This window comes from Gilliamella sp. B2969 (assembly GCF_026536195.1).
In the GTDB taxonomy this organism is placed as follows: Bacteria; Pseudomonadota; Gammaproteobacteria; order Enterobacterales; family Orbaceae; genus Gilliamella.
In genome coordinates this window covers 115,344-173,014 of record NZ_JAFNOP010000001.1, presented here as the reverse complement: position 1 = coordinate 173,014, position 57,671 = coordinate 115,344, and the positions used below count along the sequence as shown (strand labels likewise).

Below are 57,671 nucleotides of genomic sequence, written 5' to 3'. Positions count from 1 at the left end.
TTGCTAGACTTTTTTTCGAACCACAAAACACAATGGTGATTTCATCTTCTTTATTAAAACCAAGCAACCGTGAACCATACGTAGTAATAAGTAATACAATGGTTAATAACACAATTGAATAGAAAATTATTTGTACCAGTGATAGTAAGCTAATTTCTGACCAAATACCATTTGCCACCGCATCACTAAAAGCAACATAAACCACCAATAAAATCGAAATACGATCAGTTTTAGAAATGACACTTTTATATTTATCTACCCATTTACCAATAAAACGTCTGGATAAATGACCAAGAATAAAAGGTAACATTAGCTTTAACATAATAGATGAAATTGCATCAAGCATACTCATAGAGCCTGATGATTGTGTATTCATTAATAAACCCACTAATATTGGAGTAATAAATACACCCAATAATGTCGATGCCGATGCACTACAAATGGCAGCAGCGACATTGCCTCTTGCGATTGAAGTAAACGCAATTGCAGATTGCACGGTTGCAGGTAATACACAAAGGTAAACAAATCCTTGATAAAGTTCTTGTGATAAAAAAGTGGGGACTAAAAAATGCATCATTATTCCCAGTACAGGAAAAATGATAAAAGTAGTGCTAAAAATGAATAGATGTAAACGCCAATTTTTTATGCCAGTTATGATGGCATCTAATGAAAGTTTTGCGCCATGCATAAAAAAAAGCAAACCAATTGCAAAGGTGGTCAAGTATTGAAACACAACTTTTGTTTGCCCTTCACAAGGAAAAAAGCTAGCTGTGATAACAACACAAATCAGTGTTAGCAAAAAAGGATCAATTTTAAAACGTTGTAGTATATTCATGGCGTTGAGTATAGTAAGTCAAAAAAAATCGCCACAAAAGTGGCGATATAAATGGGTAAAAATAATTATTCTAAGAAGCTACGAAGTACGTCAGAACGACTAGGGTGACGTAGTTTACGTAAAGCTTTAGCTTCAATTTGACGAATACGTTCACGTGTTACATCAAATTGTTTACCAACTTCTTCAAGCGTATGATCGGTATTCATATCAATACCAAATCGCATACGTAATACTTTCGCTTCTCTTGGCGTTAATCCAGATAAGATATCACGTGTTGCACTTCGTAAACTTTCAGAAGTTGCCGCATCCAATGGTTGCTCAAGTGCAGTATCCTCGATAAAGTCACCTAAATGTGAATCTTCATCATCACCAACTGGTGTTTCCATCGAAATTGGCTCTTTAGCAATTTTGAGTACTTTACGGATTTTATCTTCCGGCATTTGCATACGCTCTGATAACTCTTCCGGTGTTGGTTCACGCCCTATTTCTTGTAACATTTGACGTGAAATACGATTCAATTTATTAATGGTTTCGATCATATGAACCGGAATACGAATTGTTCTTGCTTGGTCAGCAATTGAACGAGTGATTGCTTGTCTAATCCACCATGTTGCATAGGTTGAAAATTTATAACCACGTCGATATTCGAACTTATCAACTGCCTTCATCAAACCAATATTACCTTCTTGAATAAGATCCAAGAATTGTAATCCACGATTGGTATATTTTTTCGCAATAGAAATTACCAAACGTAAATTGGCTTCTACCATCTCTTTTTTAGCACGACGAGCTTTCGCTTCACCAATCGACATTCGTCGATTAATATCTTTAATTTGCTCTATCGAAAGATTGGTTTCAATTTCGATTTGCTGTAATAAGTTAATTTCAGCTTGGATGGGTTCTTCAAACTCTTTTAAGCTTGCCGCAAAAGCACCTTTAGCAGTTAATGCTTTATTGAACCAGCTCATATTATTTTCATTGCCAGTAAAATGCGTCATAAATTGCTTTTTCGGCATTTTGCATTGCTCAACACAGATCTTCATAATCGCACGTTCATGCGCTCTGACACGATCCATCATACTTCTCATATTGTTAACAAGAATATCAAATTGCTTGCCAACTAAACGGAATTGTTTAAATATTTCAGATAGATTTTCGATCTCTTGTTGTGCTTTTTTATGCGCACGACCATACTTTTTGATCGCTTCAGATGTTTTATCATGCTGTTCTTTTAATTCAGCAAATTTAGCTCTAGCAACTTCAGGATCGATAGATACATCATCATCGGCTGAAGAGTCTCCCTCTTCTTCTTCGTTTTCATCATCGCTATCATCAAGCTCAATTTCTGCTTCACTGTCTTCAAGTTCTTCAGGTAACTCTTCTGTTGACTCTTCAGCATTAGGATCCACAAAACCGGTAATGAGGTCAGATAAACGAACTTCACCACTTTCAATTAGATTATATTGTTCTAAAAGATAAGTGATAGCTTCTGGGTATTCTGATACCGAAGTTTGAACTTGGTTAATCCCATCTTCAATGCGTTTTGCTATGTCAATTTCGCCTTCGCGAGTTAATAGTTCAACCGCACCCATTTCACGCATATACATACGCACAGGATCAGTTGTTCGACCTATTTCTGACTCAACATTTGATAATACTAATGCTGTTGCCGCTTCTACCGCTTCTTCATCAGGGACATTATCTGAAAGTAACAACTCATCAGAATCTGGGGCTTCTTCTAATACCTGAATCCCCATGTCATTAATCATTTGGATAATATCTTCAATCTGATCTGAATCAATAATTTCTTCTGGCAAGTGATCGTTGACATCAGCATAGGTCAAGTATCCTAGCTCCTTACCTCGGATGATCAGGAGTTTTAACTGTGATTGAGAATTTTGCTCCATAAAAGGTGTCCACATTTAGTTATTCGGTCATGTATATTGTATAGGTATAACTTAAAAAGTTTTATATTACCTATACCCAGTATATTTAGTCTTTTTTTGATAAAACAAGTATAAGCGTCGCTAATTCTTTTTTCTCTGCAGTACTTAAGCCTGAGACTCTCTCTTTTGCGATAAGTTCATCTTGTCTTTGGGTGAGTATATTATCATACAACTCTTTTAAAGTATGAGAAAAAATTGAGCTTACTTCCTCATCTTGATAATGGTACTCAAATGTTGCCAACCGGTTTAATTGCTTATAAAACGGTCTATTAATACATTCAGTCAATATCTGTGCAGTAGTTATATTTGGGTAACGCTGGCATAATTCAAGCAATTCAATAAAAATATCAATACCAGCTAATTTAACTTGGCGCATAACTGCAATATCAGTCACTTGTTTGGCAAGATTCGGATATTGAATCAATAAACCAATCAAAATACGCATAGTGGTTAATTTCATCTGAGATGCAGGTGCTATCTCAGTCACTTTATCTTCGCTTTTTTGACGACTTGTCGACATTAATTGCTCTATTTGAGTTACATCAAGTAACCCCAAATAACGCCCAAGTTGTTGCAATAAATTTAATCGAAACGCTTTGGCTTTAATTTGATCTAACAGAGGAATCGCTAAAGAACTTAATTTTGCTTTTCCCTCTGCTGTTTTCAAATCAACTTGTTTAAGCAATTCATCAAATAAGAATTCAGATAAAGTTGGCGCAGTTTTCAGATAATCTTCAAATCCATCTTTACCAACTTTACGTACAAAACTATCAGGATCTTCATCCTGAGGTAAAAAAACAAAGGTAATTTTTTTACCATCAATCAGGCAAGGTAATAAAACATTCAATGCCCGCCAAGCAGCACTGCGTCCGGCATTATCACCATCATAACAAAATATGACTGAATCGCTTGCTCTAAACAATAATTTGATATGCTCTTCCGACGTCGAAGTACCTAACGCAGCTACCGCATAATCTATACCATATTGTGCTAGCGAAACCACATCCATATAGCCTTCAACAACAATAAGTTTTTCAGGATTTCGGTTGACTTCTTGCGCTTCATAAAGTCCATAGAGTTGAAAACCTTTATGAAAGATTGGTGTTTCGGGTGAATTAATGTACTTCGCCGAATCATTAATGATTGTTCGCCCACCAAATGCAATTACATTACCTTGCCTATCACGAATAGGAAACATAATGCGTCCTCGAAAACGATCATATTGGTTGCCATTATCATTAGTAACTAACATTCCGGCCTGATTATACAATGTTGACTCGGCATTGCTTTTCACTACATTTTGCGAAGTTAAACGCCATTCATTAGGTGCATAGCCAATTTTATATCTAGCGATAATTTCATGATTCAGACCTCGTTGCTCAAGATAATGTTGTGCATCAATCGAGGTAGGTAATGCTAACTGCTGTTGGTAAAAATGAGTGATTTTTGCCATCAGTGTATACAGGTCTTTACGGACATTACGTGATTCAATATGTTTCGCTTGATCATCTTGCTTATTATCCGTATCAGTATAAGGAACACGAATTCCTTGCATACTGGCTAACTCTTCTATCGCTTCAGGAAACGATAAACGATCATATTGCATTAAAAAATTAACAACAGAGCCAGATGCACCACAGCCAAAACAATAGTAAATCTGTTTTTTTTCACTGAGTGAAAAAGAGGCCGTTTTTTCATCATGGAAAGGGCAACAACCAAAGTAGTTATTTCCTTTCTTTTTCATTTTGACGCGTTTGCCGATCACATCAAGAATATTGGTGCGAGCAATCAAATCTAAAATAAAATCGCGAGGAATAAGACCTTTCATGATAAAAATTCAACCGATATCAATGTTGGCATTACACAAAGACAACAAGCCGTATCTATGGGTACGGCTTGTTAAAAATTCTTTATATCAAAAATAGATAAAATTGATTTTTTATATCAATGATAATTTTCTGTATAAATATTAGTATAGACGAGTGCGACGAGCGTTTTCTCTTTCTAATTTTTTAGCATGGCGTTTAACAGCTGCTGCTTTAGCGCGTTTACGAATTGTCGTCGGTTTTTCATAAAACTCGCGGTTACGAACTTCAGCTAAAATTCCTGCTTTTTCACAAGAACGTTTAAAACGACGTAAAGCTACATCGAAAGGTTCATTTTCACGTACTTTAATTACTGGCATGTGCCTCTCACCTCAAATTTGTTTAATATCACAAAGGACTAAAAATTAGTGCGCAATTTTACCTCTAATATAACTATGTTGTAAAGTAAAATATCGAATTATTACGCCATAACAAATTAATTTGCTAATCTCGTAACACAGTCCGATAATAAAGCAATTCTTTACAAAGATAGTTAGGTAGTGTTATGTCATTATTTTTTACTGGTCAATATCCGCAACGACGTTTACGTCGCAATCGTTATCAGGATTTTAGTCGACGTTTAGTTGCTGAAAATCAACTGACAGTTAACGATTTAATTTATCCTGTTTTTATTGTGGAAGGGAAAAACATTACACAGCCCGTTTCATCAATGCCTAAAGTGAATCGTATGAGTATTGACGTCTTATTAAAAGAAGCGCAAGAAATTGCTAAATTAGGTATTCCTGTTGTTTCACTTTTTCCAGCCATTGACCCTGCGCAAAAATCCTTACTGGCTGAAGAAGCTTATAATGAAAATGGATTAGTGCCAAGAGCGATACAGGCTCTAAAGAAGGAAATACCAGAACTTGGCATATTAACAGATGTCGCGTTAGATCCTTATACAACTCATGGTCAAGATGGCATCATTGATGAACAAGGTTATGTACAAAATGACATCTCGGTTGAAACTTTAGTTAAACAGGCATTAATGCAGGCACAAGCAGGTGCAGATATTATAGCACCAAGCGATATGATGGATGGGCGTATCGGCGCTATACGTGATGCATTAGAACAACAGCAATTAGTTAATACACAAATAATGGCCTATTCCGCCAAATATGCATCTAGCTTTTACGGGCCTTTTCGCGATGCGGTGGGTTCTGCCAAAAATATCAAAGGTGGCAATAAAAAAACGTATCAACTTGATCCTGCAAATAGTGATGAAGCACTACAAGAAATCTATCAAGATATTAGTGAAGGGGCTGATATGGTTATGGTAAAACCCGGTATGCCTTATCTTGATATTGTACGGAGAGTAAAAGACAATTTTGCCGTACCGACTTTTGCTTATCAAGTATCCGGAGAGTATGCCATGTTAAGAGCAGCTATTGACAATGGCTGGTTAGATGAAAGAGCAGCCATAATGGAATCGTTACTTTGCTTTAAACGCGCAGGCGCTGATGGCATATTAACGTATTTTGCTAAACAAGTCGCAGAATGGTTAAATCATCAATAATTTTTCAAATTAACTAAAATCGACAATTAGCATTCAAACGTTAATGTCGATTTTACTTGCCGTTATAGGGGTTAAATTAAAGCAACTTACCATTATCAGTACTCAACTACCTTTTTATTTACTTACCAATCTAAAATGCTGTGCATAGGCTCAATTTATTTCTTTGATTACTTGCTAAAGCTGTTTATAACTTTCGTGCATCAGCGAGTTAAATAATGTAAAAAAGTTTAAGGAAAGCTATATGTTTATGTAAAAATCTGATAATATTTAGGCAGATAAGGGATAAGGGAGTAAACAATGAATGATCGATGAACTCATACCACTAGAATTGCATGAGCAGCTAAATGCTTTTCGTCACGATCTAGAAAAAATAACATCTCAACATATTGATGCTTGTCCATTTTGTGGCAAAAATGAATTTTATTTGATTCGCTCCAAACCCACCACAACTTATCGATGTAAAGCGTGTTATAAATATTTTACTGTAGCAGTCAATACACCTTTTAGTCGGCTAACGCCCTTTAATTGGTTAGAAATTATTTTTATTAACCGTATTCAAAATCAAAGCTATAATACCATAGCTAACAATTTAGGATGCTCAGTTGAGAAAGTGATGCGACGAGATCACGCGATGATTGATTATTTAAAATCGCATTATCACGCATTGTATCAATGGTATACCAAAAAACAACAGAGCTGCTTAAATCCGGTTTTGATTAAACAACATAAAGTCGTGAGTGAAAAAATAACAGCTTTGCTCAATGTACAAAACCCAACGTGTATACACTGTGGTTCAACTGATACCACCAAAGTTGGGAGTCGTACTTGTTATCGTTGCAAGCGATGCCGGCATAGTTTTAATATTTTAAACGGCACCAAATTAAATCGTTTGCCTAAACCCGAATTATGGTTGCAGTTTATCGATTTACTTGTTGCTGGCGAAACTAATGCACAACTTGAGAAAAAACTAAAATTAACCGATAACACAATAAGGAGCTGGCGATCAACCTGGTGCACCATGATGAAACAATGGAACTGTGATGCTCTGGCGATCTGGTGTCAAAGCCATTAAAAAGAATAGATGAATTGATGATTTGAAATATTAACAATTGAAACTAAAGAAATAATATCTTTTAAATATTAACATAAATAGAGCCAATAATATGAAAAATTACATAACTTATATCTCCATTTGTTTATTAGGCACCGCATTATTAATAGGCTGTGATGATAAAAAAAATGGCACAACAACCGACACAACAACCAATAAAAGTGTTGAGACTAACAACAATAGCAAAAGTAATACCGATCAAAACACATCTGCTGATACCACAAATACCGTAACGACATCTAATGCGCCTTCAACGGTAAACTCAGATGAACAAATAACCAAACCATCACAACAATCTACCCCAAAATTAACACTCAGTATTATTAACAGCTATCTTTTTCATACTGAACCAGAATTATTACCCAATAATAAACTGATTAAACAACAAAAAATCCAAAGTTCAGCAAAGAGTAATAAAATCATTAACTATAATGCACAAGGTTATGTAGCTAATTACAATTTAGAAGGTCTTCATGGTGAAGTTAATTATGATACAGCTAAATACATTTATGGCATGAACAATACCAAAAATGAATATGATATTACTTTTGATTCAGAAAAAAATATTTTGGGTATGAAAAACAATGATGGTGATATTGTTGCCAGTTCTGAATTTGATGAACAAGGGCATCTGATTGAAACAAATCTATCACATTTCGCCGAAAATAACGTTATTTTCAATAGTAAAATTGTTTATGAAAACGATCGTGTCGAACTCGTGTTGTATAATGCCTATGTACCTGTTGATAACAAAACAAGATTTCCTGTTTTAGCACAAGAAAAAGACATCGTGTACAACGCTAACAATCAACTTGAAAAAACGATTACCAAAACATTTAAATTAGCATCAAATGGTGACATCATTATTAACGATAAGAACCAACAGGAAGTAGAATTAACTGAAACATGTACTTACTCTGATTATAATGAAAACAGCGACTGGACCAAAGCGGTGTGCGTTACTTCAGGTGAAGAATCCAAAACTATTAACTTAACAAGAACAATTGAATATCAATAGACAATATGCCTATTGATATTAACGTGAATATGATTAATTTTCACCAAATTCGTCATATTCACGGCAAAGTACGATAGTATCTTCAATCAACCTTCTTGCTATGGTGCCATATTCCGGAATTTTAGGTAACTCGGTATAGTGATACCAATTAGCGTCGACAAGCTCATTTTTATCAATAGTAATATCACCACTTTGATAATCAGCTAAATAAGCCATCATAAGTGAATTAGGAAAAGGCCAAGGTTGCGATCCGACATAACGAATATTCTTTATTTTGATTTGTGATTCTTCAAATACTTCACGCTCAACGGCCATTTCCATCGTTTCACCAACTTCTGTAAAACCAGCTAATACCGTATATAAATTATCTTGGTTATGTCTGACATGCTTAGCTAATAAAATTTTATTTTTATCGCGAATAGCGACAATAATAGAGGGTGAGATTTGTGGGTAATAGCGCTCTTTACAATTCGCACACATACAGCACCACTCTGTTTTACTGATATACATTTCATGCCCACAATAACCACAAAATTTATGTGAACGATAAAATTCAGATAATTGTACAGCACGACCCGCCATGTTAAATAATGTCTGATCACTATTGCCCAGCAATGGTCTGATTGAACTCATTGAATGGCTCATTTCTTGGCAAATTAACCATGCAGTTTGTCCTTGCCATTCCCCTATCGGCTGAGCAAGTAAATCATTAAAACAGAAATCGTTTGCACGACCGACTGGTACCTCACCATTAGGTAACCATAGTCGTCCATTTTTACTTACAAACCAATAACCGCTTTCGTTACCAGTTAACTTAAATTGTTGCTGAATGTTCATATCAATTACACCAAAAATAACAATTAAAAAGGAGGGTTTTACCCCTCCTTACAATTAATATTATTTCTTTTTCTTTTCGTGAAGTCCCTTTTTCTCAAGTTCCCAGTAAATTATACGTTGCTGAGCAATCGTAAATAAGTTACTTACGATATAGTATAAAACTAAACCTGACGGGAACCATAAGAAGAATACTGTAAAGATTAATGGCATATAAGTCATTAATTTTTGTTGCAATGGATCAGTCACAGGTGTTGGTGACATTTTTTGAATTAAGAACATAGTTCCGCCCATTAACAACGGTAAAATATAGTATGGATCTTGTGCGGATAAGTCATAAATCCAAAGCGCAAACGGTGCATGACGCAGTTCAACAGTATTACCTAACATATAGAACAATGACAAGAAAATCGGCATTTGGATAATTAAAGGTAAACACCCTCCTAATGGATTCACTTTTTCTTGCTTATAAAGTGCCATGGTTTCCATGCTCATTTTTTGTCTATCATCACCATAACGCTCTTTTAAAGCTTGTAAGCGAGGTTGCAGTAACTTCATTTTTGCCATAGAACGATATTGAGCACGCGTTAATGGGAATAAAATACCACGTACAATAAAGGTGATAACAATAATTGAAAAGCCCCAATTACCAATAAAACTATGAATAAATTTTAGTAGATAAAATAGTGGTTGTGATAAGAACCATAACCAACCATAATCGACAACTAAATCTAAGTGATTTGCCGTTTGTTTCAATTGGCTTTGAATTTCTGGACCTAACCATAATTTAGCTGCAATCGATTCTGAGCTACCCGCTTGAATCACTGTCGATTGCCCTTTAAAACCAATTGTTGCTTGTGAATTTTTAGCTGTAGCACGTGAATAAAAAAGATTGCTTTGATCTTGAGCCGGCACCCAAGCTGACGCAAAGTAGTGTTGCAACATTGCAACCCAACCTGTTTGAGTCTCGACCGCTAATGCTTTATCTTTAATATCATCAAAACTGTATTTGCTATAGTTGGTACTAGAGCTTGAGTAAGCAGTACCACGGAACGCACTTAACCCTAAGCCGCCGCCACCTTCAGTTGTTGCATCGTCAGGTAATTTTATAGTTTGTTTTAATTGACCATACATTGAAACTTCAACAGGTGAACCACTTTGGTTGTTAATGTCGTATTGAACGTCGATAGCATAATTACCGCGATGTAAGATGTAGTACTTGGTATAAGTCACACCATTGACTTGATAAGTAAGTGGTACACGTAATTCATCTTGTCCATCAGCTAAAACATATTCTGTTTGCTCAGTTTGATATATCGGACGTTTTGAACCTTGAGAGGCATTATCTGGACCATCTTTACCGGTTAAGCCACTTTCAGCGATATAAATAAAATCAGGTCGTGAAGTCAGTAATTGAAAAGGCGTACCTGAATGTAAAGTCTGCTCATATTTTAATAATTGAGCCGCCTGCACATCACCACCATAGGTATTAATAGTTAGTGACAGCACATCAGATTTTACAGTAATTGTCTTACCTAATGTAAAATCTGTATTGGAATCTTCTTCACTTACCTGCTGAGTTAATTGATTCGTAATCGGCGGTTTAGGTGCATGATCATCTTCCCATGCTCGCCAAATTAAAAAAGATACAAAAAGTAAAACAATGACTAAAATATTACGTTGAGATCCCATTAGTGTTTTTCTCTATTGGTTTTAGTTTTTGGAGGAACAAGATCTTCTCCTCCTTCATGTAAAGGGTGACATTTTAATACACGTTTGACCGTTAGCCAACCACCTTTTATCACTCCAAAGCGTCTTAGTGCAATTATTGCATATTGTGAACATGTTGGCGTAAAGCGGCATTTAGGACCAAATAGTGGGCTTATAATACGCTGATAAAAACGAATAAATAAAATAAAAATGTTAACTATCAAAGTTTTACATGCAATAATGTGCTGTTTTATAATTAATACAATTTTATCTATACGCTTTGTTTTTCGATAATTCGTTGACATAGTTTCTCTAACGTCGCAACAAGTTTTTGATTATCTAATTCTATCGCTGGCGATTTAGCCATCAAAATAAAATCAATATTAGGAAACTGGTGTTGATGGTGACGAAAATACTCTTTCGCTAACCGCTTAATGCGATTACGTTCATGCGATCGTTTGATCTGCTTTTTAGCTATGGCAAAACCTAAACGACAATGGTTTAAAGTATTCTTTCGTGCAACTAAAGTAAGAAATGGCGAACCCGCTCGAACAGATTCTTGGAATACATAATTGAAATCAAAGGGAGTTAGTAAACGTAACTCCCGAGGAAAAGTGAATTTAATCACTCAACTTTAAATCAGCTAGCAACAGTTAAACGAACACGGCCTTTAGCACGACGGCGAGCAAGAACTTGACGACCATTTTTTGTTGCCATACGAGCACGGAAACCGTGAGTTCTATTGCGTTTTAATACTGATGGTTGAAATGTGCGTTTCATGACGATTTATATCCAAATCTAATTTATCAACAAGTTGTAGAGTTTAAACCCTACAGCATTAATTAAAGAGGTCGGAATTATAGAATCTATTTTAGATATCGTCAATGAGATTTTCATAGAGAATTTCATAGATGATACATTATCGTAATATTTTTATCACAATCGTTGGTGGTAAAAAAGATAGCTATTTGCTATAGCGTAAAACAACATTCAAGCCTTATCCATTTTACACATAATACATTATGTCAATATTAGCCTGTTAATAACATAGACAATATGGTTTGGATTAATAACATTTAGCCTAAAAGGTATTTAATCATGATCAAATACCAATAGGAAAACACTAATCATCAACAGCAAGTACGCGCTTACTCTTTTCACCACCAATTTCACGCGCTAACTTAGGTACTAAATAACCCGAGACTTTTTCAGCTAATTGTTTCATTATTTTTTTGGCTTGTTTATCTTCAACTAAAAAATGCGCCGCACCTTGCACTTTATCGAGTAAATGAATGTAATAAGGTAAAATACCGATATCAAAAAGTTTATTACTCAGCTCGGCTAAAATGTCTGCATTATCATTAATTTTTTTTAGTAACACACTTTGATTAAGTACTGTAACCCTATTTTGTTTTAACTGTTTGATTGCATCAGCAACATTATCATCAATTTCATTTGGATGATTGATGTGAGTAACCACGATTATTTGTAAGCGACTTTGCATAAACAATTGACAAAGCGTGGTAGTGATTCTGGAAGGAATAACCACAGCTAACCGAGTATGGATACGTAATCGTTTGATATGGGGAATTTTCGATAACGCATCAATTAAATTAGCCAGTTCGTGATCTTTTGCCATTAATGGATCACCGCCTGAAAGAATAATTTCGTCAAGTTCAGGATGATTAGCGATATAGTCTAGTGCTGCACTAACATTTTTTTTAGTACTTTGGTTATCATAGTAAGGAAAATGTCGTCTAAAACAGTAACGACAATTAATAGCACATGCCGTTTTAGTGATTAAAAGCGCACGATTATGATATTTGTGTAAGAGTCCAGCAATGTCATTATTTTGCTCTTGTAAAGGATCTTCACTATATCCATCAACTTTTAACATTTCGCTGTCACTACAAAGCACTTGCAATAAAAGAGGATCGTCGTTATCACCTTTTTTCATTCTATGAATAAATGCCATGGGGACACGCAGCGGAAATTGTTTTTTCGCCTGTAACATTGATAACGAAATAGCGTTAGGATCCAAATCAAGATAACGATAAAGCTTTTGGATATCGGTTACGACATTAGCAAGATCAAAAATCCAGTCATCTTTGTTTGGTAGTTCAACTTTTTGCTGTATAATATGGCTCATTTTTTGTAATTCAGAATGATAGTTGGAGCTTTTATGGCATCTTATAGTACTAATGAGTTTAAAGCCGGTCTTAAAATAATGCAAGATGGCGAGCCTTGTGTAATAGTTGAAAATGAGTTTTATAAACCCGGTAAAGGACAAGCAATTAACCGCGTTAAAATTAAAAAATTACTTTCTGGTAAAACTGTCGATAAAACATTTAAATCAGGCGAATCAGTTGAAGGCGCTGATGTTGTCGATATGAACTTAACTTATCTATACACTGATGGTGAGTTTTGGCATTTTATGAATAATGAAACATTCGAACAACTATCTGCCGATGCTAAAGCGGTAGGCGATAATGCAAAATGGTTAGTTGATCAAGCAGAATGTATTTTAACTTTATGGAATGGTCAACCTATCGCTGTCACACCACCAAACTTTGTTGAACTCGAAGTTGTTGAAACCGATCCAGGTTTAAAAGGTGATACAGCAGGAACAGGCGGTAAACCAGCAACATTATCAACTGGCGCAGTAGTACGTGTACCACTATTTGTACAGATTGGTGAAGTTCTTAAAATAGACACACGTTCTGGCGAATACGTTTCACGTGTTAAATAATACGGATTTACTTAAACATAAAACTTGTTTTTGTAACATCAATGAATAAAGAGGCCGAATTAAGACCTCTTTATTTTAAATACGCTAACTAATCTCAAATATTCAATTAACTACAACATTTAATCAAACTTTCACTGATTATTTAGCACCAATATAATTCAGCTGACGCCAAGATTCATAAACCACCACCGCAACAGAATTAGATAGATTCATACTACGGCTATTCGCTAACATCGGAATACGAATTTTTTTATCTTGCGGTAAAACATCAAGAATAGTTGCTGGCAAACCGCGTGTTTCAGGCCCAAACATTAAAAAATCATTGGGTTTATAACTCACATCACTATGTGGTTTTTGCCCTTTAGTTGTCAAAGCATAAATCTGAGTAAGCAAATCAATTTGATTACTATCTAAAAAATGATTCAAATTTTTATAACGCTTAACATCAACAAACTCTTGATAATCCAGTCCAGCTCGTCTCAATTTTTTATCATCCCAAAAAAAGCCCATAGGCTCTATAATATGTAAATTGAAGCCGGTATTAGCACAAAGTCGAATAATATTCCCAGTATTAGCTGGAATTTCGGGCTCAAATAAAACAATATTTAATGCAACATTAGACACAACAATATCTCTTTAGTGTTTTTGTTTTTGAATTGGCAATACTATCACAATTCTTAATCCACCTAAGTGACTTTTTTCAGCTTTAATTGTGCCGTTATCTCGTGTAATGGCATTAGAAGCAATAGATAAACCTAAACCAGTCCCGCCCGATTCTCGATCACGGGCCTCACTTGTTCGATAAAATGGTCTAAAAATTTGTTGTAGCTCATTGTCGGCAACCCCTGGACCATCATCATCAATAGTAATGATGATGTCAGCCTGCTGAACAGTAAAACTGACTATAATTTGATGATGAGAATAACGAAAAGCATTACGAATCACGTTTTCAACGGCACTACATAATGCGATGGGATAACATAAAATACCCACATCAGGAAGCGCTTTAGCAATAGAAAAAGTCTTACCAATTTGTTCAGCTTCAAAAGTGGCATTTTCTAACACTGGCTTAAATAATAGATTAATTTGTTTATATTCTCGCACTTCATTATTTTTATATTGTTGTCTTGATAAAGATAATAAATCACCAATCATTGCATCAAGTTTAATCGCTTCATTATTAATTCGATTCACTTCATTACTTTCACCTTGTTTACGACGTAATAAAGAAACAGCTAGCTGTAATCGAGTTAATGGTGTACGTAATTCATGAGAAATATCGGAAAACAAACGTTGCTGTAATTCCTGCATTCGCTTTAACTCTCTTAACATATGGTTAAAACTTGCACCTGTTGCTTTATATTCCGAAGAACCTATCGTTTCAAGTTCTGGCCATTGTTGCAAGTTTCCTTTAGCAACTTCGTCTGCTGCTTGCTTTAAGCGTCTTGCTGGTTTTGCAATACTCCAAGATAGCCATAGTAAAAATGGCGAACTTATTAACATCATGAGAGTTAATAGCAAAAGAGGATGATCAAAAATCAGATTAACAAATTGTGACTGCGCATCTGAGGAAGGTTGTAAAACATACAATCGATATTGATCATTAGCATAGTTAATCAAAAAAGGGCCAATGATTTCTTGTGAGTCATAAATTTTTTTAGCCGGATCTGCAATATTATGTGATATTTCACTAAAGTTTTTAACTAAATCAATATTTTTAGTATCAGCAGTTATAAATTGGTCATTGGGCGTAAGAATGAATAAAAATTGCCCAGGCTTCTGATAATTATCCATCACAACAATAAAACGCATCCACCAACGAAAGCTATCCTTGGGGATATGAGTAAATTCTTGTTCAATTTGATTAGCAAGTATATTACCTGTTTCTCTTTCTCTATTTGCTAAATAAGTCAAATTTCTCGAATCTAAACTCGGCAATAATACAATCAGCGCTAAAAAAAATGCGATAGTGAGTAGGAAGATAGTGAAAATCCGAATAGTTAAACGATCAAAAATCCACATATCACCAACACCTAAATTAAAATATTACGTCAATTTTGTAACAAATCATCATGACTATCAATAACAAACAAATATCCTTTTGAACGTAGCGTTTTGATCCAAGGCAATCCATCGCTACGCGGTGGAAGTTTTTTACGCAAATTAGATACATGTACATCAATCGAACGAGCTAGTGGAATAAACTCTTTACCTAACACAGTTTCGCTCAGCGTATCTCGGGATATTATTTTACCACCATTCTCAAGGAGCTTAAGTAAAACTTGAAACTCAGTGCCCGTTAAATCGATATATTGATCATCATAATAGGCTGATTGCTGTTTACGATTTACGGTAAGTTTATCAACAGTATATTGTAAAGGTAAATTACTATCATCATTTACAATATTATCCCAGCGCGTTCTTCGCAATAATGCATTTATTCTTGCAATGAGTTCCCGATCGTTAAATGGCTTTAAAATATAATCATCAGCACCCAGTTCAAGACCAATAATTTTATCCATTTCATCGTCTTTTGCTGTTAAAAATATAACTGGAACAGTACACTTGCTTCTAAGTTGGGATAACACATTAAGACCATTCAGTTCTGGCATCATTATATCAAGTAGAATCAGATCAAAAGTTGAATCAAACTTTTCTAAAGCTTCTTTACCATTATTTGCTGTTTCAACTTGAAAACCTTCTAATTCTAGTAGTTCGCATAATAATGAGGCGATTTCTGGATCATCATCAACTACAAGCAATTTACTCATTACAATCCTCTTTTATTCATTTATCGCATTTATTTTTTGGATTAAATATAAAATTTGTATTTTCACTCAATTATTATATATGCAAAAAATGATAGTCTGGTTAATAATATGGTAAATAATTGTTAATTTGCATAATTTAACACCTTTACATTATGAAAACCTTGTTCAATTAAATACAGTGCTTGTAATTTGCTCATGACCCCCCTTGCACAATAAAGCAAATATTGTTTATTTTGATCCAAATCACCGAATTGCGTTGCCAATTTATAAAAAGGAATTAACTTAATTTCAACATCGGCTAACTGTAAAGGATTGTCTTCTTGCTCTTCAGATGAACGAATATCAATAACAACATGATTATTGTGCAAGGTAGAAACGGTCTCAACTTGCTCAATTGAAGTATCTGATTGCTTAGCTATTTCTCGAATATCGATATTTTCAGCTTGTTCGACGGCCTTATCAAGTATTGAAAAATCGAAATTTAGCTCTTCTGCTTCAATTTTCTCTTTCACGGCTTTTACTGTTGGGCTTTTTGAAATTACGCCACAGAATTCGGGCATGGTTTTAGCAATATCTTCTGTGCCAATTTGCCGTGCTAAGTTAATAATTGTTTCTTTATCATGGGTTATCAATGGTCTTAAAATTAATCTATCGCTAACATTATCAATTAAACGTAAGTTTGTTAATGTTTGGCTTGATACTTGCCCTAACGCCTCGCCGGTAACAAGCGCTTCAACGTTATAACGCTGAGCTATTTTTGCTGCAGCACGAATCATCATCCTTTTTAAGATAACGCCCATTTGACCATCATCAATTTTTTCTAGAATCTCACCCACAACGTTAGAAAAATCAATGGCAATAAAGCGAACTTTATGAGATGAACCAAACCGTTCCCATAAATAGTGAGCCATCTGTTTAACCCCAATTTCGTGAGTTTTTCCCCCTAGATTGAAAAAGCAATAATGCACTCTACAGCCACGCCTAATTAACATATAACTGGAAACACCTGAATCAAATCCTCCTGAAATAAGTGATAAGACATCTTCTTGAGTTCCAGTTGGAAAGCCACCTATTCCACAGTATCGGCCTTTAACTAATAATAATTTATCTTTATCAATTTCAAGGTTCACCGTGATATCAGGTCGAGTTAATTTAACTTTGGCTGAGGCAACATGTTGATTTAATCCGCCACCAACATAACGCTCTACATCAATTGAAGTAAAATCATGTTTTCCTCGACGTTTAACTCGAACACAAAACGTTTTGTTTTCAATAAGAGGAGCATAGTAATTTAATGCTTTTTCGTAGATGTCATGGACGTCAACATAAGTGAGCTCTTCAACGGCTAAGATATGATGAATACCAGGAATACGCATTAGATATTCTAAAATTTGATTTTCACTATCGACAATTTTTGGGCGAACTTCAATATAATCCCAGTGACGAATAACCGCCACTTCTTTAATATGATTTTTGAGAATATTGCGAATATTACTGGTTAATATTTTAATAAAACGTAAACGTACAGAATCACTTTTGATGGTAATTTCAGGGAAAAGCTTAACAATAAATTTCATAAAACGAGCATGGACTATAACTAAAAATGGCGTCTATTATACTGATTTTCACAAAAAACACACAACCGAATATCGCGATATCAATTTAAACGGGTCGGCAATATCATTAAATTAGACTTAGCCATAATATAAAATTGTTTTGAAAACTGTTTACTATATTGATTATATAAAAAATATGAAGATTAATTTAAATTTTTAGTAAAAAAAGATTTTTATTAATTTTAATACCAACGCTAAAAAATATTAGTAGTCATCGATTTAAACACTTAAATCTTAAATTATACCAACAATAACTTAAATTTTACTTGCTTGTTGGCGAGTCTTTCGCTAATATTTCGCAAAATTAAATTCTGTTGTATAACACATAAAAATTGACAGGTTGAAATGTACGAACTTTTGATTATCAGTTATTTGATTATCGCAGTTGCGATCATCGTTTTAGTTTTAATCCAGCGAGGAAAAGGCGCCGATATGGGTTCGTCTTTTGGTGCTGGTGCATCTGCAACGTTGTTTGGCTCATCTGGAAGCGGTAATTTTTTAACTCGCACAACAACGTTACTCGGTGTTTTATTTTTTATACTAAGTATTATTTTATCTAATTTGGGCAGTCGCAGCCATATCACTTCTAGTGGTGAGTTCAATAATATTGAAGATAATGCTCCTGTAACCACGCAACAAACTACAGGTCAAGCACCGACAGTAGATCCTGTTATTCAATCTGAGAATAAAAATCCAACATCAGATATTCCAGAATAAAAACGGCGCCGTGGTGGTGAAATTGGTAGACACGCTATCTTGAGGGGGTAGTGCTCTAAGGGCATGCGGGTTCAAGTCCCGCCCACGGCACCAATTCAATATTCAGTAACATTCTTTAAAATTCTTTAAACCACATCAAAACCTGAATAAACAAGGCTCAAAGCCTGTTTTACTATTTCGTAAGCATCAGTAAGATACATTTACAACCAAAAATAATGGGGGTATATTTGGGGGTAGGATAAAGTACCTTTATAATTAGATACCCCCAAAGGTGAAAAATGGCTATTAAAACTACTCCTTTGACTGATACACAAATAAAAGCATTAAAAGCCAATAGTAAGGATAAAAAGTATTTTGACGGTGGAGGTCTTTTTTTGTTAGTCAAATCGTCAGGAACTAAATTATGGCGATTTAAATATAAAAAACCCATATCAAATAAAGAGACATTATTATCTTTTGGTAAATATCCAGAAGTTTCGCTACAGCAAGCGCGAAAACAACGCGACGAAGCGCGCGAATTAATTAAGCAAGGCATAGACCCCCAAGAACATAAAGCGGAACAAGAACAGCTTAAGCAAGAAGCAATCTGCAATACATTCTACTCCATGGCTGAACGATGGCTTAAATTCAAGACAGAACAAGGACTAGAAGAACAAACTTTAAAAAAGGCTTGGCGTTCATTAGAGAATCATGTATTCCCTTACATCAAAGACATTCCCATAAACCAAGTAACTGCTGTTAAGGTAATCAATGCTTTACAACCATTAAATAACAATAATAAATACGAAACAGTAAAAAGAGTTTGTAGGCGAATCAATGAAATAATGTATTACGCTGTCAATATGGGAATTATCGATAATAACCCTCTAGCCAAAATCACCGACGTATTTAATAGCCCGAAAGTAAAAAATCAGCCAACTATTCCCCCTACTGAGTTACCGCAGTTCATGCAAGCTTTAGCTATGGCAAAGATTGAATTGCAAACCAGATGCGTGATTGAATGGCAGTTATTAACATTAACGCGACCAAGTGAAGCCGTAGGGGCTAAGTGGGAAGAAATTAATTTAGATAAAAAATTATGGAGTATTCCTGCCGAACGCATGAAAATGGATAGACCACACAATATACCTTTATCACCGCAGGCAATAAAAATACTTGAGATAATGAAATCTATTAATCATAAAAGCGAGTTTGTTTTCCCAACAGCAAGACCGCCTTATAACAAGCCAATGAGTAGCCAAACCGCTAACATGGCAATAAAGCGCATGGGATACAAAGATAAGTTAGTTGCGCATGGATTAAGAGCTTTAGCTAGTACCACTTTAAACGAACAAGGCTTTAATTATGATGTCATTGAAAGCGCGTTATCGCATGTAGATAAAAACGCAGTAAGGCGAGCCTACAACAAAGCAGAATATGAACATCAAAAGCGTATTATGCTTGATTGGTGGGGTGACTTTGTCGAGCAAGCCAGTAAAGGGAATGTCTCACTATCAGGTAACCGCAATTTAAAGTTAGTTAATTATTAACTATATCGTGCCCCATATTTGGGTTACGCTTTCAATTATTAATCAGATCCACTCCTCAGATGTGAGGAGGCTTTTTCAAATATCATTCTTAACATATACCAGTTATTAAACTGGTTTTTTTATGCTTACCCCCATTATTCTAAACTTTTCATTAAAAGTATTCACTACTATTCACCTTTTAAAATTAATTAATATATATCAATATATTATATACTTATTATATATATTTTTGGTGTTCACTAGTATTCACTAGTGTTCACTACTATTCACATTTAAATATAATCTTGATCCTATGATTAACCAATTGAAATATAGAAATAATTCTATAACCTCTATTTCTGGCTAAAATTAAAATATATATTAATCATGATGTTAAAAATAAGTGATTTTAAGGTTGATCATGGTTACTATTAGAGGTATTAAAATTGCAATCTGCTAAAAAGCCAGCACATTCATTGATAGTAAAAAAACTATTTCAATTCGCGGTTTTGCATAAAAATGAGGGTGAGCGGTGTAGAAAGATTAGAGTTATAGAAATTTACTACCCCCTCACTACTTGGCTTGAAGAATTTAAGGACACGTTAGAAGCAATATAATTACTTTGATTGCATGGGGTGTTTTTACAAATAATACTTTTAATTAATATAACTACATCTAGACTGATTAGAATTATAATTCTGTCAGTCCATAAAAAAGAGAATGGTACAATATACTTTGATGATTTAGAGACACGTTAAGAAAGAATGAAACAAACAGAAAAGAAAAAGATAAATCGCTACTTTCATGGTGTACCAAACATAAGATTAATTGTATCGATTGAACAATTAATAGTTAATGAAATAGACGATCTTATTAAACATGATAGAAGTCATCCAGCCAGTAAGAACCGTTCTGAGTTTGTGAGATTGGCGATTGTTGAAAAATTGAGGAAGGATTGAAAAATATGAATCAAAATGACATTGCTTTTTGGGGGATGATTGGCAATTGGTTTACTGGATTGGCAACATTTTTAGCTGTGATTGTATCGCTTTATTTAAGTTCTCGACAGACTCGAATAAAATTAAAATGCTTTTTTGGTGAGAGAATTAAAATATTAAGTGATGGCACTAATTTAGGAAAATGTATATTTATTAAGATAACTAATCTTTCTTTAATTCCTATTAATATAGATCACCAACTTGGTGTAGGAATTATAACAAAGAAAAGGTATTTACGTTTTTGGAAAAAAAAGAAAGTATGGACGCTTAGTATTAATTCGAGTAATGTTTCTGGTAGTAAAAATAAACTTTCAACCGGTGAAACTAGTGTAATGTGGATTGATTTTGATCAATATAGAACTAATGAATGGTATAGGTATACGGCAAAAAAATTATATAGAGATGGAGTGAAACCAAACGAAATTGAATGTTATGTTTATATTAATAATTCAATAATTTATAGATTTCCATTTGATTCTGGTGTACTTGAACATTTAACATTACAATATAAAAAAATAATAGATGATAGCTAGTTTTATGTATATAAATACAGATACTATAATATCTCTAAAAGCATATAACTGCATTATTTGCGTCTTTAGCTGATCTATTAACAATAAAAATAGGTATCCAAACAAGTATCCTGTAAAAAGGTATTTAATAAATGGATACTAATTTAATAATAAAAGGCAGTTATCTTTATTACGAAGACAGCTAAAAATTTACCTATTTGCTAACCATGCTAAAATAGCCTTTTTTTCTTCATCAGTGACTTCCCTTGGCTGAGTTCTGCCTAAATTTCTAACTTTCGGCTTAGACATTTTAAAGCCGTTAGCGATTTGCGTTTCAACAATAAAAATCTCACGAAATGTTAATACAAACTCGCCACTTGTATTTTGTTTTTGAGTAAGCCCAACAGACGTAAGTATCATGTTTTTATACTGCCGTGTATTTGTTTGTAGCGTTACGGGCTCACCGCTTCGCTGTATTGCTAATAGTTTTTCGTGTGCATCAGCAATGCGATCTGATGATAAACTATTTAAAAGTGGAGATTGATAATCGGGTAGAAAATCTGCTATCACTTGATTAGCCGCTTTTTCACCAGCACTGCGTGATGCATAATAACGCTTAACCATATTTTCAGCTTGAGCAGTAACCGCTTTAATCGGCATTGGTAACGGATATTCGGAAAAATTAACCCCTGACATTTTATCAAATGAAAATGTATTAGTTTCGTACCCGACAACTAAACCATAAACGGTTACCTCTTTAGGGTCTAATACTGCATGGTCTGCAATATTAGCTCCATTCTCAATTGGGTTTTCAGTTACCCGCAATTTTGATGCATGTTGTTCTACAGTGTTAATATCAAGATTAAAGGTAAAATTATCACTGATTATCAAACCGCTGTCTTTTGATGATTTATTTAATATAGATTGAAACGCCATTTTTCTATAACCTCTAAATATTATTTTCATCCTGTAATATTAACATAGTTTATTTAATGTATATAAATACAGTGCTATAATGTACCTAACTGTATATTAATGTATTATTTGCGTCTAGGCTGATCCCCGAACATTCGCAACCCTAGCGAACTGGCGCAAATATCTATTAGGGGCGTGAGGGGCGTATGGATGATACAAAAAATAATATAATTTTACCTTATGTTGAAGCTATAAAAATCAAAGATGTTTCGTTAGCCTTAGGTTGTTCTATTGATGATATTATCGAATGGGCACGTCGAGACTTAATAAACTTATGTATTGATATTAACTCTCTTTATGGTGAGTTAAGTATTTCTTGTAGAAGAGACGCTCCCGTTATAAATAATTATATTAATTTGCTAAATGAAATTAATAAAAAGTATCTAGATTATAACCGCAAAAGCATTACAGATTTTGATTTTCAGGATTTATTCAAATTACTGCCTGCAAATAATAGACCTTTATATAATAGAGGTAGATCATTAATGGATAAATATTTAAAAAATGAGAGCGATGAAGATTATTTTAAATTAAGATTTTTAGGGAAAGGTGAAGGTTTTTGGATATTTGATTATTATAATTTAAAACGCCAAAAAATAAGAACTATTAACTCTCAAGAATTTTTTAAAGTACGTAGTTTAATTTTAAACTATAAATATTATGATGCAAAATCATTGCCTCAAAATTATGCTGAAGGTTTGAAAGCAAGTTTCTTATTATTTGATGAGATTCTTGTTTCAAGCGATGAATTTTATATTCATTATCACGATTTTAATAATTTAATAAATAATAAATTTGTTCAAGGTAAAAATGACATTAATAATATAAAGGAAAAATCACTAAATATAGGCAAGCCCCCCCATTTTTATAAGAATTTTGCCATCGATACGGCTTACTTAACCAGAAATAAGAACCCTCAAAGTAAAGTTGCTGATATAGCAAGGAAAATACATCTTACAATTATTGATAATTTTAACTCTGTAAACCCCCCCACAAAAGATACTATTTCTAATTGGCTTTATGAAATAAAATTAGGTAAACCTACAGAGAAAAGTAATAATGATTTTGAGTTAGTTATTCCTGAGGAATGGCGTGATTATTTTGAATAAAATGGAAACTAATTTAGTAAAATGGAAATTATTCATTTTAATATATAGAAGCATTCAATATATTAGTTATTGATAGTAAATTAGCTAATTAACTGGGTGTTTTCCATTTTGTTAAATGGTAAATTTTAATATTTAATGTAATGCATGTTTATTTACACAGTTATATTCTATATTTATCTTTTAAATACAGGAGAATATAACTAATGACCAACCAAATCCTATCCAAAAAAGAAGTAAAAGCCTTACTTCACTTCAAAAGTGACACTAGCCTTTATACGCTAGAACAGAAAGATGAGACCTTTCCCCAAAGAATCAGAATAGGCTTGCGTCGTGTTGGCTATCGAGCTGATGAAATTTATTCTTGGCTTGAATCTCGCAAAGTAGAACGTCGCGAGGTGGCATAATGGTGATAAAGCAAAACCCTTTATATGACGAAATAGTAAAGGGCTTAGATTGGAACTTAGACGCCTCCAATCATAGCCAATCTTGCTATAAGTGTCTACCTAAAAAGCCGAGAGCTTACCTATTAATTGCGTGTACTGGTGACAATGGTATTACAGAAAATGAGATATTGCGCACCTGTAGGCTTTCTAGCGGTAGAAATTACTGTTCAGAACTAGAAAGAAAGTTAGGCATCACATTAAAGCGTATGGATGAACCTAATACCGACGGAATGGGCTCACACTATCGCTATTACCTAGCCAATAAGGAAGATGCTCAAAAGGTGGTTAATCTGATTCTTAGTTATGAAAATAGCTTATTAACTGAATCGGATATCAGCCAAATTTTAGCACTTTATCCAAGTAAAGCAGCTTAATTAATTGATTTTATAGCAAAGCGCATTTTTGCGCTGACGGTATCCCCTTGCCTAAATTTAGCTAAATGGGGATTTTCTGACACGTTAGGAGTTATAGAAAATGACAGATTTTAATATTTTAGTACCAGTAACAGAAACGAAATTAAACGGAAGATTACAACAAACAGTTAGCGCAAAGGCTTTACATAATTACTTAAAAGTAGGAAATGATTTTTCAACATGGATAAAGGGAAGAATAAAAGAATATGGGCTTATTAAAAATGATGATTTTTTAATCTTTGATTCATCAGAATTCAGGAATCAAAGTACAAATAATGAACAACAAATAAAATGGACAACTAAGCGAGGTGGAGACCGTAAAAGTATAGATTACATACTGACAATCGGAACCGCTAAAGAATTAGCAATGATTGAAAACAACGAGAAAGGTAGAGCGATTAGAAAGTACTTTATCCGTTGTGAACAGCACCTTAAGGAAATTGTACCAGCAATCCAGAAGAAAGAGCTTAAGCGGTTAAAAGCGCGCATTGAGGTAGCAGATTATAGCCGTCCTATGTGTGACGCATTAACTATACAAAGGTTATCGCAAAGTAAAGAGACTAAACCACATCACTACACTAATGAATTTAATATGATTAATAGTATTGTGCTTGGTATGTCCGCCAAAGCCTTTAGAAAATCAAATAATCTTACCGGTGATATTCGTGACTATCTTAATGAGCAACAGCTTAATCACCTGGCCTACTTAGAAAAATCAAATATTACTCTAATTGATATGGGGTGGAATTACGAAAAACGAAAAGCGGAACTTATCAAGCTATCACAAAGCTATATGATTCGGTTATTGGGTGAGGTAGCATAATGATCTTACAAGCCAATTTAAACCATTTTAACGCCCTAGCAATAGGGCAATATACCCAAACCCTAAATAATCGCTTACTAGATCAAGACAGTACGATTAAAGCCATCCAAAAGGTGAAATCTTTCTTCTTGGTCAGCAATGAAGATTTTATTGATATCAATAGCCAATCAAATAGCTACTTTTTTGTAACTAATTTAATTTTCCGGCATATTAGGCAAGATTTTTCGGTGGTCACTATGCGCGCGTGTATGTCCTTTAAAATTCATTTCATGGGGTTGAATTTAAAAAGTAGGTTTCTTGAGTCCATAAAAAGAGAAAATAAGGAATTTAAGGGAATAATAAAAAAAGAACCTGATACAAGAATAAAACAAATACCACCAATCAGCGGTATTAAGTTAAAAGACTATTTCTTATCTAATTTAGCTAGTTTTTCGCGACAAGTAGCAATAACCCAAGCAGAGAAGTTAGTATTCTCTTTCTTGGATTGCTCGTCTATTTGTTCTATTAAGTCGTGGGGGAAGCGGATTGCTTTTCTATCAGATTTATTATTTTTGTTGCCTGTAGCCATTTTTATACCTAAAGAATACTTATTAGTGTGCAAACACTATACACGATCGTTAAATAATAAAAAAGGCTTGACGTGTGACCACACTATAAAATATAGTGGGCACACACCTAATAAATTTATTAGGTTAAGAAAAACAATAGCCCGAAGTATTCGCAGTACAACGAGCTATCTAACCCAACCATTAACAGAGGTAATGATTATGGCTAATAGTAATGATACCCTACGCCCTGAAAATGGGCAACTAGACCTATCTTGTTTATTTTCTGTCTTAAATCTTTATAAGTCGAATATTCCTGTCGAACTTTTGTCACAAGCAGAGGACCATTTTGAAGAACTACAACAATCGATTCTATGGGGAATCGGTGCGATAGGCAATTTAATGTTTTGGGCTTGTGAAAATGAGGATTATACCGAGCAAAGCCTTAAAAATGATATGCGTGATTTGGGTTATTTGTTCATACAATTAAGAGATTTAGCTTGTTTCGCGACCAATCAAATGAATCTACTTAATACCAAACTTAGCAATAAGGGAGGTAAATAATATGTTGAACTCTAATCATAAAATATCAATCAATCGTGATATTAAATCAAGTAAAAAATACTTGCACAATCTCAATCATTCGGGCTATATTGATAGTGCCTTAGCAAAATCTAAGGTCAGGATTGGAACCCTGAACAGTTACTTGGCGACACATGACGCCCAAAGCGTCTTTTTTTGTGTCAATGCTTGCGCACACCTATTTATCAATATTTCTTCTATGGTGGCGTTAATGGGGCATCCGAAAGGATGGCTGGGTCACCAAGTAACCAGTAGTTCCAACCCTGCTAACGTCACCGCCAACGAGATTGGAACCTCTAGCGGTGATTATGTAAATCATTACTTGGAGGCTGTCACTATGACTACTATCCCTACCCCTATTATATCCACTCAAAAACTATATAAATTCTATGACCTATCAACGGCTCAAGTAGTCCAAACAACGGCAACAACCGAACACCAAGCACGCAAGAGCCTAGGCAAATCATCCCTTATCTTTATTGCCAGAATCCGCTTGTATCCTATAGTCGAACGTTCCCAAAATTGGGGAGGTTACATCCATGACTGATAAAAACTTTAAATTAATTTGTGATGTTGAATCTAAACTTATTCAAGTTCAAAGCATGGCTAAAATCGCCTTAAACAACACTAATCACAAGTATGCAGGATATGACGAGCCTTTTATCGAGCAAGACGATATGAGTAATTTACTATGGGCTATCGTTGATTTAGTAGAGCAAGCTTTTGATGAGCTACAAGAGTACGGGTTAACGGAGGGTAAGAACAATGGCTAATATCTCAATGGACGCGATAAATACAATTAACTCTAAACTTGGACAAGCTAACGCTATAACAACCCTTTTAATGTGTGATTGTGATTCTAACACGCCAATTAATGATGAATTAAGGGATTATGCGCTTAGTGCTATTTTTGACTTAGTTAGTGATTCTAAAGCCTTATTTAGAAGTGAGACAGAACGTAAAGGGGCAAATAATGAAAGAGTTTAATTTTATCCATAATGATAATGGAACTATCACGGCATTAAGGCTTAAAAATAACAAGTATGTAGAGCTACTTTCTTTTGGCAAGGATGAAATCCCTAGCCTGCTCGCTGATGTTACTAAACGACTACCGCCCAAAGTTAGACGGTATATGGAACAGATTAAGGGGTAATCATCATGAATAATCAACAAGAAGTAACCGTAATTCACCATAGTATAGTCGATTCAACTATGGCGATTATCGCAGGTTTATTTTTAATTGAGCAGATTAATAAAAATGGTGCAAAGGTATTTATTCATGAAGAAATCAAGATTGATATAGACATGGATTTAATTGTCCTTGGGCTAAAAACCGTCCTTAAAGATTATTTTATTGAAGACTTCGGCGAACCTGAGGGATTGAACCGCACTTATGGGGTGTTAAAGGTGATGTATACCGAAAGCAAGGATAAACCTATGGAGTTAACACAACCAGGGCGTGAAATGCTTGAATCATTGTTTATTGATTTGGTCATAGACATTAAAGCCGAATCTAGCGCGACTATTCATTAAGGGGATGTAATGAAAATAAGTGAAATTACAGCCCAAGCGGTAGATAAATGGAATTACATCTTTCATTCATTAGGTATTGAAGTGGGCAACGGTAAACATTGTCCATGTCCTATGTGTGGCGGTAAAGATAGATTTCGGTTTGATAATCAAAATGGACGAGGTACTTATATTTGCAATCAATGTGGTAGTGGTGACGGCTTAGAACTGATTAAACACTATTATCATTGTGATGCTAAAGAAGCATCAAATAAAGTAGCGGAATGTTTGAATCTACCTAATCATAGTAACCAAATACGAGAAAAAACCGTATTTAAAAAAAGAGATTCTGAACAGTCGTATAATAACAACATACCAGATAATCCCGTATGTAAAAAAGTCGAATATTTACTCTCTAAAACAACATTAGGACAATCTGAGTACCTCACCAAGAAAGGATTAACCTTTGATTTACCCTTGTTAGATAACGGGCGCATTTTTGCGCCTATGCTGAATCTTCGTAATGAATACGCAGGTGGTCAATTTATCGAACCTGACGGTGGTAAACACTTAATGAAAAGCTCAAATAAAAAAAGTGCTTTTATTTTAGCCAGCTCAATTTTGAGCAGACCTATAGAGGTGTGCGCAAATTTGCTCGCACATAATGAAATTATTATTTGTGAGGGTTTAGCTACAGGGATATCAATAGCGGAATTCCGCCAACAGTCTATTGTTATATCGGCCATTGACGCGGGCAATCTTATTCATGTGGCCAAGGCTATTCGTGAACTAAACCCTACCGTTAAAATCATTGTCGCAGGTGATAACGATATTGACCAAAGCCCGAATACGGGCTTAGCTAAAGCAATAGAAGCTGCTCAAACGGTAAATGGTTATTACTCCGTTCCTGATACAGATTATAAATGTGATTGGGATGATTATAGGCAACAATTTGGAAGCGATAACGCTTTGGCTCATTTTAATAAAAACCTCATAAAACCAGAGTTATCCACCATGACAAAACATAACATGCAAAACGAGTTATCAAGCATGAACCTATCGCAAATGGCATCGAGCCAACGGGCTGAACTGCTCAATCAATATTATGATAATAACCTTGCGATTAATCTTACTACCGATGAAATCTATCACTATCAAGATAACGCATGGCAACCTATCAACGATAAAGTGTTAATGCGAACGTTAGCCGATTTATTTACCCAATCAGGCGAACCATTTAACCCCTTAAGGATTAGCTCCGCAGTTGAATCGCTCAGGTTATCACTACCTATAATGGGTATACCTCAAAAAGATTTAATCTGTTTTAAAAATGGGGTGTATGAGCTAAAAAGCCAAACCTTTAGACCACACAATAAGCAAGATTGGCTATTAGTCAGTAATGATATTGATTACTACCCTGCCAAAGAAAAGGAATCTTTTGATACTCACGCGCCCAACTTCGCTAAATGGCTAAAAAGAGCATCAGGCAATCAAGATAAGGCTAAAAATATCTTAGCTGCGCTATATATGATATTAGCCAATCGGCATGATTGGCAATTGTTCCTAGAGGTTACAGGCGCAGGCGGTAGCGGTAAAAGTGTTTTTGCTGAAATCGCGACTATGTTAGCAGGTAAAAGTAATACCGTGATAGGCACAATGGACGCTTTAGAGAAAGCAAGAGATAGAGCCTTAATTGTGGGTTATTCATTGGTTATATTACCAGACCAACCGCGCTACATGGGCAGTGGTGCAGGTTTAAAAGCAATTACTGGAGGTGATGAAGTCGCAATAGACCCAAAACACAAACAGCCGTACTCTTGTAAAATTCCTGCGGTAGTCTTGGTTATCAATAATGAAGCCATGAGATTTAATGAACGTAACGGCGGTATATCTCGGCGCAGAGTAATCTTTCACTTTGGCGAGGTCATCCATGAAAAAGAACGAGATTTAAACTTAGTCAGCAAAATAGAGCAAGAGCTCCCCTCAATTGTGAGGTTGCTATTAAATGAGTTTATCAATCCAACAGAAGCCAAAGAAAGACTACACCAGCAACAACAATCAGAGGAAGCAACCGCGATTAAACGCGAATCTGACCACCTAGTCGATTTTTGTAGTTATCTTAATGCGCTTGATTATCCTAATGGGATGCTAATTGGCAATTTAGGCATAATACCATTTAACCCTCAGAAATATTTATATCATGCTTATATTGAGTATGTCCGAAACACAGGGCTTAATAATCCACTGTCCTTAAGTGGATTCGGCTCATCGTTAAATTACGCCATAAATGAAAACAGAAAGGCATACATTAAAAAACGAACTAATATAGGGGTAAAAACTAATTTAGAAATAAACCCAGATATGTGTAAAGACTGGCTACCTAAAGCTGAAGAGCCTAGCTAGTAGCTCAAATTGAGCCACCAAAATAAGACCGCCCTAGCTGGCGGTTTTTTATTGAGTGAATACCTAAAGTGTACACTTGTGAATAGGAAATCTTGAAGTCTTCACCGTTCAAACCCTTTTAGAATAAGGCTTTAATCGAGTAGTGAACACCGTGCATACTTTTTTATAAAATTTTATTTTTATGGGGGGATAGGGTAAATTTCTACAGATTTTAGTCATCTAAACCGCTCGCCCTTTTTCATTTTAACACTAACCCGATTTTTTTAATTTTTATGCTGTTGTGTGTCAGGATAATAATACTAATTTATGGGGGGTCATTTTTTGTTTTGGGGGTACAAATGGGGGTACAGCAAACAGAAGAAACAAACACAATGCTTTATTAAAAAGGATTTAAACAGTGCTTTTCAAGTCCCGCCCACGCACCAATTCAATAATCAGTAACATTCTTTAAAATCCTTTAAACCACATCAAAACCTGTATAAAAAAGGCTTAAAGCCTGTTTTACTATTTCGTAAGCATCAGTAAGATACATTTACAACCACATTTTTTAGTTATATGTTTAGTTATACAAATCTCGTATAACTACCGTTTTAACAAATACTCAAATAAAAACAATCAAGCCTAGCGATAAAATTACTCATTGTTTGACAGTATAATAGATATTTACGAGTTAAAACGAGTTATAGTAAAAATAATCCCCCCAAAAAGCTACAAAGATATAATTCAAATATCTCGCTAACAATATAAAAAATAGATAAAATCGAGTAATTTTGGCGGGTTGCAGTTAAATATAATTCAAAATTAAAAATTATGATTAATAGTTTTATATAAAACAGCATAATGCTAGGATAGTCATTAATAAATTTTAACAGGCTAAATATCATGCAATATAATCCTAAGTTAACACCCAAAAAATGCTGTAATATGGACGATATTCGTTCAGAGATAGATCAGATTGATCACACTGTTATTAAGCTATTTGCAGCTCGCTTTGAATATGTTAAAGCTGCTAGTGAATTTAAAAAAAGTGCTAGTGCTGTAGAAGCCAAAGCCCGTTTTGACACTATGCTTGAGCAACGAAAGCTTTGGGCCAATGAGTTAGGACTAAATGGTGATATTATTAAAGCGTTATATGCTAATTTGGTTCGTTATTTTATTGATGAAGAATTAAAGCAATTTAAAAATAAAGCAAAAAAAGGATAGTTTGTCTATGGCTTATACCAGTAAACAACAGTTATTGAATGAAATAAACAAAACCGCTAAATTGTTTATTGAAGAATTTAATACATTAACAGAATCGCAAAAAGATCAGTTAATTCATGGTGTCGATCGTACTCCTGCGCAAATGATTGCTTATCAGTTAGGATGGTTGGATCTTGTTAAGTCTTGGGATGATGATGAACTTGCAGGACAAACCCCAACATTACCAGCAGAAGGCTACAAATGGAATCAGTTAGGCAAATTATATCAACACTTTTATAAGATTTATCAGGATTATTCATTACAAGAACTAATTACATTATTTAACCAGAAACTTGTTATCTGGAATAATTGGATTGAATCTTTGGATGATGATACGTTATTTATTAAAGATAGACGTAATTGGACTAAACCTTTCCCTGAATCTTGGACCGTAGCGCGCTTTATTCATATTAATTCTGTGGCACCGTTTAAATCATTTCGAACCAAAATCAGAAAGTGGAAAAAGTTAAGTGAACAAGTTTAAATATAAATTAATATTAATGTAATCCAAATAGGAATGATATGGCTTTTTCAGAAACAGAGCGACAACAATTGTTACAGCTAAAATTTGTGGGTGGCAAAATTATTGACAGACTTGAACAAATGGAACTTGATTCTTTTGATAAATTACGCCACGCCACTTTAAATGAAATTCTAAGCAAAGGCGCATTATTAACAGGCTCAACTTGCTGGAAAAACAGCCATCAAGCTAAAACCGCCATAAATAATATTTTGTATTTAGTTAAACAAAACGACAACAGGTAAACATAATCGGCTTCTTGTTTTTTTATCATATTGTTATTTGATAAATCGAAAGCTAATGAGTTATAACACTATGATAAACATTGTATTTAATGTTATTTAGTATAAAATTTGCTTAAAATTGTAATAAGCCATTGATAAAGGATAAAGGAAATAGAATGTCTATGTTAAAAAAATTTTTAGTTTGTTTATTTGTATTTTTTAGTAGTTCTTGCTTTGCATTAGATCATATTGTTACATTTGTTTGTACTGGTAATACGGGACGTAGTCCAATGGCTGAAGCCTTGGCAAATGATTATGTAAAAAAACATAATCTAAATATTATCGTGCAATCAAGAGGTGTGAATGTTGATCCTAAAGAAATCGCACCAGAACAAGGGACAGTGACGGTATTAAAACAACATGGTATTGATATCTCATCACATAAAGCAACACAATTAACAAAAGCGGATATTGATAAATCAGAATATTTGCTGACTATGACACAAAAACACAAAGCAAAAATTTTAGAACAATATCCGCAAGCAAAAGGTAAGGTTTTTACATTATCTGAGTTTTCTACAGGTAAAAATGAAGATCTTTCAGATCCCTATCAAAAACCTTTAGAGGCTTATATCAAAGTAGAAAGTCAATTAAATGAATTTTTGCCATTGGCTTTAAACAAAATAGCTGACAAATAATCAATTAATCCCTTATTAACATAAGGTGCCTTGCTGCTTTAGAATAGCAAGGCAAAATTTTCTATATAAAATACCATAAAGTTCAAATAGCAATATCAAATTTCATTCATGTTTTAGAAGTTATAGCGATTGATAGATATTACTTGTTGACAGATAAGTGTAAATCTCAAACTCTAAAATTTAAGAATCTACCTATGTGAAAAATCAGAATTGGCGTTCATACCGTGAAGAATAAAATTGAATTACTGCAAGCTGACATTACTAAAATTTCGACAGATGCTATTGTTAATGCTGCTAATACCTCATTGCTAGGTGGGAGTGGCGTAGATGGAGCAATACACTGAGCTGGCGGTAAAACCATCCTTGAAGAATGTATAAAAATCAGAGAAAAACAAGGCGGTTGTAAAGTTGGTGAGGCCGTTATCACAACGGCTGGTAACCTTCCAGCTAAATATGTTATACATACCGTTGGTCCATGCTGGAATGGAGGTAAAAATAATGAAGAAGAATTATTAAAACAAGCTTATCTAAATAGTTTTAAGTTGGCATCTCAGTATCCAATTACCTGTATATCTTTTCCTAATATTAGTACTGGTATTTATCGTTTTCCTAAACCAAAAGCAGCACAAATAGCATTATCAACAATAAATCAGTGTTTAATGCAATATTCAATAATCACAAAAGTGAATATTGTCTGCTTTGATATTGAAAATTATCATATCTATCAAGCTATGATTTAGCATTAACTTTGTTAAAAAACAAAGAAAAAAGTTAATTATCACTGATTAAATATCAGTTATCCAAAAATAAGAGTAGAACACTTTTTAAAATGATAGATATTGACAAGGATTTATTACTAGTTAATTAACTAATAGAAAATTAGAAATAACATCTTCGTCGATTAAAATCGACGAAGATGTTAACCTTAAAAAATAGTTACGCAAAGCCTTTTAAACCAACCACATGTACATGTTCTTGGTTATTCATTACTTTACGCACCAGTTTATAAGTAGTCCCTTTTTCTGGGCTGATATTTTCTGGCGCTGCTATAATCAGTTGCATTTCGAGTCGTTCACACAGCTCAAATAACGTGGCAATCGATTTAGCATCTAGGCGAGCAGCTTCGTCTAAGAATAATAAGCGACATGGTAAAATATCTTTATTACGTAGACGTTTTGATTCTTCTTCCCAACTTTGAATGACCATCAAGAGAATTGACATACCGGTACCAATGGCTTCACCAGTTGATAATGCGCCACTTTCCGCACGCAACCAACCATCAGCACCACGATTGACTTCTACATCCAGCTCGAGATAATTGCGATAATCTAACAGCTCTTCCCCAATATTTTGTGCAGTTCGTTGCCCCATATCAATATGTGGATTCAAACGTTGATAAAGTTTAGCTAACGCTTCCGAGAAGGTAATACGATTATTACTAAACAGATCTTGATGCTCATTTTGATCATCGGCTAATGCTGCTAATAATGATGAGTGCGCTTCACGAATGGTAACATTCAAGCGTACACCATTAACTTGTCCAAATGCCACCGCCTGTAGACCTTGGTTGAGCATACGAATACGATTTTGTTCACGTTGGATAGTTTTTCGAATAATGTTTGCCACACTTTTCGAACTTATTGCTAACTGTTGCTCACGTGAGGTTAATTCTTCAGTTAAACGTGATAATTCAATTTCCATTTGCTCAATTGCTTCAATTGGATCATCTGTTTTGACAATATCTTGACGAATTCGTTCACGAAGATGTTTATAAACCGCAATATAAAATTGAATTTTGCGTTCCGGACGTTTTGGATCTTCAGATAATCGTAAAACATCACGTAAATGTTCATTATCATTCACAGCCAGACGTAATGAGCCCAGCGCCTTATCTGACATTGAGCGCAGTTCATCAGCACTTAAATAAGCTAATTCTCGACGATGTAATCGTCGTTCAACGCTATTTTCTTTGACGAGTCGTAAAACTAAGCACCAACCAGCTTTGGCTTCAACAACCTGTTCGCGTAATTGTTTATAATCACGGAGTGTTTGAGCTAAACGTTTTTGCATTTGCGTCATTTCGCTTTCACACATAATTAGTTGTTTTTCTAGCGAACTACAGTGCTGACGGTTACTGTTTAATTTTTGATGGATCTCATCACGACGTACCCTAGCCCTCTCTTCGGTGATGGCATCGGCTTTAACACCAATTTGTTCAATCTCTTTATGCAGTTCATTAAGCATGTCACGTTTAGTTTCAAATGCACTTTTTAATGAAGCTAATGTTTGATTGTACTGGTTATACTTATCTTGATACTGCTGCATTTGACGACGAGCATCGGTTCGCTGTGCTTCTACAATATCTAACCGAGCACGTAACTTTTCGTTCAAATCAGCATTTTCATTCAACATGCCGGCTGAATCTTCATAACTAAAATGGGCTCGGCGTTGCATCACTTCAGTAAGCGCAAACACCTGTTGACGAATCGTTTGTTGTTGCGACTTAACGGTATTATATTGCTCACGTAACGCTTCGTTCTGTTCTGGATCACTTTGTAAAACGGCCACAATAGGCTCAAGCTCAGAAACCGTGTGACGATTGCGACCAACATATTGTGCAGCATCTTGTGCTTCGGCAACTTGTTCGCGTAGATCATCAACTCGATCTGCTAAATCTTCATCAGCTAATAAATGCATTTGCGCAACTAAACGATTAACCGTTGTTAACTGCTCTTTGCAATTAGCTACCTGCTGTTGATTCTGCTTATCTATTGCTTCTTGCGAGGATAATTGACGCTCAATCTCATTGCGTCTTGTCGCTAATTTTTGAGCTTCAGCTTCGGGATCGATATCAAAGGCAACCGATAAATATTCACCAATAAATTGACCCACATTTTGTTCTATACGTTGTAATTTTTGTAAATCAAACGAGATAGTGGCATAACGTTCATGAAGTTCATCACGCTCTGCCGATAATTTTTCCAGATGAACTTCACGAGCAGCTCGGCCAAATAATGGTACCGTTGGAAAGCTGGAAAAGCGCCATTGACGATCACCAGTTTTAACCAATACCGCTTTATTCATCTCTTCACAATCAAATACACTGTCGTCAAATGAAGAAGGATCGCCTTCAATAAAATAGATATCTTCTGGGTAATCTTCTTCGCTAGCTGTAAGATTTTCGAGCTGGGTTTTGACTAACGACAAATCAGGTACCACAATCGCTTGTCTTGAAGGACCATATAATGCCGAGAAATAAGGCGCATCGTCAATAGTCACATCTTCATAAATTTCTGAAAGAAGAACACCATTAAACCGCTCAGCTAATGCCGATAAACGGCCGTCATCAACACCACTAGGTTGATTGAGTTGTTCTATTTGTGTATCTAATTGAGTTCGTTTAAAGGTTATCTGATCGCGCTCTGTAACCAATGTTCGTTCTTGCTCAAGCAGCTGCTGCATATGTTGCGTGACAGCTTGACTGTGGGTAAAACTTTGTCCGGTTTGTTCTTGTAAGGCAATTAAAGCATCTTGTGCTTTTATCCACATTGGTGCTTTTTGTCGATAATCGGCTATTTTAGATTGAATTTGTTCAAGTTCTTGTCTAAATTCAATGCGTTTTTCACTAGATTGATTAGCAAGCTCCGCATTTTCATCTAACTGAACTTCAAGTTCCTGTTTTAGTTCATCAAGTTCATCATAATTAACATGTCGACCAATACGTTTGCAAAATTGGTTTAATAATGATTCTGCTTCTTTTTGTTCAAAAAAGCGTTGTTCAAGCTCATCAAGCTGTAATTGTAAATGTTCAGCTTGTTCAGCTTGATAACATTGTGAAGGCCATTGTCTTAGTGCTTCTTTAGCAGCAGTAAATGCTTCACTACGAACAACATCACCAACCAGTTTTATTACAAGTTGATAAGCACGATCAAACTGATTAATTGCGGCATCAGAAACACTTAATCTTTGTTCAAGTTCTAAAACTTGCTCTGTAATCTCTTTTTGTTTTTCAGCAAAAACGTCAAAGTGATTTTCAATATTACTGATCCCCAATTTTGGTAATTGGCATAAAGACTGTGCATTTTTCAAAGCTTGCAAAGCTTGTTGATACTGAATTGCCCGTGTTTGCTGCACATCAAGAGCTTGTTGATAATCAGCTAATTGCGTTTTTATTTCATCCACTTCTTGTTCAGTTTGTTCAGCCTGATCACGGTAGCTTTGGTACTGTTCATTCGCTTCAATGACAACTTCATTTTGTTCTTCAAGTTTTAGATTAAGATCATCTAAGTCCGCTTGATAGCGATCAATTTTTTCTTGTTGGCGTAAAGCTGTTTGCGCTAGATTAAGATGGTCATTTGCCGCTTGTAAATCAGTTTCTAGGTCATTTTGGGCTTCTTGAAACTCTTTGAGCTCTTTTGCCATTTCAACTTGACGATATTGATGACTGATTAACAAATCTTGCGTTTTAAACATATCTCGACGCAAACCAAGTACCGATTCAATATGAACACGACGCTCATTAGCATGGCGCATATAATCCGCTGCCACATAATTTGTTGATTCAGTAATCAGGTGTTTAAATAGATCGCGATCAGATTGCGTAACGCGAATCGCTTCTAATGTCATGCGATTTTCACGTAGTGCTGCTTCCATATCCTGAAAAGCTTTACGTACACCACTATTTTCAGGAAGTAAGTAATCACGAAGTGAGCGGGTAATGGCACTTGAAATCCCACCATAAAGTGACGCTTCAATTAATCGGTAATATTTACTACGATCAGATGAGGTACGTAATCGTTTTGGTAATATACCAAAATCAAACATCACTGAGTGATAATCAGTAATAGAGTTAAACTGTTTAAAAATCACGCCCTCTATTGATTCAATTTTATCTTTTAACTCAGGCAGTGATAAGATTCGTGCTTGTTTGTCGTTTACTCTTTCTGTCACTAATTCTGTTGGTTTGATTTCAACAGGTAAACCTTGTATTAAAAAAGGTTTAATATCCACTTTTTTATCACGACCCGCAACTTGCTGTAATCGAACACCACATATAATCCGTTGGTGACGTGAATTGATCACATCAAGCATCGAATAACAAACACCGGGTTTTAATTTACCATGTAGACCTTTATCACGAGAGCCTGATGTTGCACCAGCTTCGGTAGTATTACGAAAATGTAATAAGGTTAAATCTGGAATCAACGCAGTAACAAAAGCCGCCATGGTGGTTGATTTACCAGCCCCATTCCCCCCAGAAAGTGTGGTGACAAGTTGATCTAATTCAAATGTTCTGGCAAAAAAGCCGTTCCAGTTAATTAAGGTTAAGGAGTGAAATTTTCCGTGTTCAATCATAATTATTCAATCTCCTCGTTAACTTCATCATCTTGTTCATCATTATTATCATCTAAGATGAGTGACGATTCAATTTTGATCGCTTCACCATCCCGAATTAAGCGTAATTGTGCTTCTTGCGCATCGTCACTACTGCGCACATCGGCGCCAAAACGGAAAATAGATTCATTAATTCGAAAACGGCTGCTGTCATTACCGACAATAAAAAAGATCATACCTAATCTACGCAGACGGTTTAGGGCTGTTTTAACTTTATCAAAAAGTTTTTGCCGATCTAAATCCGATCCGGTTGAACGTTGGTTGACTAATTTAAGTAATTTACTTTCGTCGGCTAACGAAACAAGCTCATCAAAGAGTTCTTGTAAAGTAAAAATGCCTTCATGCGCAAGTCGTTCGGGACTTAAATAGAGGTAACAAAGCACTTTACCAACAAGCATATCTAATTCTGATAGAACAGAACGAGGAATTAATGTTGTTGATCGAGGACGAAGATAGAAAAATCCTTCAGGTGCACGTATTAGCTCAACATTATAGCGTTGATAAAATTGTTCAAGTTCAAGTTGAAAATCCATTAAAAAGGCATGTTGATCGAGTTCATCAATACCTATATGACGCCCAGAACGAAGCAAACTATCCAACTCAGGAAAAATAGGATTAGCAATCGCTTGAGCTAATTTTACCGGCATGTATTTATCGATTGACGCTTGAGAGCTCGCTGCAATACGCCCTATAACCTCATCAATATGATGAGCGGTTTGTTCTAATTCTTTAATATCTGTTGATGACATGTGCTTGTACCTTAGCTCCATAATCGTTGATAGGTTTCCATTCGGCAGGAATACCGAGCAAATCATCTTCGGCAATACCTAGACGAATAGCTTGATCGATAAATAATCTTGCAATATCAAAATGTTGTTCACGTGGGAACTGTGCTAAATAGCTACGAATGGCAACACTTATATCGAGTGGTTTATTTTGTTGTTTAAAAACCAATAAATTTTGTTCAATATGCGCAATAATGTGTTCTTGAAGTTCTTCAATCATTTCATATTCAAGTTCTGATGGTAATTCACCTGTAACTTCAGCTTCATGTAAAGCAAGTTCTTCATCACGCATATCAAGTAGACGGTCGGCATTAGCAAAAGTCAGTGACCAAGGTAAATCAAAATAGTTCTGAATCGATTTACGTAATCGTTGAGAAAAGACGCGATTTTTATCTAAGTCAATTGCTGTACGGATAAATTTATGAACGTGTCGGTCATAACCTATCCAAAGATCTATCGCTTTTTGCCCCCAACCAATAATTCGATCTAGCTTACCTTGTAGATCAATTACCACGTTATTAATTTTATCTAAATCAGGATTATCTAATGTCGCATCTTGAATTAACAATAAACTGGCTTGAAGTTTATCACCCGCCGCTGCCAGCGTATCTTGCAATTCGCGTAATGTTTGCGAAGTTTCGGTTAATAGCCCTTCACAACTGGTAATAGCAGCTTGCCAGTCTTGACTTAATAATGCCGAGATATTTTGTTTTACATCGGCTTGCTGCTCATCCATCACACGTTGAGTAATATCAATACTATCAAATATTTCAGCAACTGAATATTTTAGTGGAGCAAACACATTTCGATGCCAGTGTAAGTCATCACCACCTTCAAGTGCTGCATCAGCAGCTCGTTTTAACTCTTGAGCAACAATGGATAATTGGATAGACAAACGTAACGTTGAAAACTCCCGCTGACGAATATAGTAATCAGAAATACCAATACCTAATGGTGTCAAACGATAAATAGAATATCCATCAGTCATTTCGCTAGCAAAACGCGTAATTAGGCGCTGACGCACTAAGTCATTAATGGCATTATTTGCTCGAACAGTGATGGTGTCTTCACTCTGTTCAAAAATTTGTGAAACATGCCTGAAAGCATCAATTAATTCAGATTCGGTCATTTCACCATCAAAACGCTCGCTGTTTAATACGGCAATCGCCAATAAAAATGCAAGCCGTTCCACTGGCAAATTAATTGAAAAATCATTCTTTTTTGCCCAAGAGACCAATTCTGGCACTGATTGGGAAAAATCCATCATAGCGGTTCCTTAATTAAAGACACTCAATTTTTAAACGTATCTTAGAAATAATATGAGAAACACAATATATTGTGCTAAAGACAAAATATTATCGATTATATAACAATTTGTAGTAGTTAAAAATAACTAAGTTTGAGATTTATCATTTAACTTAATTAAAAAGCAACAAAGTCAATTTAATTAAAAATTACCTATAATAATTACGATTTTCTGTTTTTTATTTTCGCTCAATCCCATTTTTTGTCGTTAAAAAGATCAATGACAACAAAAAAATAATTATCATAATTGAATTTTAATCTTAAATAATCTTGATATGTTATGGAATTGATTGTTTAATTATTGTACCATTTTTAACTTATAGTTATATTAATAATAATGGTTATTTTTTTTATAAGGGAGAAAACAAATGAAAAGTCTATTATACATACTTTTAGCTGGATTAGTCGCATATGTTGTGTCAAAAGCCGTTTCTGCAAATGAAATCGATACAGTACACCGTGTTGTTCAGCAGCAGGGAGTTTTAAGTGAAAATCATTTAGAGAGTGGAGATAAACCAAATAGTCTCTGACAGTTCAGTCATTACTTTCATGATTAGTTAGGATTGTTGATCTTGTAACGCCTGCACGTTAATTTTGTCACAATTGGCGTGTTAATAATGCTGCTTGTTGTAGTAGTTGAGTTTAATTGTGCATATTGATTTAATGGGCACGCAAGGTAAGACTGTTGTTTACCGCGTGTCAATAAATAAACCCAAAATCACCGAAGATATTGCACTCCCACTAGCTGAACAATCCATTCCACAAAATTAAAACTTACCGATGCTTTCTTTATTATAGTTTTAAAAGAGAATGATCTAATCAGCAATATGCTTGCTATTATTGACGTTGTGAATAATGTCGATAAAGCAAATAATCAAATGATAAAAATCAAGTCATAATCGCGCTATTTAATTGAGTGTTAACTATCATTGTTGCTATAAGTAGTTTTCAATTTGAAAAAACCACTCAGCCACTTAAGACAAGTTTTTAACAGCATAGTATCTACACTTATGCACAACACAAAACTCATAAAATTGAATTTGATTTTGGTATTTTTAAAAAGGTAAAAACGGGATGGGTTATCCCGTTTTTTTAATTAATGCGTTACTTCTGCATTGATTGGTCGAGGAATTAAGAAACTACTAAATAACGCTAAAATAGTAATCACTAATCCTACTAAAATACCATTAAAATACCCCGTCATTGTATTACCATTTATCATCTGAACTGCGGGTAACAACGCAAAACTTAATCCTGCACCTAAGTTAAATGCACCGGCATTCATTCCAGGTAAAAATCCTTGATTGTCGGCAGGTGATAAGACAACACCTAAACCATTTAAAATAATATTGGCCATGCCTGCGTAAAAAACACCTAGTGCAATTACACCGATTGATAAGATAGGTAAGGAATGCACACCATAAAATAAGATCACTAAGATACCAACAATACAACCAATCAAACCCAATTTGAGGACATTGTTATATCCGATCGTTGGTGCTAAGCGACCAGAAAATGGTCCAACAAACCAACCAATTAAAGCATAAGGTGTCAACAAAATTAATGACGCCCAATCAGGATTTAGACCAAATCCTATATCATGATTTTGCGCAAGTGACATAACTAAACCATTGACTATGGCAAAAATACCTGTCATGGTTAAGGTTGTTGTTAACAATAAAGCCCAAGTAGCACGTTTTTTCAGATGCGTTGTTGTCACCAAAGGTTGCTTATTTCGTTTTTCGACATTCCAAAATAAAATAAAACAAACAATGGCAAACACGGTTAAGCCAGTAACAATTAACCAATTTGCATTAGCTAAATTACCCGCTTCATTAAGTGCCAATAATAATGCAGCAAGCGTTAGGACAATTAATATAACGCCTAACCAATCCATTTTAGTTCCTGCTGAAGGCTTGGATTCTGGAGCAAAACGATAGACAAGATAAGTCGAAATAGCTGCAACCACAGCAATTACCCAAAATACAGAACGAAAGCCCCAATAAGTAGCAAGTAAACCACCTGCTATCGCATCCACACCAGCAATACCACCATTTACTGCGGTGATAATGCCCATTAACATGCCATATTGTTTGACATCTTTTACTTCGTAACTCAGCATAAGTAAGCAAAGTGGAACAACAGGACCAGATACGCCTTGAATAATACGCGCTGCATATAATACTTCAATATTAGGTGCAACAGCAGCCAATATTGTTCCTATTGTCATAATCAACAACATAACCGTTAATACTTTTTTACGACCTTTGATATCACTCAAACGAGGAAGAAAGAGTGAAAACAGTGCTGCCGCAGTAAAAAAAGAAGTTTGTGAAAATCCAACAGCTGCATCATTGGTGCCTAATTCTTTGGCTATAGTCACTAATACAGGACTTAACATACTTGCATTGAGCTGAAAAGCAACACAAGCTGCAAGTAAAGCAACCATTAATGTTAAAATACTTTTTTTATTGTTGCTTTGTGCAATCATACATTTACCTCACCAATTCGCTGTAACGCATCAACGATTAAATCCCAAAAACCTGCATGATCAAGTTTTGTCGCCACTTGTGTATGGCAAGATTCATCGACTGGAAAACGAAAATCAGCAACAGTCATGCCTAAAGTTAATGTTCCTGTGAGCTCTATATCAACAGGAACTCGTCGAGTTTTAATTAAATCCGGATTAATAACATAAGCTACAGCACAAGGGTCATGTACTGGTGGATAAGTAAAACCTTGTGCTTGCTTATACATTTTTCCGAAGAATTCAAGCATTTCAAGTACAAATGTTGCTGGTTTTGTTTTGATTGCTGAGATTTTTTCAATTACTTCAGGCGTTGCGAGAGCTTGATGAGTCAAATCTAATCCCACCATAGTCACAGGCCATTTTTCATTAAATACTATATGGGCGGCTTCTGGATCGATTTTTATATTAAATTCAGCAACTGCACTCCAGTTACCAACATGATAGCCACCGCCCATCAAAACCACTTCTTTCACTCTTTCGACAATTTTGGGTTCTTTGCGCGCAGCCATCGCAATATTGGTTAACCCCCCAGTTGGGACCAAGGTAATGGTTTTGGGTGGATGAGCCATAATCGTATCGATAATTAAATCAATAGCATGTCTAGAATCCAATTGTATAGCAGGTTCGGGTAATACAGGACCATCCAGACCTGAATCACCATGAATATCTGGTGCAATTTCAACATTCCTCACTAATGGTCGAACAGCACCAGCGGCAAAAGGAATATGAGTTATGTTAGCAATACGAGCAACTGATAACGCATTACGGGTCACTTTTTCTAATGTTTGATTCCCGACTACAGTTGTTACCGCTAATAATTCAATATTAGGATTCCCATGCGCCAATAACATGGCAATAGCGTCATCATGACCTGGATCACAATCAAGAATGATTTTTTTAGGTTGATTTGTCATTAAGCGTTTTCCTCTAGTAAATTTTTAATTTGCCATTCTATCAAGTACATTTTGACAAGATGACATAGTTGATGTTCCTTCACGTTCAACCACTGAAAATGCAATAGCACCATCGGCTATCGGGTAAAAAAACTCTCCGTCAGCTTGTGATAAACTTAAAGCATAAATAAAATTGTTGGCCATGTTGAATATGCTAAGTAAGACAAATCCATAAATTTGAATATACCTATAATTTTTAACATAAAAAGCGAGAAGTCCATTACTATTAAATAGGATAATAATGGTTTGAATATCAAAGGAATGAATTTTAGTAACAATTAGTTTGAACGTATCAAAACGATTTACGTTAATGCCAAACATTAAACTTGTTTGAGTTTTATTAGATGTAATTTTATTGATATAAAGTAATAGTTGTATCATCTTGTTAAAATACGCATTAGGATTAACAACGACATCAATGCCTAAAGCTTTAGCTAATGTTATTACATTAAAAACAGCATCACTAGTTTTTGCAAGTTGCGTTAATAAGATATCAGATTTTTTTAAGTTCGTTTCTAACATTACAATTTTTTATCAATCCTTGATTAATTAGCCACTTAATTTGATTATTATTTTTACCAAAGTTAATTAAAGTATCTTTGGTTGCTTTATTATCATAATGATATAAAGAAAAAAATTCATACTTGATAGCAAATAATAACGACGCTAACCCAATGATTCTTCGTACATCAAGTAATCAAATCCAATTAATTTTTGGCTAAATTATTAATACTTTTTTACCTATACTTTTATATACTCAATCGAGTTAATTAGGTCGCGATAACAATATTCATATAACACAAAATACCGATATTACTCTGTAATTTTCTTTTCGCTTTTAGTATTTTATCTTTGCTATTTTTTCATTCATTATAACAATATGAAATACAACGATTTTTATTATTCATGTTCATCTAAATATCCCAGAATAACCTTATTTTTTTCGAAAAAATAGACTCATTTTTTGCGTGTTATTCGATCAGTATAGCGCGGGTAAATGATAAAAAGAGTGACGAACATCATAACTTAGAAAATAAAAACAAAACTTAAATAATGGATGAAATCAATATATAACAACCATAAATCGGCAAACAATAAATTGATTATTGCTTCATTTAAGAAAGAATCGACAACCGACTTATTAGTTACAATAATAATGTGACTTGGAAGATAAAAAATAAATTCCTTACTCGCACTGCCGCTAATTTATGCTAAAATCGAAAATCATTAATAAACACTAAACATAAGGATGTAACGAAATGCATATCGGTATACCAAAAGAGCGGTTAGCCAATGAAGCTAGAGTTGCAGCAACTCCACAAACAGTTGGACAACTGTTAAAACTTGGATTTACAGTCTCTGTAGAACAGGGTGCAGGGCATGCGGCTCACTTTGAAGATCAAGCATTTATCGATGCTGGAGCAACAATTCAAAATACTCATGATATTTGGCAAAATGACTTAATTTTAAAATTTCATGCCCCAACAGATGATGAAATCGCATTAATGAAAGAGGGTTTAACCCTTATCAGTTATATTTATCCAGCTCAACATAAAGAACTATTAGAAAAATTAGCAGCCAAAAATATTACAGTCATGGCGATGGATTGTGTGCCACGTATTTCTCGTGCGCAATCGTTAGATGCACTAAGTTCTATGTCAAATATTGCTGGCTATCGTTCTGTGATTGAAGCTGCCAACCAGTTTGGTCGATTCTTTACAGGTCAAGTCACTGCTGCAGGTAAAGTGCCACCGGCAAAAGTGTTAGTCATTGGTGCTGGTGTTGCTGGCCTTGCAGCAATTGGCGCAGCAGTAAGCCTTGGTGCAATTGTTCGAGCCTTCGATACTCGCCCTGAAGTTGCTGAACAAATTAATAGTATGGGTGCTGACTTCTTAGAGTTAGATTTCGAAGAAGAAGCCGGCTCTGGAGATGGTTATGCAAAACAAATGTCTGCTGCCTTTATTGAAGCTGAAATGGCATTATTTGCAGAACAAGCTAAAGATGTTGATATCATTATTACTACAGCATTAATTCCAGGTAAACCAGCACCAAAACTGATTTCGAAAGAGATGGTTGAATCTATGAAACCTGGTAGTGTGATTGTTGATTTAGCTGCATTAACGGGTGGTAACTGTGAATTAACTAAACCCGGTGAAGTTTATGAAACAGATAACAATGTAAAAATTGTTGGCTATACTGATTTGGCAAATCGCATGCCAGCTCAAGCCTCTCAACTTTATGGTACCAATATCGTTAACTTATTAAAGTTACTGACTAAACAAAAAGATGGCAATATTGATATCAATTTTGACGATGTGGTTATCCGCGGAGTGACCGTTGTTAAAGATAAAGAAATCACTTGGCCTGCACCGCCAATTCAAGTATCAGCACAACCGCAGAAAAAAGTTGCAGCGCCGGTTGCTAAACCTGAACCTAAACCAATGGATCCACGCAAAAAATATGGCATTTTAGCGTTAATAATCATTGCTTTCTTCTGGTTGGCTAATTCTGTTCCTGAAAGCTTTTTAGGTCACTTTACCGTATTTGCTCTATCATGTGTAGTTGGTTATTACGTAGTATGGAATGTAACTCATTCTTTACATACACCGCTCATGTCAGTCACTAATGCCATTTCAGGCATCATTTTAGTTGGTGCAATATTACAAGTTGGTGATGATAATGGCTTAACTACGGCAATTGCCTTTGTTGCTATTTTAATTGCTAGTATCAATATTTTTGGTGGATTCTTTGTTACCCAAAGAATGCTAAAAATGTTCCAACGTGGCAAATAAAGGAGAGTATCAATAATGTTAAGTAATGGAATTATTCAAGCAGCTTATGTAATTGCTGCCTTACTGTTTATATTCAGTCTACGTGGTCTTTCCAATCAAGAATCCGCTAAATCGGGTAATATCTATGGCATGATCGGTATGGCAATTGCCCTTATTGCCGCGATTGCGAGTATCAATGGTGGATTACATTGGGTCATCATTGCGATGATTATTGGGGCGGCTATTGGTTTATATTTAGCCAAAAAAGTAGAAATGACACAAATGCCAGAACTCGTTGCACTACTTCATAGCTTTGTTGGTATGGCTGCGGTACTCGTTGGTTTTAATAGCTTTTTAGACTCACATATTTTTACCTTCTCATCGAGTGAAATTACCGTTCATTTGGTCGAAATATTTGTTGGTGTTTTTATTGGTGCGGTTACATTCTCTGGTTCGATTGTCGCGTTTGGCAAACTAAATGGTCGCATTAGTTCAAAACCATTATCTATTCCAAATAAACACTATTGGAATCTTGCTGCTATTGTCGTATCTGTAATCCTCATGTTTACATTTGTCAATCTGCAAACAGGAGCTGGCGCGCTATTTTGTTTACTCATTATGACACTTATAGCATTAGTCTTTGGTTTCCATCTTGTTGCATCAATTGGTGGCGCAGACATGCCCGTTGTTATTTCGATGCTTAACTCCTATTCTGGATGGGCGGCTGCTGCGGCAGGATTTATGTTAGGTAATGATTTACTCATTGTAACTGGTGCTTTAGTTGGTTCTTCAGGCGCAATTCTTTCTTACATTATGTGTAAAGCAATGAATCGCTCATTTATTAGCGTAATTGCCGGTGGTTTTGGTAGCGATGGCAGTTCATCAAGCTCTTCAGAAGAAGAACAAGGTGAATATCGCGAAATCCAACCTGCTGAAGTTGCACAAACTTTAAAAGAAGCACGCTCAGTTATTATTGTTCCAGGTTATGGTATGGCGGTTGCACAAGCGCAAGGTGCAGTCAGTAACATTACTGAAAAACTACGAGCTATGGGAATTGAAGTGAGATTTGGTATCCACCCTGTTGCCGGGCGTTTACCGGGGCATATGAATGTATTATTAGCCGAAGCTAAGGTACCTTACGATATCGTACTTGAAATGGACGAAATCAATGACGACTTCCCTGATACTGATGTTGTATGGGTCATTGGTGCAAATGATACGGTTAACCCAGCGGCAGAAGAAGATCCAAATAGCCCTATCGCAGGTATGCCAGTTCTTGAAGTTTGGAAAGCTAAAACGGTTATCATTTCTAAACGTTCAATGAATACCGGTTATGCCGGCGTTCAAAATCCACTATTCTTCAAAGAAAATAGTTATATGCTATTTGGTGATGCCAAAGATAGTGTTGAAAAAGTGTTACAAAATCTTTAATGACAATTAGTCTTATAGAGAATACAAAATATTACTGCGGCCTAGCCGCAGTAATTTTATAAGCGTTAAGGGTTCAAATTTATTTGTGCTAAGAAAGTAGTAATTTGTTTAATTATTTCACGATGAATCTCGGCTCGAGTTCGTTTCCCACCATCCTTACAAATAATACCTTCGCCTTGAGCTTCTTGCTCTAATATTTCTATTGCCTTAGGTTTACAAACTTGTATAAAACTAAAATGCATCGCATCTGGTATCACCGTATAAGTAGATAGTGATTTTGACAGGAACTGCATTAAATAACCTGATTCAAGCTCTGCATCCATATCACCTACATCAACTCCTGCACCAATAATTAAAGAAGGGATGTTAATATCTTTTAAACTTTTTGACGTAAAACCTCTGACTAATCCTGCATCTAAAGAGATAAATGATTTTATTCTTGTATCGAATAAACTTTGATTTAATTTTGGATTATCAAGACCGAGTTCAGTCACTAATTGGCAAGCTTTTAAATGGGAATGAATTGTACAGTCTTGCTTAAAAAGCTCTGTATCAAATTTTGCTCCAGCAAGTGCAATTACCGTCCAACCGCCAAGGGAATGCCCAATGGCTGATATATTATTCATATCAATAGAGTTTGCTAAAGTCTTATCCTCTATCAAACAATCAATTGTTTTACTCAAATCTTGTGGGCGCAACCATAATTTAGAAGATTGATCAATATCTCTATTAAACAGTGTAGTCCCAGGATGATTTGGTGCGGCAACAATATATCCTTTTTCGGCCAGCGCATAAGCAAGCCAACTTAAATTTTGCTGGCTGCCCCCATAACCATGTGAGAGAACAATTAAGGGATGCTTACGATAATCTAAAACAGGGGGTGCATTGAATAGAACCTTATAACCATAAAAAATAGCACTATCGCCAACCATTACGTCATCTTGTTGATTATTTGCTTTATACCATATTGCGATATTCAACGGTCGGTTACTTTGTTTATCGTAATAGATTTGTTTAAACCCTACAGCTGAATAAGCATGATTGCTAAAGGTGAAGATTAAATAAACAATCAAGCCAATGTAGAATTTAGTCATTCAATTTATCTCTATTAAAAAAATTGCCTATTTGCAGCTGGAATGAATATGAAGACTTAACAATAGAATAAATAATACAATTTGTTAATCAATAATTAAATTTATCAGATTAAATATTTAACAAATAATATGACACATTAATTTATTAAAACACGTTAGATTCACTATACATGTCAGTATAAAAATTTAAAATCAGTGATTTTCTTGCTTAATCAATTCTTTGTGATAAAGGTAATAGGCACCGCGCGAAACCATACGAAGTTGAAATATAAGATTTTCGATCAATTTTTGGCGTTGTATTAGGTCAAAATCTAAAGCCTCGGCTCCTGCATTAAAAGCAATGGTAACCATTGCTTCAGCTTGAGCTTCATTATATTGATGAGGCATGTCATTAGCATTATCTAAATAATCAACCAATTCAACAATAAAATGTTGAATTTCTCGAGCAATAGCAGAACGAAAAGCCGATGATGTCCCCGCTTTTTCACGCAGTAATAATAAAAAAACTTTAGGATTTTTATCAATAAATTCAATAAAGGTTGTAACAGAGGTTCGTAACACACTTCCGCCCTTTTCAATACGTTTCCGTGCTTGTCGCAAAAGTTGACGAAGGGTTAAACCACTTTCATCAACCATCGCCAAACCTAATTCATCCATGTCACGAAAGTGCCGATAGAAAGAAGTAGCGGCAATACCAGCTTCACGTGCAACTTCACGCAAACTTAGACTAGCAAAACCTTGTTCGGCATTAAGTTGATTAAATGCAGCTTCTATTAATGTGCGACGAGTTCGCTCTTTTTGCTGAGCTCGAACCCCCGAAATTTTGGCATTTTTCATTATTTCAATCGATTTTGGTAATTTTAACTTAGTCAATCATTAATTCGCTTTTTCTAACAAACGCTCTTTTTCAGCAAATACTTTTGGCATGTGATCTCGAATTGTTTTAGCAATGGTTTCATAACGGGAACGTAATGGCGATCCCGGACGATATATCAGGGCAATGCTTCGCACTGGAACAGGATCAGTACAAGGAATATAGCAAATATTATCACGAATACGTTCATTTGGTGCCGCTAATTCAGGAAACAACGTAATACCGCGCCCAGCAGAAATCATACTGCGTAATGTCTCAAGACTTGTCGCTTTAAATTGTTTGTCTTCGTCAATTCCGACTTGAAAACAATATCCCATTGCATGTTCACGTAAACAATGACCATCTTCCAACATTAAAAACTTATGTCCTTTTAAACTAGAAAGTTTAATTGTCCTTTTGCTGGCTAGTTCGTCCGTCGCCGGAACCGCTAAAAACATCGGCTCATCAAATAATGGCAATTCTATAAATTGTGATGTTTCTTTAACCTGTGCAACAATGGCGCAATCAAGCTTGCCACTCTCAAGTTGGGCAACTATATTGGCAGTTTGCGCTTCATGTAGATAGAGTTCAAGTTGTGGAAAAGATTCGTGTAATACTGTTATTACATGTGGTAACAGATAAGGTGCAATTGTTGGTATCAATCCAATATGCATTGGGCCGGACATCTCTTCACCTTGACGACTGGCCATCTCTTTTAAAATTTGGATATTGCGTAAGATCTCTTTAGCCTGTTCAACAAGCATCATACCTGTTTGTGTAAATAGTACTTTGCGACTAGTACGTTCCAGCAACATTACACCAAGTTCATCTTCCAATTTTCTGATTTGTCCACTTAATGTTGGTTGACTCACATTGCAAGCATCAGCGGCTTTACGAAAATGACGAAATTCAGCTAACGAAACAAAATATTCCAAATCACGAATATTCATAATGTCCCCCAATAAGTTATCAGTTAATGTTATATACTCAATTGACTTTTTGTCAGAGCGATCTATTAAACGACTATTATTCACATTACTCAAAAAATTAAGCAAAATGTTTAATATGCTTCCTATATCTATTGTGTTCTACAATGAATTAAAAAAGACGTTTTGAGCATAGGTTGTAGTAAACCTTAATCAGCTTGTTAAATAATGCATGAAATATGTATAAACAGGTATTGATGCCTTTTAAAGCTATATGACTAATTCTACTCTATAAACTGCTATTGTTGATAATTATTGCCAAAAAATCAAATAGAATATTCATTTAAAATTAGAAAATACCTGCTTTTCATCGAATTAAAATTCAGATAATAAGAAAAATGGAAAGTTATAAGCAATTATTATATAATCGCGCGCTATATTGCCATTTTGGTTCATACACGTTTGAGGTGCACTATTTTTAAACAAGTCTCTCGCTTTTATCGCAAAATGTTTCGCCATGAAGAACAAAAACAATCTCGCTATATTTCTATTTCTCGTAATGAACATAATATTTCTCGTAAAAATATCAGTGAAAATGCATTAAAAGTTCTTTATCGTTTAAACAAACAAGGATATGAAGCTTATTTAGTCGGTGGTTGTATTCGCGATCTTTTATTAGGAAAAATACCAAAAGATTTTGATATCGCCACGAATGCGACACCTGAACAAGTGCAAAAAACATTTCGAAATTGCCGTTTAGTCGGTCGTCGTTTTCGTCTTGCACACATTATGTTTGGTAAAGAGATTATCGAAGTTGCTACCTTCCGTGGCGAACATAGTTTTCAAGATGAACAAAGTAATGTTGCCAAACGATCGCAAACCGGTATGTTATTACGTGATAATGTCTATGGTACGATTGAACAAGATGCTTTGCGACGTGATTTTACAATGAACGCGCTTTATTACAGTGTTAAAGATTTTACACTGCGCGATTATTGTGGAGGCATAAAAGATTTACATAATGGTATTATTCGCTTAATTGGTGATCCGCAAACTCGCTATCGAGAAGATCCTGTGCGAATGTTAAGAACCATTCGCTTTGCAGCAAAACTCAATATGACAATTGAGCAAGCAACGGTTGAACCAATTAAAGAGCTTGCACCATTATTAAAAAATATTCCTGCTGCTCGTTTATTTGATGAATCATTAAAGTTACTGCAATCAGGTCATGGATACAAAACCTATCTATTATTAAAAGAGTATCATCTGTTTGAACAATTATTTCCAGTCATTCAACGATTATTTACCGGAAATAACAATAGCTATTTAGAAAAGATGATTGAACAGGTGTTAAAAAATACTGACTACCGAATTGCTCATAATCAACGTATTAATCCAGCATTTTTATTTGCTGCTTTCTTCTGGTATCCGATTATGGAACAAACACAATTAACGTGTGTTGAAAGTGGCTTACAATTCCATGATGCTTTTTCAATGGCTATCAATGATATTTTAAGTGAACAATGTCAAATTATTGCTATTCCAAAACGTTTAACATCAATAATGGGTGATATTTGGCGACTACAATTACGTATGAAAAAGCGTGAAGGTAAACGTGCATTTGCCATTTTAGAACATCCTAAATTCCGAGCGGCTTATGATTTATTAGAAATGCGGGCATCTATTGAAAAAGGGGAGTTATTGGATTTAGCAAAATGGTGGGATGAGTTCCAACATACCTCAATTGAGAAAAGAATTAGCATGGTTAACCAGTTGAGTAAAAGAAATAAACGCAGGGCTAAACATTAATTTTTCATTCGCACTTTTATAAATAACCGCTATAATGCTTAAATTAAAATAATCATCATTACTTTTAATCATTAATGAAAAAATTAGCGCCTTCATTTATCGCAATAACCGTTACTCTATGTCTCTATAATAGTAGCAGTTATGCTATCGGATTACCTAAAGCTATTATTAATAATCCACAATGCCTCATCGATGTGCCTAAATTCGATCGCCCATTAGTTGAGGGTGATATCCAAACACTGCCTGTTGATGCTGAAGCAAACCAGTTTGAAGCACTTTATCCAAACAAAATAATTTATCAAGGTGATGTAGTTGTCGAACAAGGCAATCGTACCGTACAAGCAGATAGAGTAACGATTGATTCTCATGATAAAAATAATCGACTTGTTACTTTGCAAGGCGATATTACTTATCAAGATAATTTGATAAGAATTAAAGGCAATGATGCCTTGATGAATCTTGATAATAATGATGCTAATATTACACCGAGTGATTATCATCTGGTTAACCGACTAGGCCGTGGTAACGCCGACGAGATGAAGCTTGAAAAAAATCGCTATGTTATTTTGAAAAATGGTAGTTTTACATCTTGTCCTGTCGATGACAGCACATGGAGTGTAAAAGGTAGCACAGTGATTCATGATAATGAAGAGCAATTACTTGAAGTATGGAATGCAGTATTTCGTATTGGGAAAGTACCGGTTTTATATTCACCTTATTTACAGTTACCAACTGGTGATAAACGCCGTTCAGGCTTGCTAATGCCTAATTTAAATTATGATAGTGTCGATGGTATTGATTTTTCGTTACCAATTTATTGGAATATTGCACCTAACTATGATGCCACATTTACCCCAAGAATATTACAGCGTAGAGGCGTTCAGTTACAAACAGAGTTCCGCTATTTAAATCAATTAGGTTTAGGTACTGTAGCTTTTGACTGGCTACAACATGATAACAAATATGATGATGATCGAGATAGATTATTAAATGGTCAAAATTATGATGATAACCGCCATCGTTGGTTATTCTACTGGAAAAACGATGAGTTAATTAATTACAATTGGCGTTTTAAGGCAGATACTACAAGAGTAAGCGATAATCAATATCTAACAGATTTGAACTCTAAATATGCGTCACAAACAGCTGGATATTTAACTCAATTTTATAAAATTGGCTACAATGATCCGAGTTGGGATATTACTCTGGGTTATAGACACTTCCAGGCATTCCATGATGGAGTTAGAGATTCACTATACCAAACTCAACCACAATTAAATATGAACTATTATAATTATGATTTTGGTCCATTTAAATTCAAAACCTTTTCACAAGTATCACGCTTTTTAAGTTCAGGCAAAAATAATCCGAAAGCTTGGCGTGCACATATTGAACCTACTCTTGATTATACTATCACCAATACATGGGCTTCATTAAGTGCGTCTGGTGGTTTAATGGCAACGCACTACAACCAAGATAATATAAAAAAATCTATTGAAAGATACCAAAACTTAGACAAGAGTGTTAATCGTTTTATGCCTAAATTTAGTATCGATGGAAAAGTCATTTTTGAGCGTGATTTTGATCTGATTGAGGGTTATACCCAAACTTTAGAGCCACGAGTAAAATATACATATATTCCATATCGCAATCAGTCAAATATTGGCAGCTATGATTCTACTTTCTTACAATACGATTATATCGGTCTATTTAGAGATCTCCCTTATAGTGGGTTAGATCGCATTGCATCAGCTAATAATATCGCGACAGGTGTGACGACTCGTTTTTACGATGAAAGCAAGGTAGAAAAATTTAATTTATCAATCGGACAAATAACCTATTTTACTAAATCAAAAACCAGTGAACACAATACTGAAATAGACAAAAATTCTGATACAGGTAGTATTACTTGGGCATCGGATAATTTCTGGCGTATTACTGACGATGTGATTTTTAGAAGCGGTGTACAATACGATACCCGTATTGATACTATCTCTTTAGCCAACACGATACTTGAATATCGTCCTTCAAGTGAGAAATTACTACAGCTATCTTATCGTTATGCTAATCATAACTATATCAATACGGTAGATAAAAGTTCGTTATATAGAGGCTATAAACAAGATATTTCCCAAGCAGGTATTGTGACTACTTGGCCATTATCTCAAACTATAGATGCTGTTGGTTCTTATTATTATGATATTAAATTGGGGCAAACCGCAGATGGTTCAGTTGGATTACATTATAGTGACTGCTGTTGGGGTATGACTGTTCAATATGGACGTAAATTGACAGATTGGGATTGGATATCCCATGATAGTAAATATGAAAATAAACTTTCAGTTAATTTTGAGTTAATGGGCTTAGGCCATAATCGTGATGTAAAAGCAAAAATGTTGAATTTTGGTAAACTACCTTATACAACAGCGTTTGAATAATTATATTAGTAACGCATAACATAACTAATTAACTTAATTACAGTTATTGTCAACTGTAGCAAATAAAATGAGTTGAATAATATGAAAATATCTAAATTACTTATCGCTTTAAACTTAAGTTTAAGTATAGCAGTGATTAATCCTTTATCAGCTAATGCTGCCGCTAAAGTCGTTGAGCAAGTTGCTGCAGTAGTTAATAACAATGTCATATTAGAAAGTGACGTTAATGATATGTTAAAAACTATAAAAGCAAGCACCGATCCACGTAATTTACCGAATGATAACGTACTGAGGCAACAAATTCTTGATCGTTTAATTGTTGAAAATCTAATCTTGCAAAAAGCCGCTAAAGCTAAAATTACAGTGAGTGATGATCAAGTGAGCAATGCGATTGCTAAAATTGCAGAAGAAAATGGTATGACAATCGATCAACTTAGAAGCAAACTTTCAACAATGGGGATAAGTTATAGCGCTTATCGTGAACGTATACATAACGATATGTTAATAGACCAAGCCCGAATGAACGAAGTCAGACCTAGAATTAAAATCTCTGAAAAAGAGGTTGAAAACTTAGCTAAAAATATGTCTCAACAAACCTCTAACAATATAGATGTTAAAGTAAGCCATATTCTTATATCCGTTCCAGAAAAAGCCTCTAAACAACAAATAGATGATGCGACTAACAAAGCAACCGACATTATCCGTCGAGCCGAAAAAGGTGAAAGTTTTGCGAAATTAGCTACCTCATATTCAAATGATGATCTTGCTTTAAAAGGTGGTGATATGGGCTGGCATAAACTCAATGAATTACCTACCATTTTTGAAGAAAGATTAATTCGAGCACCAAAAGGAAGTATTATTGGTCCAATTCGATCCGGTGTTGGATTACATATTTTAAAAGTTGATGATACACGTTCTGAAGCACCGAAAAAATTCACCATTGATGAATTTAATGCTCGCCATATCTTAATTAAAACTAATGTGCTTGTAACAGACCAAATCGCCAAACAAAAACTGTCTGATATCCGTAAATCTATAGTAAGTGGAGCGACAACTTTTGAAGCAGCTGCTAAAGCTAATTCTCAAGACCCAGGCTCTGCTGAAAATGGCGGTAATTTAGGTTGGAGTCGAGCCGATGTTTATGACACTGGTTTTAGAAATGCATTAGTTCAATTAAAGAAAGGCGAAATTAGTCAACCAATCAAATCATCGTTTGGATGGCATTTGATTCAATTAATCGATACTAAACAGACTGATGGTACAAATGCAGTGAAACAAGATCAAGCCTATCGATTAATTTTCAACCGTAAATTTGGTGAAGAAGCGCAAGTATGGATCCAAGAATTAAAAGGCGATGCTTATATCAAAATCACAGGTGAAGAAAAACATGACTAACCGTGTACACCAAGGTCATTTTGCCCGTAAACGATTCGGGCAAAACTTTTTACATGATGATTATATTATTGAAAGTATTGTCGCAGCTATTCAACCTAAATCAGATCAGGCTCTTGTAGAGATCGGTCCTGGTCTAGCTGCATTAACAGTGCCAGTCAGTAAATATGTTGACCATCTAACAGTTATAGAAATTGATAGAGATTTAGCCAGTAGATTGATTGATAATCCTTTTTTAAAAACTAAATTAACTGTTATTGAACAAGATGCTCTAACCTTTAACTTTAATGAGTTAAATCAACAATTAGGTAAACCATTAAGAGTATTTGGTAACCTTCCCTATAACATATCTACACCGTTAATGTTCCATTTATTTGAATATGCCAATATCATTGATGATATGCATTTTATGCTACAAAAAGAAGTAGTCACGCGACTTGTCGCGGCACCAAATAGTAAAGATTATGGAAGATTAAGTGTAATGGCACAATATTATTGCCAAATTATTCCTGTGTTAGAAGTTCCACCGACTGCGTTCAAGCCGGCACCTAAAGTTAACTCAGCTGTTGTTAAGTTAATTCCTTACAAACAAAAACCTTATTTAGTTGATGATGTTAAAATACTTTCTCGCATCACTACAGAAGCATTTAATCAAAGACGCAAAACGATTCGCAATAGTTTAAGTAATATGTTTACAACAGACCAATTAATTGAATTAGATATTGACCCTAATTTACGTGCTGAAAATTTGTCAGTACAACAATATTGTAAACTTGCAAACGCATGGAAATAATATTA

General features: G+C 34.9%; 56 protein-coding genes, 1 tRNA gene and 1 pseudogene (2 of these 58 cut by a window edge). 33 read left to right on the top strand and 25 right to left on the bottom strand.

What is annotated here, in order from left to right; all coding sequences use genetic code 11:
* The 4 genes from J3U66_RS00770 to rpsU form a co-directional block, all read right to left on the bottom strand.
* A protein-coding gene (locus J3U66_RS00770) for a bile acid:sodium symporter family protein (RefSeq protein WP_267333571.1) crosses the window boundary here: on the bottom strand, window positions 1-835 show its 5' portion. The gene continues 137 nt to the left of window position 1, outside the view; only the first 835 of its 972 coding nucleotides appear in the window; it begins with the start codon at window positions 833-835; the stop codon falls past the left edge of the window.
* Between the two features lie 65 nt (window positions 836-900).
* Entirely contained in the window at window positions 901-2,742 is a 1,842-nt protein-coding gene (rpoD, locus tag J3U66_RS00765) for an RNA polymerase sigma factor RpoD (RefSeq protein WP_267333572.1), read from the bottom strand.
* 85 nt (window positions 2,743-2,827) lie between these two features.
* On the bottom strand, window positions 2,828-4,609 hold the full coding sequence (gene dnaG, locus J3U66_RS00760; RefSeq protein ID WP_267347577.1) for a DNA primase: 1,782 nt from the start codon (window positions 4,607-4,609) through the stop codon (window positions 2,828-2,830).
* A 141-nt stretch (window positions 4,610-4,750) separates the two neighbouring features.
* Window positions 4,751-4,966, bottom strand: a complete 216-nt coding sequence (gene rpsU / locus J3U66_RS00755; RefSeq protein ID WP_024495180.1) for a 30S ribosomal protein S21 — start codon at window positions 4,964-4,966, stop codon at window positions 4,751-4,753.
* 185 nt (window positions 4,967-5,151) lie between these two features.
* On the opposite strand from rpsU, the gene hemB reads away from it, so the two are divergent.
* The 3 genes from hemB to J3U66_RS00740 all read left to right on the top strand — a co-directional run bounded on the left by hemB (window position 5,152) and on the right by J3U66_RS00740 (window position 8,291).
* Entirely contained in the window at window positions 5,152-6,162 is a 1,011-nt protein-coding gene (gene hemB / locus J3U66_RS00750; RefSeq protein WP_267333574.1) for a porphobilinogen synthase, read from the top strand.
* A gap of 301 nt (window positions 6,163-6,463) precedes the next feature.
* Window positions 6,464-7,234 carry a hypothetical protein gene (locus tag J3U66_RS00745; protein WP_267343965.1) on the top strand — a complete coding sequence of 257 codons (771 nt, stop codon included), beginning with the start codon at window positions 6,464-6,466 and terminating at the stop codon, window positions 7,232-7,234.
* A gap of 91 nt (window positions 7,235-7,325) precedes the next feature.
* Window positions 7,326-8,291 (top strand): hypothetical protein, encoded by a 966-nt coding sequence (locus J3U66_RS00740; protein ID WP_267333576.1) that lies wholly within the window; start codon window positions 7,326-7,328, stop codon window positions 8,289-8,291.
* Between the two features lie 33 nt (window positions 8,292-8,324).
* Here J3U66_RS00740 and nudC read toward each other — a convergent pair whose 3' ends face one another.
* The 6 genes from nudC to epmB all read right to left on the bottom strand — a co-directional run bounded on the left by nudC (window position 8,325) and on the right by epmB (window position 12,984).
* The gene (gene nudC / locus J3U66_RS00735; protein WP_267347576.1) at window positions 8,325-9,128 is read right to left on the bottom strand and encodes an NAD(+) diphosphatase; all 804 of its coding nucleotides are present in this window, start codon (window positions 9,126-9,128) and stop codon (window positions 8,325-8,327) included.
* Between the two features lie 60 nt (window positions 9,129-9,188).
* Complete coding sequence (gene yidC / locus J3U66_RS00730) at window positions 9,189-10,817, bottom strand: membrane protein insertase YidC (RefSeq protein ID WP_267333578.1); 1,629 nt, start codon at window positions 10,815-10,817, stop codon at window positions 9,189-9,191.
* The gene (gene yidD, locus J3U66_RS00725; RefSeq protein ID WP_323849495.1) at window positions 10,817-11,140 is read right to left on the bottom strand and encodes a membrane protein insertion efficiency factor YidD; all 324 of its coding nucleotides are present in this window, start codon (window positions 11,138-11,140) and stop codon (window positions 10,817-10,819) included. The genes yidC and yidD overlap by 1 nt, the downstream gene beginning before the upstream one ends.
* Window positions 11,107-11,463, bottom strand: a complete 357-nt coding sequence (gene rnpA / locus J3U66_RS00720; RefSeq protein ID WP_267333579.1) for a ribonuclease P protein component — start codon at window positions 11,461-11,463, stop codon at window positions 11,107-11,109. Before rnpA ends, yidD begins: the two co-directional genes overlap by 34 nt.
* Window positions 11,464-11,474: 11 nt before the next feature.
* On the bottom strand, window positions 11,475-11,615 hold the full coding sequence (rpmH, locus tag J3U66_RS00715; RefSeq protein ID WP_025314679.1) for a 50S ribosomal protein L34: 141 nt from the start codon (window positions 11,613-11,615) through the stop codon (window positions 11,475-11,477).
* Window positions 11,616-11,958: 343 nt separating this feature from the next.
* Window positions 11,959-12,984: an EF-P beta-lysylation protein EpmB gene (gene epmB / locus J3U66_RS00710; protein WP_267333580.1), complete on the bottom strand. Its 1,026-nt coding sequence runs from the start codon at window positions 12,982-12,984 to the stop codon at window positions 11,959-11,961.
* Between the two features lie 33 nt (window positions 12,985-13,017).
* Between epmB and efp the strand changes: the two genes are divergently transcribed.
* Window positions 13,018-13,584: an elongation factor P gene (efp, locus tag J3U66_RS00705; protein ID WP_065633915.1), complete on the top strand. Its 567-nt coding sequence runs from the start codon at window positions 13,018-13,020 to the stop codon at window positions 13,582-13,584.
* Between the two features lie 138 nt (window positions 13,585-13,722).
* Here efp and trmL read toward each other — a convergent pair whose 3' ends face one another.
* The 4 genes from trmL to thiI all read right to left on the bottom strand — a co-directional run bounded on the left by trmL (window position 13,723) and on the right by thiI (window position 17,932).
* Entirely contained in the window at window positions 13,723-14,208 is a 486-nt protein-coding gene (trmL, locus tag J3U66_RS00700; RefSeq protein ID WP_065633916.1) for a tRNA (uridine(34)/cytosine(34)/5-carboxymethylaminomethyluridine(34)-2'-O)-methyltransferase TrmL, read from the bottom strand.
* A gap of 12 nt (window positions 14,209-14,220) precedes the next feature.
* Window positions 14,221-15,600, bottom strand: a complete 1,380-nt coding sequence (gene cpxA / locus J3U66_RS00695) for an envelope stress sensor histidine kinase CpxA (RefSeq protein WP_267333650.1) — start codon at window positions 15,598-15,600, stop codon at window positions 14,221-14,223.
* A 35-nt stretch (window positions 15,601-15,635) separates the two neighbouring features.
* Window positions 15,636-16,355, bottom strand: coding sequence for a response regulator (locus J3U66_RS00690; RefSeq protein WP_267333581.1), 720 nt, complete (start codon window positions 16,353-16,355; stop codon window positions 15,636-15,638).
* Window positions 16,356-16,477: 122 nt separating this feature from the next.
* Window positions 16,478-17,932 (bottom strand): tRNA uracil 4-sulfurtransferase ThiI, encoded by a 1,455-nt coding sequence (gene thiI / locus J3U66_RS00685; RefSeq protein WP_267333582.1) that lies wholly within the window; start codon window positions 17,930-17,932, stop codon window positions 16,478-16,480.
* 384 nt (window positions 17,933-18,316) lie between these two features.
* On the opposite strand from thiI, the gene secG reads away from it, so the two are divergent.
* The 4 genes from secG (at window position 18,317) to J3U66_RS00665 (ending at window position 21,727) form a co-directional block, all read left to right on the top strand.
* Window positions 18,317-18,688, top strand: coding sequence for a preprotein translocase subunit SecG (secG, locus tag J3U66_RS00680; protein ID WP_267333583.1), 372 nt, complete (start codon window positions 18,317-18,319; stop codon window positions 18,686-18,688).
* Between the two features lie 7 nt (window positions 18,689-18,695).
* A tRNA-Leu gene (locus J3U66_RS00675) sits at window positions 18,696-18,781 on the top strand.
* Window positions 18,782-18,966: 185 nt separating this feature from the next.
* Window positions 18,967-20,217: an integrase domain-containing protein gene (locus J3U66_RS00670; protein WP_267347574.1), complete on the top strand. Its 1,251-nt coding sequence runs from the start codon at window positions 18,967-18,969 to the stop codon at window positions 20,215-20,217.
* A gap of 943 nt (window positions 20,218-21,160) precedes the next feature.
* Window positions 21,161-21,727, top strand: a complete 567-nt coding sequence (locus tag J3U66_RS00665; protein WP_267345380.1) for a hypothetical protein — start codon at window positions 21,161-21,163, stop codon at window positions 21,725-21,727.
* 189 nt (window positions 21,728-21,916) lie between these two features.
* Here the strand turns inward: J3U66_RS00665 and J3U66_RS00660 are convergent, their stop codons facing one another.
* Complete coding sequence (locus J3U66_RS00660; protein WP_267345381.1) at window positions 21,917-22,642, bottom strand: phage baseplate protein; 726 nt, start codon at window positions 22,640-22,642, stop codon at window positions 21,917-21,919.
* A 185-nt stretch (window positions 22,643-22,827) separates the two neighbouring features.
* Here J3U66_RS00660 and J3U66_RS00655 point away from each other — a divergent pair, with 185 nt between their 5' ends.
* From J3U66_RS00655 to J3U66_RS00640, 4 genes are all read left to right on the top strand, one after another.
* On the top strand, window positions 22,828-23,790 hold the full coding sequence (locus tag J3U66_RS00655; protein ID WP_267345383.1) for a hypothetical protein: 963 nt from the start codon (window positions 22,828-22,830) through the stop codon (window positions 23,788-23,790).
* 203 nt (window positions 23,791-23,993) lie between these two features.
* A complete protein-coding gene (locus J3U66_RS00650) occupies window positions 23,994-24,194 on the top strand; it encodes a helix-turn-helix transcriptional regulator (protein WP_091348728.1) in 201 nt (66 codons plus the stop codon).
* On the top strand, window positions 24,194-24,607 hold the full coding sequence (locus tag J3U66_RS00645; protein WP_267345384.1) for a hypothetical protein: 414 nt from the start codon (window positions 24,194-24,196) through the stop codon (window positions 24,605-24,607). The genes J3U66_RS00650 and J3U66_RS00645 overlap by 1 nt, the downstream gene beginning before the upstream one ends.
* Window positions 24,608-24,707: 100 nt before the next feature.
* Complete coding sequence (locus tag J3U66_RS00640) at window positions 24,708-25,469, top strand: antA/AntB antirepressor family protein (protein ID WP_267347573.1); 762 nt, start codon at window positions 24,708-24,710, stop codon at window positions 25,467-25,469.
* Between the two features lie 403 nt (window positions 25,470-25,872).
* On the opposite strand, the gene J3U66_RS12835 is transcribed toward J3U66_RS00640, so the two are convergent.
* Window positions 25,873-26,037, bottom strand: coding sequence for a YlcI/YnfO family protein (locus J3U66_RS12835; RefSeq protein WP_141670302.1), 165 nt, complete (start codon window positions 26,035-26,037; stop codon window positions 25,873-25,875).
* A 199-nt stretch (window positions 26,038-26,236) separates the two neighbouring features.
* Between J3U66_RS12835 and J3U66_RS12830 the strand changes: the two genes are divergently transcribed.
* The 12 genes and pseudogenes from J3U66_RS12830 (at window position 26,237) to J3U66_RS12810 (ending at window position 33,932) form a co-directional block, all read left to right on the top strand.
* Window positions 26,237-26,578, top strand: coding sequence for a hypothetical protein (locus tag J3U66_RS12830; protein ID WP_416379698.1), 342 nt, complete (start codon window positions 26,237-26,239; stop codon window positions 26,576-26,578).
* 1 nt (window position 26,579) lies between these two features.
* Window positions 26,580-27,143 carry a host cell division inhibitor Icd-like protein gene (locus J3U66_RS00630; protein ID WP_267347570.1) on the top strand — a complete coding sequence of 188 codons (564 nt, stop codon included), beginning with the start codon at window positions 26,580-26,582 and terminating at the stop codon, window positions 27,141-27,143.
* A complete protein-coding gene (locus J3U66_RS00625; protein WP_267345389.1) occupies window positions 27,136-27,369 on the top strand; it encodes a hypothetical protein in 234 nt (77 codons plus the stop codon). The genes J3U66_RS00630 and J3U66_RS00625 overlap by 8 nt, the downstream gene beginning before the upstream one ends.
* A complete protein-coding gene (locus J3U66_RS00620; RefSeq protein WP_267347568.1) occupies window positions 27,362-27,583 on the top strand; it encodes a hypothetical protein in 222 nt (73 codons plus the stop codon). Before J3U66_RS00625 ends, J3U66_RS00620 begins: the two co-directional genes overlap by 8 nt.
* Complete coding sequence (locus tag J3U66_RS00615; RefSeq protein WP_267347566.1) at window positions 27,570-27,749, top strand: hypothetical protein; 180 nt, start codon at window positions 27,570-27,572, stop codon at window positions 27,747-27,749. Before J3U66_RS00620 ends, J3U66_RS00615 begins: the two co-directional genes overlap by 14 nt.
* Window positions 27,750-27,754: 5 nt before the next feature.
* Window positions 27,755-28,129: a hypothetical protein gene (locus J3U66_RS00610; RefSeq protein WP_267347565.1), complete on the top strand. Its 375-nt coding sequence runs from the start codon at window positions 27,755-27,757 to the stop codon at window positions 28,127-28,129.
* 9 nt (window positions 28,130-28,138) lie between these two features.
* Window positions 28,139-30,508, top strand: coding sequence for a primase-helicase zinc-binding domain-containing protein (locus tag J3U66_RS00605; protein WP_267347564.1), 2,370 nt, complete (start codon window positions 28,139-28,141; stop codon window positions 30,506-30,508).
* An 882-nt stretch (window positions 30,509-31,390) separates the two neighbouring features.
* Window positions 31,391-31,711: a chorismate mutase gene (locus tag J3U66_RS00600; RefSeq protein ID WP_267347562.1), complete on the top strand. Its 321-nt coding sequence runs from the start codon at window positions 31,391-31,393 to the stop codon at window positions 31,709-31,711.
* Window positions 31,712-31,718: 7 nt separating this feature from the next.
* Window positions 31,719-32,234 (top strand): ClbS/DfsB family four-helix bundle protein, encoded by a 516-nt coding sequence (locus J3U66_RS00595; RefSeq protein ID WP_267343967.1) that lies wholly within the window; start codon window positions 31,719-31,721, stop codon window positions 32,232-32,234.
* 38 nt (window positions 32,235-32,272) lie between these two features.
* The gene (locus J3U66_RS00590; RefSeq protein WP_267347561.1) at window positions 32,273-32,515 is read left to right on the top strand and encodes a hypothetical protein; all 243 of its coding nucleotides are present in this window, start codon (window positions 32,273-32,275) and stop codon (window positions 32,513-32,515) included.
* A gap of 155 nt (window positions 32,516-32,670) precedes the next feature.
* Window positions 32,671-33,192, top strand: coding sequence for a low molecular weight protein arginine phosphatase (locus tag J3U66_RS00585; protein WP_267347560.1), 522 nt, complete (start codon window positions 32,671-32,673; stop codon window positions 33,190-33,192).
* Between the two features lie 224 nt (window positions 33,193-33,416).
* Window positions 33,417-33,932, top strand: a pseudogene (locus J3U66_RS12810) (O-acetyl-ADP-ribose deacetylase).
* 196 nt (window positions 33,933-34,128) lie between these two features.
* On the opposite strand, the gene mukB reads toward J3U66_RS12810, so the two are convergent.
* The 3 genes from mukB to mukF are packed head-to-tail and all read right to left on the bottom strand — an operon-like array spanning window position 34,129 to window position 40,638.
* Window positions 34,129-38,547 carry a chromosome partition protein MukB gene (gene mukB, locus J3U66_RS00580; RefSeq protein ID WP_267347559.1) on the bottom strand — a complete coding sequence of 1,473 codons (4,419 nt, stop codon included), beginning with the start codon at window positions 38,545-38,547 and terminating at the stop codon, window positions 34,129-34,131.
* A 2-nt stretch (window positions 38,548-38,549) separates the two neighbouring features.
* Window positions 38,550-39,335: a chromosome partition protein MukE gene (mukE, locus tag J3U66_RS00575; protein ID WP_267333589.1), complete on the bottom strand. Its 786-nt coding sequence runs from the start codon at window positions 39,333-39,335 to the stop codon at window positions 38,550-38,552.
* The gene (gene mukF, locus J3U66_RS00570) at window positions 39,316-40,638 is read right to left on the bottom strand and encodes a chromosome partition protein MukF (protein ID WP_267347558.1); all 1,323 of its coding nucleotides are present in this window, start codon (window positions 40,636-40,638) and stop codon (window positions 39,316-39,318) included. The genes mukE and mukF overlap by 20 nt, the downstream gene beginning before the upstream one ends.
* A gap of 406 nt (window positions 40,639-41,044) precedes the next feature.
* Here mukF and J3U66_RS00565 point away from each other — a divergent pair, with 406 nt between their 5' ends.
* Together J3U66_RS00565 and J3U66_RS00560 are read left to right on the top strand one after the other, a co-directional pair.
* Window positions 41,045-41,206: a hypothetical protein gene (locus J3U66_RS00565; protein ID WP_267343969.1), complete on the top strand. Its 162-nt coding sequence runs from the start codon at window positions 41,045-41,047 to the stop codon at window positions 41,204-41,206.
* Between the two features lie 118 nt (window positions 41,207-41,324).
* On the top strand, window positions 41,325-41,447 hold the full coding sequence (locus tag J3U66_RS00560) for a hypothetical protein (protein WP_267333592.1): 123 nt from the start codon (window positions 41,325-41,327) through the stop codon (window positions 41,445-41,447).
* A gap of 325 nt (window positions 41,448-41,772) precedes the next feature.
* On the opposite strand, the gene J3U66_RS00555 is transcribed toward J3U66_RS00560, so the two are convergent.
* Genes J3U66_RS00555 through J3U66_RS00545 form a run of 3 tightly spaced genes read right to left on the bottom strand, consistent with a single transcriptional unit; the run spans window position 41,773 to window position 44,681 of the window.
* Window positions 41,773-43,167: an MFS transporter gene (locus tag J3U66_RS00555; protein WP_267333593.1), complete on the bottom strand. Its 1,395-nt coding sequence runs from the start codon at window positions 43,165-43,167 to the stop codon at window positions 41,773-41,775.
* Complete coding sequence (locus J3U66_RS00550) at window positions 43,164-44,120, bottom strand: nucleoside hydrolase (RefSeq protein ID WP_267347557.1); 957 nt, start codon at window positions 44,118-44,120, stop codon at window positions 43,164-43,166. Before J3U66_RS00550 ends, J3U66_RS00555 begins: the two co-directional genes overlap by 4 nt.
* 24 nt (window positions 44,121-44,144) lie before the next feature.
* The gene (locus tag J3U66_RS00545; protein ID WP_267347556.1) at window positions 44,145-44,681 is read right to left on the bottom strand and encodes a hypothetical protein; all 537 of its coding nucleotides are present in this window, start codon (window positions 44,679-44,681) and stop codon (window positions 44,145-44,147) included.
* Window positions 44,682-45,418: 737 nt separating this feature from the next.
* On the opposite strand from J3U66_RS00545, the gene pntA reads away from it, so the two are divergent.
* Window positions 45,419-46,951 carry a Re/Si-specific NAD(P)(+) transhydrogenase subunit alpha gene (gene pntA, locus J3U66_RS00540; protein WP_267333596.1) on the top strand — a complete coding sequence of 511 codons (1,533 nt, stop codon included), beginning with the start codon at window positions 45,419-45,421 and terminating at the stop codon, window positions 46,949-46,951.
* A gap of 15 nt (window positions 46,952-46,966) precedes the next feature.
* On the top strand, window positions 46,967-48,361 hold the full coding sequence (gene pntB, locus J3U66_RS00535) for a Re/Si-specific NAD(P)(+) transhydrogenase subunit beta (protein WP_267333597.1): 1,395 nt from the start codon (window positions 46,967-46,969) through the stop codon (window positions 48,359-48,361).
* A 65-nt stretch (window positions 48,362-48,426) separates the two neighbouring features.
* Here pntB and J3U66_RS00530 read toward each other — a convergent pair whose 3' ends face one another.
* The 3 genes from J3U66_RS00530 to oxyR all read right to left on the bottom strand — a co-directional run bounded on the left by J3U66_RS00530 (window position 48,427) and on the right by oxyR (window position 51,258).
* The gene (locus J3U66_RS00530; protein ID WP_267347554.1) at window positions 48,427-49,455 is read right to left on the bottom strand and encodes an alpha/beta hydrolase family protein; all 1,029 of its coding nucleotides are present in this window, start codon (window positions 49,453-49,455) and stop codon (window positions 48,427-48,429) included.
* A gap of 192 nt (window positions 49,456-49,647) precedes the next feature.
* Window positions 49,648-50,292, bottom strand: a complete 645-nt coding sequence (gene fabR, locus J3U66_RS00525) for an HTH-type transcriptional repressor FabR (protein ID WP_416379703.1) — start codon at window positions 50,290-50,292, stop codon at window positions 49,648-49,650.
* Window positions 50,293-50,331: 39 nt separating this feature from the next.
* Complete coding sequence (gene oxyR / locus J3U66_RS00520) at window positions 50,332-51,258, bottom strand: DNA-binding transcriptional regulator OxyR (RefSeq protein ID WP_065633934.1); 927 nt, start codon at window positions 51,256-51,258, stop codon at window positions 50,332-50,334.
* A 450-nt stretch (window positions 51,259-51,708) separates the two neighbouring features.
* Between oxyR and pcnB the strand changes: the two genes are divergently transcribed.
* The 5 genes from pcnB to apaH all read left to right on the top strand — a co-directional run.
* The gene (gene pcnB / locus J3U66_RS00515) at window positions 51,709-53,043 is read left to right on the top strand and encodes a polynucleotide adenylyltransferase PcnB (RefSeq protein WP_416379702.1); all 1,335 of its coding nucleotides are present in this window, start codon (window positions 51,709-51,711) and stop codon (window positions 53,041-53,043) included.
* A gap of 74 nt (window positions 53,044-53,117) precedes the next feature.
* Window positions 53,118-55,481 carry an LPS assembly protein LptD gene (gene lptD, locus J3U66_RS00510; RefSeq protein ID WP_267333601.1) on the top strand — a complete coding sequence of 788 codons (2,364 nt, stop codon included), beginning with the start codon at window positions 53,118-53,120 and terminating at the stop codon, window positions 55,479-55,481.
* An 81-nt stretch (window positions 55,482-55,562) separates the two neighbouring features.
* Window positions 55,563-56,876 carry a peptidylprolyl isomerase SurA gene (gene surA, locus J3U66_RS00505; RefSeq protein ID WP_267347550.1) on the top strand — a complete coding sequence of 438 codons (1,314 nt, stop codon included), beginning with the start codon at window positions 55,563-55,565 and terminating at the stop codon, window positions 56,874-56,876.
* Window positions 56,869-57,666, top strand: a complete 798-nt coding sequence (gene rsmA / locus J3U66_RS00500) for a 16S rRNA (adenine(1518)-N(6)/adenine(1519)-N(6))-dimethyltransferase RsmA (protein ID WP_267333603.1) — start codon at window positions 56,869-56,871, stop codon at window positions 57,664-57,666. Before surA ends, rsmA begins: the two co-directional genes overlap by 8 nt.
* 4 nt (window positions 57,667-57,670) lie before the next feature.
* Window position 57,671: a 1-nt sliver of a bis(5'-nucleosyl)-tetraphosphatase (symmetrical) ApaH gene (apaH, locus tag J3U66_RS00495; protein WP_267343975.1), read on the top strand. Its footprint extends 818 nt past the window's final position; only 1 of the gene's 819 nt is visible here; only part of the start codon is in view: it crosses the right edge, with 1 base visible at window position 57,671; its stop codon lies off the right edge, out of view.

What these genes read in the sequence shown, in the direction of transcription:
- rpoD (WP_267333572.1), bottom strand. Translation starts at nt 2,742, where the DNA reads ATGGAGCAAAATTCTCAATCACAGTTAAAACTCCTGATCATCCGAGGT.
- dnaG (WP_267347577.1), bottom strand. Translation starts at nt 4,609, where the DNA reads ATGAAAGGTCTTATTCCTCGCGATTTTATTTTAGATTTGATTGCTCGC.
- rpsU (WP_024495180.1), bottom strand. Translation starts at nt 4,966, where the DNA reads ATGCCAGTAATTAAAGTACGTGAAAATGAACCTTTCGATGTAGCTTTA.
- hemB (WP_267333574.1), top strand. Translation starts at nt 5,152, where the DNA reads ATGTCATTATTTTTTACTGGTCAATATCCGCAACGACGTTTACGTCGC.
- J3U66_RS00745 (WP_267343965.1), top strand. Translation starts at nt 6,464, where the DNA reads ATGATCGATGAACTCATACCACTAGAATTGCATGAGCAGCTAAATGCT.
- J3U66_RS00740 (WP_267333576.1), top strand. Translation starts at nt 7,326, where the DNA reads ATGAAAAATTACATAACTTATATCTCCATTTGTTTATTAGGCACCGCA.
- nudC (WP_267347576.1), bottom strand. Translation starts at nt 9,128, where the DNA reads ATGAACATTCAGCAACAATTTAAGTTAACTGGTAACGAAAGCGGTTAT.
- yidC (WP_267333578.1), bottom strand. Translation starts at nt 10,817, where the DNA reads ATGGGATCTCAACGTAATATTTTAGTCATTGTTTTACTTTTTGTATCT.
- yidD (WP_323849495.1), bottom strand. Translation starts at nt 11,140, where the DNA reads ATGTCAACGAATTATCGAAAAACAAAGCGTATAGATAAAATTGTATTA.
- rpmH (WP_025314679.1), bottom strand. Translation starts at nt 11,615, where the DNA reads ATGAAACGCACATTTCAACCATCAGTATTAAAACGCAATAGAACTCAC.
- epmB (WP_267333580.1), bottom strand. Translation starts at nt 12,984, where the DNA reads ATGAGCCATATTATACAGCAAAAAGTTGAACTACCAAACAAAGATGAC.
- efp (WP_065633915.1), top strand. Translation starts at nt 13,018, where the DNA reads ATGGCATCTTATAGTACTAATGAGTTTAAAGCCGGTCTTAAAATAATG.
- J3U66_RS00690 (WP_267333581.1), bottom strand. Translation starts at nt 16,355, where the DNA reads ATGAGTAAATTGCTTGTAGTTGATGATGATCCAGAAATCGCCTCATTA.
- thiI (WP_267333582.1), bottom strand. Translation starts at nt 17,932, where the DNA reads ATGAAATTTATTGTTAAGCTTTTCCCTGAAATTACCATCAAAAGTGAT.
- secG (WP_267333583.1), top strand. Translation starts at nt 18,317, where the DNA reads ATGTACGAACTTTTGATTATCAGTTATTTGATTATCGCAGTTGCGATC.
- J3U66_RS00670 (WP_267347574.1), top strand. Translation starts at nt 18,967, where the DNA reads ATGGCTATTAAAACTACTCCTTTGACTGATACACAAATAAAAGCATTA.
- J3U66_RS00665 (WP_267345380.1), top strand. Translation starts at nt 21,161, where the DNA reads ATGAATCAAAATGACATTGCTTTTTGGGGGATGATTGGCAATTGGTTT.
- J3U66_RS00660 (WP_267345381.1), bottom strand. Translation starts at nt 22,642, where the DNA reads ATGGCGTTTCAATCTATATTAAATAAATCATCAAAAGACAGCGGTTTG.
- J3U66_RS00655 (WP_267345383.1), top strand. Translation starts at nt 22,828, where the DNA reads ATGGATGATACAAAAAATAATATAATTTTACCTTATGTTGAAGCTATA.
- J3U66_RS00650 (WP_091348728.1), top strand. Translation starts at nt 23,994, where the DNA reads ATGACCAACCAAATCCTATCCAAAAAAGAAGTAAAAGCCTTACTTCAC.
- J3U66_RS00645 (WP_267345384.1), top strand. Translation starts at nt 24,194, where the DNA reads ATGGTGATAAAGCAAAACCCTTTATATGACGAAATAGTAAAGGGCTTA.
- J3U66_RS00640 (WP_267347573.1), top strand. Translation starts at nt 24,708, where the DNA reads ATGACAGATTTTAATATTTTAGTACCAGTAACAGAAACGAAATTAAAC.
- J3U66_RS12835 (WP_141670302.1), bottom strand. Translation starts at nt 26,037, where the DNA reads ATGGCTACAGGCAACAAAAATAATAAATCTGATAGAAAAGCAATCCGC.
- J3U66_RS12830 (WP_416379698.1), top strand. Translation starts at nt 26,237, where the DNA reads ATGGCTAATAGTAATGATACCCTACGCCCTGAAAATGGGCAACTAGAC.
- J3U66_RS00630 (WP_267347570.1), top strand. Translation starts at nt 26,580, where the DNA reads ATGTTGAACTCTAATCATAAAATATCAATCAATCGTGATATTAAATCA.
- J3U66_RS00625 (WP_267345389.1), top strand. Translation starts at nt 27,136, where the DNA reads ATGACTGATAAAAACTTTAAATTAATTTGTGATGTTGAATCTAAACTT.
- J3U66_RS00620 (WP_267347568.1), top strand. Translation starts at nt 27,362, where the DNA reads ATGGCTAATATCTCAATGGACGCGATAAATACAATTAACTCTAAACTT.
- J3U66_RS00615 (WP_267347566.1), top strand. Translation starts at nt 27,570, where the DNA reads ATGAAAGAGTTTAATTTTATCCATAATGATAATGGAACTATCACGGCA.
- J3U66_RS00610 (WP_267347565.1), top strand. Translation starts at nt 27,755, where the DNA reads ATGAATAATCAACAAGAAGTAACCGTAATTCACCATAGTATAGTCGAT.
- J3U66_RS00605 (WP_267347564.1), top strand. Translation starts at nt 28,139, where the DNA reads ATGAAAATAAGTGAAATTACAGCCCAAGCGGTAGATAAATGGAATTAC.
- J3U66_RS00600 (WP_267347562.1), top strand. Translation starts at nt 31,391, where the DNA reads ATGCAATATAATCCTAAGTTAACACCCAAAAAATGCTGTAATATGGAC.
- J3U66_RS00595 (WP_267343967.1), top strand. Translation starts at nt 31,719, where the DNA reads ATGGCTTATACCAGTAAACAACAGTTATTGAATGAAATAAACAAAACC.
- J3U66_RS00590 (WP_267347561.1), top strand. Translation starts at nt 32,273, where the DNA reads ATGGCTTTTTCAGAAACAGAGCGACAACAATTGTTACAGCTAAAATTT.
- J3U66_RS00585 (WP_267347560.1), top strand. Translation starts at nt 32,671, where the DNA reads ATGTCTATGTTAAAAAAATTTTTAGTTTGTTTATTTGTATTTTTTAGT.
- mukB (WP_267347559.1), bottom strand. Translation starts at nt 38,547, where the DNA reads ATGATTGAACACGGAAAATTTCACTCCTTAACCTTAATTAACTGGAAC.
- mukE (WP_267333589.1), bottom strand. Translation starts at nt 39,335, where the DNA reads ATGTCATCAACAGATATTAAAGAATTAGAACAAACCGCTCATCATATT.
- mukF (WP_267347558.1), bottom strand. Translation starts at nt 40,638, where the DNA reads ATGATGGATTTTTCCCAATCAGTGCCAGAATTGGTCTCTTGGGCAAAA.
- J3U66_RS00565 (WP_267343969.1), top strand. Translation starts at nt 41,045, where the DNA reads ATGAAAAGTCTATTATACATACTTTTAGCTGGATTAGTCGCATATGTT.
- J3U66_RS00555 (WP_267333593.1), bottom strand. Translation starts at nt 43,167, where the DNA reads ATGATTGCACAAAGCAACAATAAAAAAAGTATTTTAACATTAATGGTT.
- J3U66_RS00550 (WP_267347557.1), bottom strand. Translation starts at nt 44,120, where the DNA reads ATGACAAATCAACCTAAAAAAATCATTCTTGATTGTGATCCAGGTCAT.
- J3U66_RS00545 (WP_267347556.1), bottom strand. Translation starts at nt 44,681, where the DNA reads ATGTTAGAAACGAACTTAAAAAAATCTGATATCTTATTAACGCAACTT.
- pntA (WP_267333596.1), top strand. Translation starts at nt 45,419, where the DNA reads ATGCATATCGGTATACCAAAAGAGCGGTTAGCCAATGAAGCTAGAGTT.
- pntB (WP_267333597.1), top strand. Translation starts at nt 46,967, where the DNA reads ATGTTAAGTAATGGAATTATTCAAGCAGCTTATGTAATTGCTGCCTTA.
- J3U66_RS00530 (WP_267347554.1), bottom strand. Translation starts at nt 49,455, where the DNA reads ATGACTAAATTCTACATTGGCTTGATTGTTTATTTAATCTTCACCTTT.
- fabR (WP_416379703.1), bottom strand. Translation starts at nt 50,292, where the DNA reads ATGAAAAATGCCAAAATTTCGGGGGTTCGAGCTCAGCAAAAAGAGCGA.
- oxyR (WP_065633934.1), bottom strand. Translation starts at nt 51,258, where the DNA reads ATGAATATTCGTGATTTGGAATATTTTGTTTCGTTAGCTGAATTTCGT.
- lptD (WP_267333601.1), top strand. Translation starts at nt 53,118, where the DNA reads ATGAAAAAATTAGCGCCTTCATTTATCGCAATAACCGTTACTCTATGT.
- surA (WP_267347550.1), top strand. Translation starts at nt 55,563, where the DNA reads ATGAAAATATCTAAATTACTTATCGCTTTAAACTTAAGTTTAAGTATA.
- rsmA (WP_267333603.1), top strand. Translation starts at nt 56,869, where the DNA reads ATGACTAACCGTGTACACCAAGGTCATTTTGCCCGTAAACGATTCGGG.